Genomic DNA, 57,671 nt, shown 5'->3' with positions numbered 1-57,671 from the left:
CAATGTCCTGGCCCATGATTACCAGTTCTGGGTAACGTTCCAAACTCTGGCGCAACCCGTCAGACACGGCATCTACAAAGCGGCGCTCGGTGCGGGCGCTGTCCTTGGGCCGAATCTCGGTTTGCATGAAAGGCAGGAACATATCGGCCAGTTCTTCTTTGGCATCGGCCACGGGCATGGGCGTGTTGAAGGCCGTGTCCAGGCCGCGCTCAATCTCTTCTTTTATCTCTTCGCGTATGGCCGCCAAAGATTTAGGGGTGAGCACTTTTTCGTCCAGCAGGTATTTCTCGAAGTTTTCTACCGGGTCTTTCTTCGCCCAGCGCTCAAACAATTCCTGCGGCACATATTTGGTACCCGAGGCTTCTTCATGTCCGCGCATCCTGAACGTCATCGCCTCAATCAGCATAGGCCGCGGGTTCTTCCTAATGCTGTAGGCGGCCTGCCGAACGGTGTCATAGACTTCCAGCACGTTGTTGCCGTCAATCTGCAGCGCGTCAATGCCGTAGGCGGGGCCTTTGTCTATGAAATACTGGCATTTGAACTGCTCATTGCTGGGTGTAGAGAGGCCGTAGCCGTTGTTCTCAATCACGAAAATCACCGGCAAGCCCCAGACCGCGGCCACGTTGAGCGCCTCATGGAAATCACCTTCGCTGGCACCGCCGTCACCGCTGTACACCAACGTCACTTTCTCGCGCTTGTCCAGGAGTTCTGCCAAAGCAATGCCATCGGCCACGGCCAACTGCGGACCTAAATGCGAAATCATGCCCACAATATGGTGCTCGTTGGTGCCGAAGTGGAACGAGCGGTCCCGGCCTTTGGTGAAACCGGTTTTCTTGCCCTGAAACTGCGCGAACAAGCGGTCTAACGGAATGTCACGGCACGTGAAAACGCCCAGGTTGCGGTGCAGCGGCAGAATGTATTCGTCTGGGTCCAGGGCCAGGGTAGAACCTACGGAGATGGCCTCCTGCCCAATGCCCGAGAACCACTTGCTCACTTTGCCCTGCCGCAGCAGAATCAGCATTTTCTCCTCAATCATGCGGGGCTTCAAAATGCCGCGGTAGAGCATGAGCAGGTCGTCGTCGGTATAGTCTTTTCTGTTGAAGTTCATGGTGAAATACGCCTTAGGGGCTGCTTATTTTACTAGATACAATGTGCCGGGAAAGATAGCCAAGGTTCTTATGATTTCTTCCGTTTTCTGGCTCTTTTTCTCAAATGAAGGCAAAAGTGGAGAATTGTTGATTGTTGGTTGCTGATTGTTGATTGTTAATTGGTTTTCCAGCTAGAACTTCGTCACGCATATCGTCCCCCTTTGAAGGGGGTAGGGGGATGATAAAGTCAGTTGAAGAAGCATCACCTTTAACAAGAGGAAGTAAAAATGTTATTCTCAGAAATTTCAAATCATCAGCACGAGTAATCATCCCCCTACCCCCTTCAAAGGGGGACGATATGCGTTAACACCCCTCTGCGCTCCGCGTTAAACGACCCAAACCTTCACTCCCAGAAACAGGTTTTACTTTTCAGACGCGGTTTGCGTACCTTCGTACAGTTGTCTTGGCCGTGGGCCGGAGAGAAATCAGACTTTGCCTTTATGATTCAGTTTAAAGAATTCACCTTAGAGAATGGTTTGCAGTGCCTAGTGCACGAAGACCCCACCACCCCGCTGGCCGTTCTCAATATTTTATATAATGTTGGCTCCCGCGATGAAGTGGAGACGCACACGGGCTTCGCGCATTTGTTTGAGCATTTGATGTTCAGCGGCTCGGTCAACATTCCCAGCTATGACGAACCGCTGCAGCAGGCCGGCGGCGAGAACAACGCCTTCACCAGCCCAGACCTCACCAACTATTACCTTACCGTGCCCGCCGACAACATTGAGACCGGATTCTGGCTGGAGTCTGACCGCATGCTGAGCCTGGCCTTCTCTGAGCAAGGCCTGGAAGTGCAGCGCAAAGTGGTGGTAGAGGAATTCAAACAGAATTACTTGAACCAGCCATACGGCGATGTGTGGTTGAAACTACGGCCGCTCGCCTACCAGCAGCACCCGTACAAATGGGCGACCATCGGCAAGGAAATCAGTCATATTGAGAACGCCGTGATGGATGACGTGCGCGCCTTCTTCCAGAAACATTATTCTCCGGCTAACGCTATTCTGGTGGTAGCGGGCAACATCACGTTTGAGCGGGCCAAAGAACTGACTGATAAATGGTTCGGACCGATACCGGCGGGTGAGAAATATGAACGCAACCTGCCCGTGGAGCCGCGCCAGACCGAAGCCCGTTTTCTGCAGGTAGAAGCCGATGTGCCGCTCACCGCCCTCTACAAAACCTACCACATGCCTGGCCGCATGCACCCAGACTACCACGCCGCTGATTTATTGAGCGAAGTGCTGGGCAACGGCAACTCATCCAGGTTGTACAATGAGCTGGTGAAAGAGCAGCAGCTGTTCAACAATATTGGCGCGTTTGTGACGGGCTCCATGGAACCGGGCTTGCTCATCATTCAGGGCAAACTGAACAAAGGCGTAGACCCGCAGCACGCCAACACCGCCATTGAGACTATTATTGAGAAAGTCAGAACCGAGCACATCTCTGACCAGGAACTGCAGAAACTCAAGAATCAGTCTGAGACCTCCATTGTTTTCTCTGAGATTGAGCTCCTGAACCGCGCCATGAACCTAGCCTTCGGAAAGCTGATGGGCAATCCCAACCACGTGAACGAGGAAGGCGCCAAAGTGCAGGCCGTCACCGTGGAAGACATCTACCGCCAGGCTCAGGAAATCCTGCGGCCTGACAACTGCTCCACCCTATTCTACCTGGCCCGCCCCGGCCAAGAAACAGAAACTGAAAATCAGGAAGAACCTTCCATGGAGATGGAATAAGATTTCCTGTTTTCGGCTTCAATTCTGAAAACGAGCCCGAAAACAGGAAATTTTGCATCGCTTTAAATTTATAAAATCAACGCCTTTGTTGGTGTTCTCACCAACAAACCCAAGGAAGCAGCATCAAGCTTAAACCAATCTAAGCTTGATGCTGAGAACACCAACAAGGGCGAGAAATCTGAGGAAGACGCGCTCCACACCGAAGACCTTTTATCAGAATAGAATTTCCGTTTTCGGGCTCATTTCTGGAAACGAAGCCGAAAACAGAAAGTCTAATCACCAACAACTAAACACTGACAACCAACAACCATGTCCTTCCATATAAGAACCGGCTTCGGCTATGATGTGCACCAATTGCAACCTGGGCTAGATTTCTGGCTGGGCGGTATTAAAGTGCCGCACACGCACGGCGCGCTGGGCCACTCAGACGCAGACGTACTCATTCACGTGATTTGTGACGCGCTGCTGGGCGCGGCTAACCTGCGCGACATCGGGTTTCATTTCTCAGACAAAGACCCCCAGTACAAAGGCATTGACAGCAAAATCCTGCTCCGCGAAGTCATGAAACTGATCAAGGAAAAAGGCTTTGAAGTGGGCAACATTGACTCCACCGTTTGTTTGCAGGAACCCAAGGTGAACCCGCATATTCCGGCCATGAAAACCTGCCTGGCCAAGGTGATGGGCCTTTCAGAAGACGATATTTCCATCAAAGCGACTACCACGGAGCAACTGGGGTTTGTGGGCAAGAAAGAAGGCGTGGCCGCGTATGCCACCGTGCTCATTTACAGACCGTAGAACAATTGGCGTTTTTGGCTTCGTTTCCAGAAATGAGCCCAAAAACCGCTTTCACTTGTTCGTTCGCCTGAAAATTAGTAGACTTAAGGTCTGAAACACTGAACAACAAACAAGTATTCATGAAAAAGCATATTTACACGCTGGGCCTGGCCGCCGCGTTTTTGGCAGCCGGCTGTTCCAGTTCCCAAACCGCGTCCACGGGTAGCGCTGCGGCCACCGCGGCGGGCACCATTGCCGCCAATCCTACCACGTACGCCAACACCATCACGGCCGCTGACCTGGAGAAACACCTCCGTATTCTGGCCTCAGATTCTCTGGAAGGCCGCGAAACCGGCAGACGCGGTCAGAAAATGGCCGCTGACTACATCTCCAAGCACTTTAGAGCCAATGGCTTAGCAGGCCCGGTAAAAACAGGTGCCAACCCGTATTACCAAACGTTTGACCTGGAAGAAAGCTCCTGGGGCGAAGGCTACATGACGGTGGGTTCGCAGCGCTATGCCATGGGCAAGGATTTCTTTATGGTGGGCGCATCGCCGTTCCAGGCTGAGGAAGCTGTGCAGGTGGTGTTTGGCGGTTACGGCATTGATGACCCTAAATATTCAGACTACACCAACCTTGACGTAAAAGACAAAGTAGTGGTGGTGATGTCTGGCGAACCCAAAAACGCGGCCGGGCAATACCTGATCAGCGGCACCGAAAAAATGGGCACCTGGACCCAGGACCCTCGTACCAAAGCCACCGCCGCCACTAAAAAAGGCGCTAAAGCAGTCTTGATTGTGACCGGCACCACAGCCGCTGAGTTTCAGCAGTTGACCAGCCGCTACGCCAACGCCCTGGGCCGCACCTCCATTGGGTTCGGCACCACGGCGGCGCAGCCAAGAGCGGCCCTGGCCTTGATTTCGCCAACTATGGCCGCCAGCCTGCTGGGCACTAAATCTGAGAGCCTGGCTACCTACAATGCCAATGTGGCCAAAGCCGGAAAAGCCGTGGCTTCACCGTACAAAGCTGCTAGCAACGTAAAAATCAAGACGGAGCGCAAGCGTGTGCCTTTGCCTACGGAAAACGTGCTGGGCTACCTGGAAGGCTCAGATCTGAAAGACGAACTCATTGTGATCAGTTCGCACTATGACCATGAAGGCATAAAAGACGGCAAAGTGTACAACGGCGCCAATGATGACGGTTCTGGTACCGTGGCGGTGATGGAACTGGCCCAGGCCTTCGCTGAAGCCAAGAAAGCCGGACACGGCCCACGCCGCAGCATCTTGTTCCTGACTGTGACCGCCGAAGAAAAAGGTTTGTTAGGCTCTGAATATTATGTGGAGAACCCAGTGTTCCCGTTAGCCAACACCGTGGCCAACCTCAACATTGACATGATTGGCCGCAATGACAAACAGCATGAAGGCAAGCCAGACTATATCTACGTGATTGGCTCTGACAAGCTTTCTTCTGAGTTGCACGCCATCTCTGAGAACGCCAACAAGACCTACAGCAACCTGGATCTGGACTACACCTTCAATGACCCCAATGACCCTAACCGTTTCTATTACCGGTCAGACCACTACAACTTCGCGAAGAACGGTATTCCTATTGCCTTCTATTTCAACGGCGTGCATGAGGATTACCACCAGCCCACCGATGACGTGGAGAAAATCAACTTCCCGTCTGCTGAGAAAGTAAGCCGCCTGGTGTTCTACACCGCCTGGGATTTAGCTAACCGCACTGCGCGTATCAAAGTAGACAGCAACAAGAAATAACAAGATTTAGAAAAAGGAGAGGCGAAGGCTTCTCCTTTTTTATTGAAACTATATCTTAAATCTATAATCTAAACCTTGAATGAGTATCTAGATGGAAAATCAAACAAGTGAATTTCAAAACCAACAAAACGCAGTTAAAACTAAAGCAACTCTTTGGATAAAAAGAACTTACGTGGTCGCGTTTAACCTCTATACATGGTTTTGGATTTTTAGACAAATATTCATTCGCCAATCCACAGACTTTGAAAGTTATTTGCTTTGGTTCTTTTCTACAGCTGGCATGTATTTCTTTATTCTTCGAAATGATGATCTTGAAATAAAAAAGAAGACAACATATAGCATCCAATTACAATAAAATAGTTGCTTTTACCTTCTGATTAATTTTTTCACTTAAATAAATCACAAGTACATTTACAAACAATTATTCCCTATTTTGGCTGGCAGGGGCTCAATCACAATTTCTTGTTTTCGGCTTCATTTCCAGAAATGAGCCCAAAAACGGTTTCAAAACGAAATACCAAAAAGTCCCTTCTCCCCTTGGGAGAAGGTTAGGATGAGGGTGTTATTCTGAAGTGCAATGCTTAAAAAAAACTCCCTCACCCTAACCCTCTCCTAAAGGGAGAGGGAATTTCGTGGCTCCCGTTTTCGGCTCCATTTCCAGAAATGAGGCCGAAAACAGAACGTATAAAAGACAGAAAAACTTCCCGGCACGGGCAAGACTAGAAGAGAAGAATTTGGGCACTAAACTAAAACAATTTCTGCTGGACTCAGAGACCAAGGCATTTGACCTGGACCATCGGCAGAAAATACGGTTCAACATAGGCAAGTACAACGCGGCGGTGCAGAACGGCATGGCAGCCTATGACCATCATGAGCTGGCGCGTGAGCGGGCCTCGTTTTTAAAGACGCAGACCATTAATAACCTTGACAAGTATTTGGTGGAATTTGAGAACAACTTTACCAAGCGCGGCGGCAAGGTAATCTGGGCGCAGAACGCCGCCGAGGCGCTCAAGGAGATTGGCCTGATCATGAAACGAAAGCGTGCCAAGAGCGTGGTCAAGTCCAAGTCCATGAGTACCGAGGAGATTCATCTGAATGATTTCCTGGAGAAAAACGGCATTGAAACCGTGGAGACCGATCTGGGCGAATACATTGTGCAGCTGAATGAGCAGCGTCCCTACCACATTGTCACGCCGGCCATGCACATGTCTAAGAAAGACATCGCCGAGCTTTTCCACAGGAAACTGGGCATCCCCATGACAGATGACGCGCAGCAGTTGGTACTTACCGCCCGCAACCTGCTCAGAGACAAATACACGTCCGCGGAAGTGGGCATTACCGGCGCTAATTTTCTGATTGCCGATATTGGCGCCATTGCGGTCACGGAGAATGAAGGTAACGCCCGGCTTTCCACCACCTTCCCAAAAACGCACATTGCCGTAGTGGGCATTGAGAAACTGATTCCCAGCATGGTGGACCTGGACCTGTTCTGGCCTTTGCTCAGCACCAGCGGCACCGGGCAGAACATCACTATTTACAACACGTTGCTCACCGGCCCGCGCCAGCCCACCGAGAAAGATGGCCCGGAGGAAATGTACGTGATCTTGCTGGACAACGGCCGCACCAACCTCTTGGCCAAGCCAGAGCAGCGCGAGGCGCTCAACTGCATACGCTGCGGCGCGTGCCTGAACGTGTGCCCGGTGTACAAGAACATAGGCGGCCACACCTATGAAACCACTTACAGCGGCCCCATTGGCTCTGTCATTACGCCGCACTTGGCCGGGTTTGAGGAGAACAAGCACTTGAGTTACGCCAGTTCATTGTGCGGCGCCTGCACCAGCGTGTGCCCGGTCAAGATTCCGTTGCACAATCTGCTTTTGTTAAACCGCAAGCAAAGCGTGGAAGAAGGTTTGGTGGATAAGAATGAGAAGCTGGCGTTCAGGGCGTTTGCCTACGGCATGAAAAACCGAAAGCTGATCAATTTCGCGCCGGCGGCGGTCAAGAACTTTGTGCTTAGAAAACTACAGCAAGACACCTGGGCAATTAGAAGGGAACCCCTCACGGCACCGGCGCAGTCTTTCAATGAACAATGGCGCAAGCAGCGCGGAACCTCCTAAAAAGCAAAATGCCCACCTATAAGAGTGGGCTTTTTGCTTTTTAGTCTATAGATGTATCTGCACGCTGGTTACAGACACACGTTGTTGTTTGTCTTTAAGGCCTGTACAGAAGGCTATCTCTTGCTGGTTCTTTTTTTGTATTTCTTAAGAGCCTTCATCTTTTTAGCATTCTTGTTCTTTGATTTTTTCAGCTTGTCTTTACCAAACAAAGAAGTCTTCAATTCGAACGGAGATGCCTCGTTAGCAGAAGCCACGGGAGCGGAAGAAACAACAAATGCTGCAACAAGAATTCCTAGTAGATATTTTTTCATGGCTGTTATGGATTTTGTTATAGTAAATCTGATTATTGACCTAAACTTAGTAGTTATCTTTTAACAATTCAAATAAAAAATATAATAAATATTTTTAATAACTAAAAAGTGGCTCAGTTTCGTTTAAATGGCGTTTTCATTCTCTTTTACAGGCAATATTTTTTCTTGGAATTATAGCAAGTTTCGCAAATCTCCCAAATGTGGTTCAACTTCACTACTAAACTCCATCTCCTTCTGCTTTCTTTCTACCCCTAAAATTAAACGATTTTTTTAATAAATTTCATATGTCCGTCATAAGACTTATAAAACATATGGAAATCATACTACAATTATACGGGCCAACTCTAATTATGGATATTTTTTCTTAAAAATTTCTAAAATATTTATCAAGTGTATTAATCTCTGACTGAATTGTAATACTGTCAGAAGTTGGCATAATCATCAATAAATGCCGCCTAGGTAGGTTTGAGCGCAGGTAGAGGCTGACCACGGAGGTGAAAACCGGGAGAATACGGTGAAGTCAGATTTTTGCGAACCCTGGTTGCGGCACAAGAGATAGATATAATCAAGCTGCAAAGGCCGTAAAAACAAGACGCCCACTTTTGCAAGTGGGCATCTCTATTACAATAGGTAGCCTTGAGATAGGATAAGCCGTTTTCGGGCTCTATTTTGTAAATGGGGGCAAAACTAGCGTACGCGCTTTCCGCGGTTCAGGTATTGCTTCTTATGCGATTTAGACTTGGACGCCTTGGCCTTCTTGCCTTTTTTCTTTTTCCCGAAGAGCGGAAACTCTTTCTCGGCCGCCGCAGCGGTGCTTTCCATGGCCATAGCCGCTGGCCCGCCTGCCAGTACAAACCCCGACAGTAACAAGCTAAGTACTAATTTCTTCATAGTGGTATAAGCGTAAAAGCCTTGGTGAACTTCTCTCCTTATACGGCCCTGATTTCAACTAGATAGCCAATCGGCTCAATAATTTATTAATTTCCAGAGGCTTGCTATACCTTCTACATATATAGATATTTCTATCTACCGCTTCACTAGCGCCTACAACTGCTTTAACGCGGCAATCAGTTGGGCTACCTCGGCCGGAGACACCGCCGGGAAATTCGCGATCCTGATCTGCTTGTCTTTGAACGCCCCGTAGCCAGAGCCCACCACCAGACCCTGTTTTTTTAACGCCGAAATCACCTCAGCGGCAGGTTTCTCCAGAACATCGGCCACAATGACCGTGGGCGAGCGGTGCGCCGCGTGCTGCACAAAGGGAGCAAACAGACTGCTCTCCTCCAGAAAACCATACAGCGCCTGCGCTTTCTCCTGCGTTTCTTGCCTGATGGTGTCTATGCCCTTGGCTAGCATGTCTTCCACCACTTGCGCCAGCAGGTAAATGCCCAGCACATTAGGTGTGCACGGTGTCTGAAACTGCTGGTATTGCTCATGCAAAGACTTGATGCTGTAATGGCCACCGGTGTATTGCGTTCCCTCCAGCGCGGCCGCTTTGTTCCGGCAACGCTCGTTGACCAGCCACACGCCTAGCCCCGCCGGTAACCCAAAACCTTTCTGCACGGAGAAGAACGCCATGTCCACCTGATTGAAATCTAGGGCCGCAAACGGCGCGCCCGAAACCATATCCACGGACAGCAGCGGCTCTGGGTACTTCGCCCGCAGGGCATGAATATCTTGCACCGGCATGCACACGCCAGAACTGGTCTCGTTCTGCGTAAGGGCCAGCAACTCCGTTTCCTGGGGAATATCAATAGCGTTTACATCAAACCCCTGCCCAAACGGTACTTTCAGTTGCTGCGCGTTTCTTCCCAGCCAGTTGGCGTGGTCTAGGTATTTCTGGGAGAAGGAGCCGTTCACCAGATGGTAAGAATGCGTGGCGGTGAGGTTCTGCAGGCTTCGTTCCCAAATCTCAGTGGCCGAGCCGGTGAAGTAAATGGCAAAATCCTGGGGCAACTGAAACAGCTCGCGCAAGCCTGTATCTGCTTCCTTGTACAGATCCTTGAACGCCTGGCTCCGGTGGCTCTGAGAGAACACCTGCTGGGTTAACGCGGTCTGCAAATGCTTTTCTACGGTGGGGTACAATTGGGCCGGGCCGGGCGTGAAGTAAATCATTTTTTAATGTGCTGATGTGTTAATGTGCTGATGAAAGAATTTGGAAATGGATTCCTGTTTTGGGGCTCGTTTCTGGAAATGAGCCCCAAAACAGGAATTTGCATTTGCTTTCTTTGTCATCCTGAAAGGATCTCGGTGGCAAGCTGAAATGGCATTTTTTATAATGCCTGTCTAGTTCGCCCACAAGATCCTTCCAGGATGACAAAAAGGAGTAAAAATCTTGAGGCTTATTACTTGCAACAAGATTCTTGGCACTCGTTACTTGCTACCTGCTACGTGATACTAATATAGTGTGCGTGACTTAATAGTGTCTGGAATGTGCTTGAGTTCCTTGATAACAGACCGGTTGTATTGCGTGTCCACGTCGGTGATCACGTAGCCGATGGTTTCGTTGGTTTTCAGGTACTGGCCCAGGATGTTGATGTTGTTGTCTGCCAGCGCATTGTTGATCTTGGCCAGAATACCCGGCACGTTGCGGTGAATGTGAATCAGGCGGTGCGCGTTGCGCAGGGCCGGCAACTGCAGGTTCGGGAAGTTCACGCTGTTGTAAGAGCCACCGGAATTGATGTAGTCAATCATTTTAGACGGCACGTATTGGGCAATGTTTTCCTGGGCTTCCTCGGTGCTGCCGCCTATGTGCGGGCTGAGCAACGTGTTGGGCAAACCGCGCAACAAAGACTCAAATTGCTCCTGGTTGTTCTTGGGTTCATACGGGAACACATCTACCGCGCAGCCGCGTATCTTGCCGCTTTTGATGTTGGCGGCCAGCGCTTCAATGTCCACCACGTGGCCGCGGGCCAGGTTCAGGAAAATCACGCCTTCTTTCATCAGTTCAAATTCGGCGGCGCCGATGATATCTTTGTTTGACGCCCTGCCATCTACGTGCAGCGTGACAATATCTGCCAAGGCCAGAAGTTCTTCTAAAGTGTTGCAGACAGTGGCATTGCCCAGCGCCAGTTTGTCTACCACGTCATAGAAATAGACATCCATGCCCAGGCCCTCAGCCAAGACAGACAGTTGCGACCCGATATTGCCGTAGCCTACAATGCCCAGTTTCTTGCCGCGTATCTCGTTGGAGCCTTTGGCAGATTTGTCCCACTCGCCGTGGTGCAGGCGGTTGCTTTTCTCTACAATGCCGCGGCTGAGCATGATTATTTCGCCAATGGCCATCTCTACCACGCTGCGGGTGTTGCTGTAAGGCGCATTGAACACAATAATGCCGCGCTCCGTGCAGGCCTGCAGGTCAATCTGGTTAGTACCAATGCAGAACGCGCCCACGGCCATTAACCTGGGTGCGGCGGCAATAGCTTTGGCGGTCAGTTGGGTTTTAGACCTGATACAAAGGATGGACACGTCATGCAGTTGGGCGCAGAGTTCGTCTTCTTCCAGGGCACCCGGAATAATCTCCACCTGGTAACCTTCCTGCCGGAACATTTTGATGGCCTGTTCATGAATGCCTTCCAGCACCAGAACCTTAATGCGGTTTTTGGGGTAAGAAAGCGAGCTGGGCAGTTTGTTCAGGTACAGGAATTCGTCTAAAGTTGGAGTTACGTGGTCTGCATTTTTGACCACGCTGTCGCGGCTCACGTTCTCGGTGAAGGCGTAGAATTTATCAGCTATGCCAGCCTCTTTTATTTCCCAGTCGGTGTAGCCGTCGCCAATCACGTAGATTTCGCCTTCCAGGCCCAGAGACTGAATCTGCTTGGCCTTGCCCTGGTTCTGGGTGAGCACGTTGTCGCGGTCAAACCCGGTAATGTTGCCATCTTGGTCCATCACAAAACTGTTGGCGAAGACATTCTCTGGTTTCACGCCCAGCTCCTGCACTATGGGCACAATAAATTCTTTGAACCCGTTGGAAATGATGTAGATATCGTCTTTGAAGGCTTCAAAAAAGGCCCGATTGTGCTTGAACGACTCAGAAATCTGCCCTTTAAGGTGATCAATGAGCGTACCAATGTGGCGTTGGTTGGCGTTGAGCAGGGCCAGACGTTTCTCCAGCGACTCGGTGAGCGGAATTTCGCCTTCCATGCCCAGGTCTGTGAGGCGCTGAATCTCCAGAAGCACTTTCTGCCGCTGCTCTGGGTCCGGAACGCAGATTTCGCAGAGGGCGTCCAGGGCTTCTACCTTGGTGAAGGTGCTGTCAAAATCAATGATGAAATGCTTTTTTGGCGTATTCATAAAAATGGCGTGAAACTGGCAGACCACCCAAAAACGAGGAACTACCAATGAAGGCCCCAATATCGGGCGGTATCTTGTTAAATAAAAAGCGTTTTTGACCTCAATTCTGTAAATGGAGCCGAAAACGGTTATTAATTCTGAAAAGCGGACAAGTACTTGCAGCAATCCCTTTGAAGGCAACTTCCGGAACTGGTCTTGCCACTGCTACTGACTGCTGCCTTGGGTTTACTGCTTCCAAAAAAAATGGGCTTTCCCAAAAATATCTGTTTCCTCAAGTTTCCACTGAAATTGTGGGACTTTTTACCTGAAACTGATGCAAATTTCTCAACACAGAACAGAAAATTAGTGAGGTTAGCAATTTTTTTTACAAATATGTCAATAATTAACGTTTTTACTTACAACAACCATAAAATATTATTTATTTACTTGTAATTTTCATAAAGTATTTTTTTGTACCTTAGCAGTTACATAATAAGTTCTTATTTTTGTTGTTGAATTGACAAAAAACCACGCTAAAAATGCCGCAAGTTTCAGAAATTGATAATTTAGACAGACGAATCCTCTCCATGCTCATGCAAGACGCCACCCGGGCGTACACAGACATTGCCAAAGAATTGCAGGTGTCTGGGGGAACGGTACACGTACGCATGAAGAAGCTGGAAGACCTGGGCGTTATCAAAGGCTCGCACCTGTTTATCAACCCCAACGCGGTAGGCTATGACATTTGCGCCTTCATTGGCATTTACCTGGAGAAAGGCTCTGTGTACCAACAGGCGGTGGCCCAGATGCGCCAGGTGGCCGAAATTGTGGAAATGCACTACACCACCGGCCAATACAGCATGTTCGCCAAGATTATCTGCCGTGACACTCTGCACCTGCGCGAGGTCTTGAACGAGAAAATACAGATCATTGAAGGCGTGGAGCGCACAGAGACGTTTATCTCTTTGGAAGAAAGCATTACCCGCCAGGTAAATATTCTGTAATCCCTATTTTTACCTTGGTTCGCGCTTGGGCACTGTGAAAACTATGGTATCTTTCATGGCTGTAGCCCACAACGGGTCGGCAGGACTATGACAGACAATTCTTTTTTGGTGAAAAAAACGCTTTGGTGGGCTTTTCTGCCTTTTTTTGCCTTCTGGCTGGTGGCCTGCGACGGATCTGATGGTATGGAGAAAGGACTGGTACTCAAAAACCAGAAGCGCAAGGTAGCCGTGGTGGCCCATCGCGGGGCCTCTGGCCTGGCGCCGGAGAACACGTTGGCCGCCGTGCGCAAAGCCCTGGAAACCTCGGCAGATTTTATTGAGATTGACCTGCACCAGACCAAAGACGGCGAAGTGGTGGTCATTCATGACGCCACCGTAGACCGCACCACCAACGGCACCGGTGCCATTGCAGACCTCACCTTAGCTGAAATCAAGAAACTGGACGCGGGCATTTCCTTTGACTCTTCCTTTGCGGGCGAGCGCATTCCTACCCTGGCGCAGGTTCTTAACCTGGTCAAGGGCAAGAAAAAACTCCTCATTGAGCTCAAAAAAGGCAAAGACGATTACTACCTGGGCCTGGAAGCCAGCACGCTGCAACTTATAAGCCAGTACAAGGCCAACGACTGGTGCGTGCTGCAGTCGTTCCATGATCCCATTCTGGAGCGCATTTGGGCGGCAGATTTTGTCATTCCCACGCACAAACTGATTGTAGGTAAAATTCCGTTCCTGCCCATCTTCATTGACCACGAACTCAAATTTGGAGGCTTTGACCGCTACTCCAAGGCAGCCGCCATCAACGTGCACAGGTCCTTCGCGTCTAAGGCATTCATCAAAGCGCTGCACAGTCAAGGCTTCAAAACTTTTATCTGGACCGAAGACAAACCCGCCAACATCAAACGCCTCTTTGAACTAGGCGCCGACGGCGTCATCACCAACCACCCAGAACGCATCACCCGCCAGTAATCCCGTTTTCGGGCTCATTTCTGGAAATGAGCCCAAAAACGGAATGGATTCTCTCTACACCTTTCAACTTCTATCTACCGCAAGTTTAGCGCAGCGTAACTTGTGGTTTTGCACGCAGCAAGTTTATCAACTTGCGTACACGTTATTCATTCCATACACCATTTTTGCAGTTAGGTGCGCTATAAACTGAGAGTTTTCCTAAAGTTGATTTTCAAATACGCAAGTTGATAAACTTGCTGCGTGAGCCGCCACAAGTTACGCTGTGCTAAACTTGCGGCAGTTACGGTAGGGACAAGTCTTGACCTGTCCCTACGAATCAGGAATACTGCATAAAAAATCCCTGTTTTCGGGCTCATTTCTGAAAATGAAGCCGAAAACAGGGATTTTTCATTTTTAGCTCAAGCTTTTCCAGCTCACCCACAAGATCCTTTCAGGATGACAAATAGGAAGGATTAAAACGAATCCATATAGCTTTCTGTCTCGCGGCGGATTTTCTCTTTGCCGGTTTTGAGGCGGGCGTAGGAATTGGTGCGGGCCAGTTCCAGGTCAGTGTCAGCATCTGCTTTCACGGTTTCGCGGCGGTTTTGGCTGTAATGCTCAATGCGGGCTTCCTGGCCGGCGGTGTCAATGGCTTTGCGGGTGTCATATTCACGGCGGCGGACTTCCAGTTTCTCCAGGCTCTCCAGTTCAGTGGTGGTTTCTACATCGCGCAGCAAATCATCATAAGGCCCACGCTTGGAAATAAGTTTGGTGAAGATGGGTGCGGTTTCTAAGCAGATGAACAAAAGCATGATGAAGAAGCTGGGCAGCCACGGCAGTTTATCCAAGGCCTCCATGCGGGCCATGAGTCCGCCGTAGTCATCAAAGCGGGCTTTGCCTTGGGCCAAGGTTTTGTCGCGCTGCGTGGTGAGGGTGTCAATGCGTTTCTGGCGTTCGGCTATCAAGAGCGTGTTCTGCTCGTTCAAGGTCTTCAGCTCGGCGTCAACTTTATCATACTGCCTCTTTTTCTCCTCAAAAATGGGACCGCGTCCGATTTTCTTAGTGCCGCCGGTACCATCAGATTCGGCGCTCATTTGGGCGTACAGGGTGTCACGCTGGGCAGATTTGGAGGCAATCTCGGCTTTTATGCGGTCAATGTCTTTCCGCACCGAGTCTGACTCTGTGAATTGTTTGTTCACCAATTTTTGGTGCTCCAGGGCCAGTTGGGCTTTTTTCTCCACCAGGACGCTGTCAATCTCTTTCTGGAAAATACGCAGCTCCAGCGGTTTGGAGATCACAATGGCCAGCACCAAGGCCAGCAACAGGCGCGGCAAAATCTGGAGGAACTCACGACCGAACTTGCCTTCTTTTCTGATGGTGGAGACAATGAAGCGGTCCAGGTTGAAAATCACGGCGCCCCACAGCAACCCGAAGGCCACGGCCGCCGCCACGGAGTCAAACACCGTGTACAGCGCGTAGCCACCAGAAAGCGCGGCCAGCACGCCGGTGAACAGCACGGTTGCCCCAATGCCGCCGAACTTGACGTGCTCAGACTTGGGGCATTGGGCCAGAATATGGTCATCGGCGCCGGCGCACCACCAAAAGAAATTCTTCATATAACAAGGGTGGGCTAATGGAAACCCGCTAAAAAACACTTCAAAAACAGTCTGTGGTCAACTTTTGGGCAAGGGCGCGGAGCAGGCAGTAAACAAGCAACTTCCTTTTCTTATCCCCTAACGACAAAGGTGGGAATTCTGCTATAAAGAGAACAAAAATGAATCCAGAATTTACAAAAAAACCACAGCCCCTACGCAAAGCAGACGCTGTGGCCATAACTACCACAAAATGAGATTGGTTCCGGCGCGGGAGGCTACTGAGTTTCGCCCAGTTTCTGGTACAAAAGCAGGGCGGCGCAGCTGCTGGCCAGCGCCATCTGCAGGTCTGGGGCCAGGGCTTTGTTTAGCCAGACTTTGCCGTTGTTCACCGTTTGTACGCTGGCCAGCACGGCACCTTCTTTGGAGAATTCATAGCCCAGCGGCTCACTGGACGGGATGGATTTTCCATCGAATTTATACACAGGCGCCACATCAATTTCCTGCTTACCGTTGCTGAACTTGCCCACAAAGTCTTTGCGCTGCAGGTAATGCCCGGGATCTGCCAGGGCCAAGGTCCAGGTTCCGCTCTCCGGGGAGGTGAACGCCACTTTCAGGAATTCCTGCTGCTTGCTTAATTCTACCGACCAGCCAGCCGCCTGGGCTTTGGTGGCGTCTTGTATGGCAGCGGCCTGCACCAACCAGGTTTTCTGGCTGGCGGTGTCTAGCAAAGAGAACCGGTATTTCTGGTAGGCCTCATTTACCTGAATGATCTGGTCAGGGGGAGAATCTGCCCGGCTGGTCCAGCCCCGGTGAATTTCCTGCAGCTGGTACTGGCCAAACCCGAAGCCTTTTTCTGCTCCCAATGACAACCGGAACGCGGAGCGCCCCACCACTGGCAAGGCCTCGCCCCCGCTGGTCATGGACTGGCTCACCTGCATGTCTGGCACTGAGCACCCAACGCCTAAAAGCAAGGCCGCGGCAAAGAATACTTGAACTGAAAAGCGTTTCATAGAATGGGTATAGCTAGGTTCTGGTTCCTTCAGGAAAGACAGCGGTGGCACCAAGTCCGCCCAGGGAAACAGGTCTTCAACTTAAAATAAGGTGTGATAAATGCAGGTTTTGTACCTTAGTATTGGAGAAAGACCAACTTTTCTTCGTACACCCCTATGGCACCGGGCATTTTTCTTTCCTGGCACCTGCCCCGCTGGCCTTTAACCCAGGCACTTAGCGGTAGTTATCACCTTAACCGTTACCCATGACGCTAGACGCATACAGTTTCCTGATTATCCTGAGTAGCCTGATTGTTCTTTCTTATCTGTTTGACCTGGTGGCCAAGAAATCAAAGATTCCGTCTGTGATTCTGCTGTTGACCACGGGTATTCTGCTGCAGGTCACGGCCACCGCGTTCAATGTCACGCTGCCGCCGCTGCGCAACCTGCTGGAGCTGTTCGGTATCATTGGCCTGATCCTCATTGTACTGGAAGGCTCCCTGGACCTTGAGCTGAAACGCGAGAAATTACCCCTCATTAGAAAAACCTTGCTCACGGCCACGGCTACGCTGCTCATCACGGCGGCGCTCATTGCCTGGTTTATTTATTTCTGGCTGGAGGTGCCGTTCCAGATGGCTATTATCAACGCCATTCCGTTGGCTGTGATCAGCAGCGCCATTGCCATCCCCAGTGTGACTAACCTGAGCCCTGAGAAACGGGAGTTCATTGTCTACGAAGCTACGTTTTCAGACATTATTGGCATTGTGGCGTTCAACTTCGCGGTGCAGAATGAGTCTGTGGGCGTGGGTTCTTTTGTGACGCTGGCCGTGGATCTGGTGAGCATTTTTGCCATTTCAGTGGTGTGTTGCCTGCTGCTGCTTTTCTTTGTGGACAAGATCAAGAGCCACATCAAGTTCTTTCTCATTATTGCGCTGCTCATTTTGCTTTACGCCATCGGCAAGAAACTGCATTTGTCTTCCCTGCTCATGGTGCTTTGCTTTGGGCTCATGCTCAACAACGCGGCGCTGTTCATCAAAGACCGGTTGGGCAAATACATCAGTCTGCACTCTTTAAAGGCCGAAATTGTGCAGCTCAAGCAAATCAACGGCGAAAGCGCGTTTGTGATCAGGACCTTTTTCTTTCTGCTGTTCGGGTTTTCCATTAACCTGCAGGATCTGCTGGTGCTGGATGTCTGGGTCTTGGGCTTTACCATTTTCAGCATTATTCTGGTGGTGCGCTACGTGTATCTGCAGCACGTGGCCCGGGTACCGCTTATTCCGGAGCTGTTCATTGCGCCACGCGGCCTTATTACCATTCTGCTTTTCTACAGCATTCCGGCCCAGTACCAGATTGTGGCCATGAATGAAAGTGTGCTCTTTTTTGTGGTACTGCTCTCTGCGCTGCTCATGATGATTGGCCTGCTGCTCACTAAAAACGATGTGGAAACCATTCCCAACTACTAGTTTTCCTGGGCCTGTTCTTCTACCTTAGAATCTATGAAAACTGTTTTGTCTTTTCTGTTCTTGCTGGTGTGGGGCAGTTTCACGTGTTCGGCGCAGATGAGTTTTCCGCGGCAACCGGCCATGGCAGGCATTACCCAAGTGGGTAGCAGCTTTTCTAAACAAGAACCGCTGCTGTTTGTGGGCGACCAGGAAACCTCTTTCAAGGCGTTCATTGCGCACCAGAAAGACATGGTCATTCTCAAAATGTACACCGACTCCACCATTCTCGCGCCGCTGGGCCAACGCGCCAGGGGCGGTATTGTCACCGCCGAACTCAAGAGCAAGCGCCCGCTCTTCCGGCTGGAGCACGTACTGGACTACTTCAACGTGCCCACCGAGAAGCGTTCCCTGAATGTGTTAGTGAACAAGCAGCCCGTCACCGCTCACCTGGTCTTGGCAGATATCACGCAAATCAAAAAAGTAGAAGTAATCAAACTGGATGCCACCAGCCCGGTTCGCTCCAATTGGGACGCCAACGCTGAGTACCTCAACATTGTCACCAAAGACTAAAAGGCATTTACAAGGTTTCTGTTTTCGGGCTCTATTCTGGAAATGGAAGGAAAACTGGGATTACCTTTGCAAATGTAGAGACAAGGTAGTGCCTTGTTTCTGGTGGAAGTTCCTACTGCTGCTGCTCAAATGACCTCGTAGCGTGCGCAGTTCCTACGAGTGTCTATGCCAACTCCCGTTTTCGGGCTCATTTTTGAAAATGAGCCCGAAAACGGGAGTTCCTTATAATAGTCTCTACAAGCACTTACACGGCATCTTCATCCGGGAGAATCTCCACGTCTTGCACCAGCACCAGGTTCTCTATCTCGCGGCCTCTGGGGGTGTTGGCCAGGCCACCAAGGGCGGTTTCTTTGTACCTAGTTTCCATGCTCTGGCCAACTTCGCCCAGAGCCATCACGCATTGGTCCACGGGGATTACGGGGTTCACGCCGGCAATGGCAATCTGCGCGCTGGAAAAGGCAATGGCGGCGGCGCTGGCGTTGCGCACAATGCAGGGCACTTCCACCAGACCGGCTACGGGGTCACAAATCAAGCCCAACATGCATTGAATGGTAATGGCTACCGCCGAAAACACCTGGTCCACAGGTCCGCCCAGGCAGTAGACGATGGCCCCGGCGCCCATGGCGGCGGCGCTGCCGGTTTCGGCCTGACAACCGCCTACGGCACCAGCCAATGATGCGTTCTGCTCAATAATCAAGGCAATACCGGCGGCTACCAGCAGGCCTTCGTGAATTTTACGGTCGTCTAGTTTGTGCAAATCTTGGATGGTGGTGAGAATGCCGGGCAGAATACCCGAGGCCCCGGCGGTGGGCGCGGCCACCACGCGGCCCATGCAGGAATTCACCTCCTTCGCGCCCAGCGCGCGGCTGATTAACATCTGGAAATCTGGGGACAGAACGGTGACCGGTGCGGCGGCTACTTTTTTGGCGCCGTTGTTCACCATGCCGGAACGCGAGGTCATGTCCTCAGTCAGGCCGGTTTTAACGGCGTCGCGCATGACGTCATAGGCGCGGGCCAGGCCGTCCCAGATCTGCTCTTCGGTACGGCCTTTCTGTTCTACTTCATAGTCCAGCACAGGTTGGTAAAGCAGCTTGCCGGTTTCCTGGCAGTGTTGGCTCCAACTCAAGAAATCATTGAAAAGTAAGGCCATGTATAGCGGAAAGATAAATCGTTGAAAATAAGCGGGAGTCTTTCAAAAAACCCTGTTTACTATACGTGCAACTGCTTGCAGAAGTGCGTTTAGCCTTTAAATTTACAGAAAGAAAACCGAATCTGCCGCAAAACGAACGGCTATTAGTTAGCTGTCCGTTTTTGGCCTCTATTTCCCAAACAAGCCCTAAACCACGCGCGCCATGCTGGCCGAACTCCTGCAAAAAGTCCCGTATTTCTCCCCAGACGACATTGCTGCGTTTGTGCCGCTCTGGCATAAGCAGATTTCTCTGAACCGCGGCGATTTTCTGGTGCAGCAGGGGCAGGTGGAGCAGCATCTCTATTTTGTGCTGAGCGGCGCGCTGTGGCTGTATTACCCCACTGAGCAGGAAGACATTTGCGTGGGCTTTTCGTACCCAAACACCTTGGTTACGGCCTTCCCGTCATTGGTGACCCAGACGCCGTCTACGTACTGCATTCAGGCGCTGCGCAAGGCGGAGTTGCTGGCCATTTCTAAGGCAGATTTCGAGATGATTCAGGAACAACGTCCGGTCTTTGGGCGGTTCTGGCGGCAGGAACTGGAGAAGGCTTTGATGGGCAAGATGGAGCGCGAGATTGATTTGCAGTTGCTGAGCCCCGAACAGCGGTTGCAGCGGTTGTTGCAACGCAGCCCGCATATTTTTCAGCTGGTGCCCCGCAAGTACATCGCCTCTTACCTGCGCATGACCCCCGAGACGCTGAGCCGCATTCTGTAAATCTTGATTCTGGTCAAGGTCTGGCGTTTGGCGCGCGTCTACCTTTGTCAAAAAAAGCAAAGACATGAACACTAACACCTTACTCACCCAACTAACCGCGCAGGTACAACAGGGTATTGCTACCGTCACCACAGAATTCCTTCCGCTGGACAGTGCCGCCCTCAACTTCAAACCGCACGCCACTAGCTGGAGCATTTTGGAATGCCTGGAACACCTCAACCGCTACAGCCGTTTTTACCTACCGTATTTGGAGAAAGCCGTGGCCGCTGCGCCCACGTTGGCAAACCCAGCGCCGGTGCGTTATTCCTGGCTGGGCAAGAAATCACTGGATTTGGTGAATCCTGCTAACGGCAAGAAGCACAAGACGCTCAAACACATGAACCCGCACAACAGCCTCTTGAACCGCGCGGTCATCACAGAATTCCTGCAGCACCAGAACACGCTCTTGCCATTGTTAGGGAAAGCGGCTACCGCCGATGTAAACCAGAAAACCATTCCGGTGGAATTCTTCAAATTGCTAAAAATGCGCACCGCCGAGGCGTTTGAGTTTGTGGTAACGCACCAAAACCGCCACTTGGCGCAGGCCCAACGCGTGCAAGCCCAAGTGCAGCAGCCCATCAGTCTAGTTGTTTGATTGTTACTTGCTGATTGTTTTAAACTAAAATTCCCGTTTTCGGCTTCATTTCTGGAAATGAGCCCTAAAACGGGAATTTGAGTTAAGCCTAAAAACTAAGGCAGATTAATCGCAGGAATACGAGTATTTAGTCTTCCTGATTTGGCCGGCCTCATTGGTCAGTACTTCTACGGGGTACCCTTGGGCATTGTAGATGTACGTCATTGTTGTCGTGTACCGTTCCTGGTTTTTTGGGCCCACTACCCTATAACTTGTAATGTTGCCAGCCGCCCAATCTATAAACGGAAAATACCGCATGTTCACACCGTATTGATTTAAGGGCGATTCTGGGAGAACGTTCTTTTTGCCGTCATAGGTGAGGTAGATGTCCTCCAAGGGAATAGGTTGAGCCGTGGTAGGATCTTGCGTGGTTGATTCAAATGCCTCTTTCTTGATGTGGTTGTTTACGCCGTTAGCGTAATTATAAGTATAGCGGTAATGATAGATGTTGTTAAGGCCTCCCTGTACGCGCAGCCCTGTTTGAGCCAACTGGCCGGCTGTGTTATAGGTGTGGGTGTAGACGTCTGTTTCAGTCAAGCCCGAGCCAAAGGCTCTGGTAACAGTCTGTTTTATGATCTGCCCTTGGGCATTGTATTCATTAACAGTGGCGTAACCATCGTTTTTACCCGTGATTCTTCCACCTGAATAGGAGAATTGGGCATAGTTCATGGAGGAATCACCGCTAGTGTAACGGATTTTGACCAATTGATTCTGGCCATTGTATTCATATTGGCCGGCAATGGTGCCATTAGTATTCTCAATGATGGACGATTTCACCAGACAATCCGCCAAAGGCTGCGGGTCTTCCTCTTCCTCACCGTCTTTCTCAAAACAGCTCACCAGCGCAAGTGACAATACCAGGGGATACAATAGCTTTCTAAACATGATAAATTAGTAAAGGTGAAAATTGAATAGATATGGGAAAGATTAAAGATCAAAAATCTACTTCGAACTAAACTCCTGTTTCATTGCCTTTGTTGGTGTTCTCACCAACAAGCAGGATAGTCCCTGTCCTTGGTTTTGTTGGTGAGAACACCAACAAAGGCAGGCTGATGGCTGCTACTTATTCTATACTAAATATGTTCATTGTAATATAAAGTATTTACCGTGGATTATGACCTGCGTTTTGGGGCTCGTTCCTGGAAATGAGCCCCAAAACGGCTTTTCCATTATACCGTTTCTAAGTGTTGTTCCTGCGCGGCTTTTTCCAGAGTGTGGAGTAAGTCTTTCTCTAACGGTACAAAGCTTTTCATCATGCTCAAGTCGGCTACTTTTTTTCCTTCAGAGATGAAGTGGCGCGCTTTCTCCGGTTCTTGGATGATGTAGAGGGCATAGGCGGCTTGCACGCGGTAGTCGTCGGCGCTTTTGCCCAAGGCCAGCCGGGTTTCAATCTGCTGGTAAATTTCTTTGGCCTTGGCGGGGGCTGGCTGCAAAAAACTGTAGGCAAACAGCTGCTCTTTCTGGATTTCCTTGCGCTGGGTAGGCGGGTACTGCTCCAGGAATGGCTCCATCTCCTGCATGGTCTGGAACGCCGCCTCCGGTTGCCCGGTGCTGAGGTAATACAGGTAATTGTACGCCAGGAAGTTCACCTTGAAAGTTGGGTCTTCGGTTTGTTGGTGGCGCTGCAGGAAACGGGGCATGAATACAGCCGGGTCTTCGCCGCTCAGTGACAGCGCGTTCAGAGACAGAATATCGGCCAGAGAATAATAGTCCGGTGATTGTTTAAAGCCGTCTAAAAGGTATTTGCCGTCGGTGGCAATGTTGCTGCTGTTCTTGATGGGCATGGCGTTGGCAAGGAACAGCACGAAGGCCAGAAAGACGGTGGAACACGCAAACCACAACCCGAACCCGCTGGTCACCTGCCGGTCCAGAATCAAATACAGGCACAGCGCCAAAGATACCAGGTTGAGCACCAAGCCGCCCACCATGTAGAGCATGAGCGTTTTTCGGTTATGGCCTTCCTGCGTGGGGAGCATGACGCAGAGCCCCAGGTAGCCCAGGTTCTTGTACAGCCTGAACCGAAGCCGTCCGTTTTCAATCTCCAGGGCCAGAAACCCCACCCTGAACGAGTAGAACCGCATGCCCGCCAGCTTCCCGAACAGGAAATGCCCGAACTCGTGCACCACCACCTGCCCCACAAATGCCAGCAGAAAAGCCGCCGCTGCACCCAATACTTCGGTTTTGGTCCAGGCGCCGGGGTTGTTCTTCAGGAAAAAGGCCGCGCCCGCGCCACCTATAATGCCGCCGCCCAACATTGACAGCAAAAAGAGCAGTTTCTTTTTCATATACCTTCAGATTGAAAACAGCCGATTGGTCTTGCAGAAACGAAACTACCAAAGAATGAGCTTTCTACCTACTCAATCTTGGTGTACATGGTGACTTGCGCGGAGTAGGTGATGAGCTGCCCGGTGGAACTCACGCCTTGGCCGCCCATGCCTTTGCCCCAGGTGCGCATTTGAAACGAGTCTACGGTTTGGTTAATGGACTCCGCCGCGCTGGAATTGATTTCCAGGTAAAGCACTTTGCCCAGCTTGAGGTTACCGGCCTTGGCCAGGCGCTCAGTGGTTTCGCGGGCATCTATCACGGCGGTTTCCTGGGCTTGCTTGGTGTAGAGGGCGGCATCTGTGTGAAAATAAGAGACCCGGTCCAGCGCGTAAATTCTTGTTTTGAGAATCTCCTCCGTGAAGTTCTGCATCTGCGCCAGGTCTTTTAAGGTGAAGATGATTTTCTGGTTGGCTTCATAGCCCGCCAGCACCTCCTTTTTCAGGGAGTTTTCATACTTCATGACTTTGTCTGTGGAGATAAGGCTAACCTTGATGTCATTGGGGTCTGCCACGTATTTTTTGAGAATGTCCACCACTTCCTGGCTTACTTTCTGGTTTTCGTTCATGGCCTCGCGCAGGGCTGGTTTCAAGAACTTGAGCGAAATGGTAATCTGCGCCGCATTGGGAAACACCGCAATGGCCCCATAGCCTACCACTGACACTTTCGGCTCTTCTGCCACGCCAATGTTACTGTTAGTCTGCGCGAAGATGGTGAGGGAGAAGAGGCAGAGGGAAAGAAGGAGAAACGTGGTTTTAAAATTCATGCTGAGTTAGTGATTTTATAGGGTGCATTTAAGCAACGGCGCACATAGCAATCAAAGTATTGGGAACAATATGTCAACAGGCAAGCCATATTCTTACTTATGGTAATAGTATTTAATTAAACCTTTCAACTTCCCATCAACAAAGCTCCGGGCTTCTGTTTTTAAGTCATCTCTATTGAAAATGTATGTCTCAACATACTGTCTTCCATCTGAATACTTAATGGAAAATTCAATTAAATTGTCTCTCTCAAACTTGTAGGAATAATTAGTACACCTTTCTACCGAATCAAAATAGTCACAACTACTCAGTACACGCTTTTCTAAATCATATGTGGTAATAGTTTTAGAGACAGAACTACCAAACTGTGAGCTGTCTGTATTATTGACTTGTGTTTCAAAAATAGTGGAATCTGTGTATTCAAAAGTTTTGGTCGATTCCCAATAAGGGCCAATAGTTGTAAGATACCAACCTGTTGAATCTATTTGCTTTACTAGCCTATTCTTTCCATCATAATAATAGTTTCTCTTAGTATGTTTGAGGTTTTCGTCTGAATAGGAAATCTCCTCTTTCAAGTTCTTATGTTCATCATAAAACCACTCTTGAAACAGAAATCTAGGATGACAAATCAAGCAATTCTCAGCACCAGATTTATTTTCTACAGTATTATCGTCTAATTTTAAACTTCCATTATAATCTACTCTATAATACCTTTTTATTCTTTGATTGTCTGCATTGTAGATGTATTCATAAATTTTTGGGCTATCACTGTCCTTTAAATGGGTAGTGTCTTTTGTGTACTTTGAAACTGAATAATGATGTTCAATGCCTGAATTTACTTCCCTTTTTAGGCTGCCTTTATCATTGTATTCAAAAATTGTGGTGTTTATACCTATACCATAAGTAGATGAGCCTTGCTCTTTAACCCATTTACCATTTGAAGACATTGTTCTTTTAACCAGCTGTCCTTGGGTATTGTAGTAATCAGCAAAATCATATTGACTTAAAGAAGAAGGGCCGTGAATAACCATCATTAAAAGATGATTAACTCCATATACCTTACTGCTATCTAAGTCAATCTGGTTTCTCACTAGATTGGTGCTGTCTCTCTTTTTGATTTTCCCGTTTCTCTTTATTTGATAGGCATACCCTTCTACCTTTCTTATTCCTTTATTTTTAAATTCTGAATAAGTGCTTAGGACATCTTTGTTCCAATCTGGCAAAAGGACAGGATTAATTTTTTGCCCTATGGAAATAAATGGAATCAAAACCACCAAAAAGGTTAAAAACGCCTTGGCCATAATGTCTACTTGAAAATACTTTCATTCTTCCTCCCCCTTAAGGTACCATTTCCTTACAAATTCCCAATTCCGTTTTCAGCCCCGTTTCCAGAAATGAGCCCGAAAACGGAAAACCCCAAACCACATATTAAAACCGAACAGCCACCACTTCCAGCGCCTTGGTTTCTAAATGCAGTTTACAGAGTTGGTGGGCGTTGGTGTTGGTGAACCAGAGGTAGCCTTGGTGTACCAGCAGCCCGGCGGGTTCCTGCAAACCGGCAAGCAGTGTGGTGATGCGTTTCTGGGCCAGGTCCAGCACTTTGATTTTGCCGTTGTAGGTATCTGCTAGGTAGAGTAGGTTGCCGTGAGCGGCCAGCCCCAACGGGTGTTGCAAAAACGCTTCGTCAAAGGTGCCGTCCACGTCCCCGAAGTCAAAGAGGCCCCAACCCATGAGCGTGGCCACGGTACCGTTGGCTAAATCAAGGGCACGCACGGCGCTGGCTTCGGGGTCTGCCACGTAGAGCGTGTTGTTGGCCAGGGCCAGGCCGCTGGGTTGGCTGAACGCGGCTTGGGCGAATGGACCATCGGCGAGGGCTTCCCGGCCGGTGCCGGCAAACCGGTACAGTTGCTGAGTGGCCAGGTCGAAGCGCAGAATCTGGTGGTTGCCGGCGCTGGCCACGTACAGTTGGTCTTGGTGCACGGCCAGATCCCAGGGGCTGTTGGGCAGCACGGGCTCGCCCCATTTATCTTCAAAAAAGTAATAGCTCAACTCCCCGGTTCCGGCGACGGTGGTCACCTGTTGAGTCTGGAGGTTCACGCCGCGAAGGGCATTGTTTTGGGTATCGGCTATGTATAAAAAACCGTTGTGCAGCGCCAGGCCGTGTGGTTCATTAAAGGTAGCCTGGGCAAAATCACCATCAGAAAAGCTTTGGCGCCCGGTGCCAATGACGGTACGCACTTGGCCAGAGGTGTCTAGTTCCAGAATGCGGTGATTTCCGGAGTCAGCTACATACAAATGATTGGTATTGGAATCAGCTATCAGTTTGGAAGGGAACCGAAGCACCTCTGTAGAGGCAGTTTCTAGCTGCACCGGGAAGGGCGTGCGGTCAAGTTGGTGCTGGAATGTATGAATGAGCTGGTCCAGGTGCGGTTTTATTTCGTCATAGATGCCTTCGCCGGAGCGCTGACCTACCACCTTGCCGTTGGGGTCAATAAGCACCACCGTGGGCCAGGCGCGCACGGCGTACTGTTTCCAGACGGCAGAATCAGCGTCATTCACCACGGGGTGCGTAATCCCGAACTTCAAAATGGCCTGCCTGATGGCCTCACTGTGTTTCTCCGCGGCGAACTTAGCCGAGTGTACGCCAATAACCACCAGTTCCTGCGCGTATTCCTGCTCCAGCCGTTTGATGTCTGGCAGCAAATGTTGGCAGTTGATGCAGCCGTAGGTCCAGAAATCAAGCAAGACTAGTTTCCCCCTAAAATCTTTGAGCGTGTAGGGCCGACCGGTGTTGAGCCAGCCGTGCGGGGTATTGATTTCTGGGGCGTTTACGCGGCCGGTGAGCATGGGCAGTTGGCGGTTGGGGTTATTTCCTGTTTGCATAAACGTACGAAAACCACCAAACGCTACGCAAGGGTAGTCACGCTTTCCAAGAAAAGACTATTTTTGTTTATCAGGGCGCTCCAGCCGTTGGCGGGCATTCTTTTTCAAATTTCAATCGGTCCATCTAAATTTCTTCAGCTTTAGTTTCTGTTCATGCGCCCCTTTTTTTGTTTGGCAGGCCTGCTTGTCCTGCTTTTGTCTGTGCCCAGCTTCGGGCAGATCAATGTGCTCACCAGTGAGAAACCCGTCAAGATTGAATCTATAGAAGAGACGTACCGCGTGGTGGGCCCCGACAGTGTGGTGTTCTGCTACAATTATAATTGGCGCTTGGTCAAGCCAGAGTGCGCCACGTATTTTCGGCATACCAAGCTTTCAGAGGAGGGTTATTTTACGGGGCCGTTCAAAGAATACAACCGGCAGGCCGAGCTGCTGTATACCGGCGCCTACGCCCAGAAGAAAAAAGAAGGCCTGTTCCAGGAGTTCTACCGCAACGGCAAGACCAAAGTGGCCGGCCACTACAAAAATGACAAGCTAACCGGCAATTGGGAGCTGTTCTATGAAACCGGCGAACCCAAGTGCGTGCTGCTGTACACAGAAAACTCAGTGTACATTCTGTCTGCCTGGGACCAGGCTGGCAACCAGACCGTGAAAAACGGTAACGGCACCATGAACATTCTGTTTGGTGCCAATGAATACCTGCAAGGTTTGGTGCAAGACAGCGTGATGGAAGGCACCTGGACCAGTTCAACCCAAGGCATGCCCATTTTCACAGAGGAGTTTAAGAAGGGCGAGTTTGTTTCGGGCCAATTTCCTGGCAGACAAAAGAAGCCTAATTCCTACAAAAATTCTCAGATACGGCTGTTCTTCCAGCATGATTTTTCAGACCCGGAGAAATTTGAGTTCATGGCCACGTGCACGCCCAACAAACCCATGCGCATGGCAGTGCCCACCAATCCGCCCACCTACCACCAAGATAACAGTTGGGTGGCGCAGGCCCTGTTTTTAAAATTAAAAAGGAGCCGGTTGGCCACCTCTTTCTGGCAAAAGCGCGGCCAAATCAATTTCACCTTTGTGGTCAATGAAAAAGGAGTAGTCAAAGACGTGCAACTCACAGAGGAAAGCGCCAAACGTTTTTACCTGTACCTAGATCTGGTGCCGGTGATGCAAGATGCCCTGGCCAGCTTGGGAGACTGGGCACCCGCCACCCAGAAAGGCCAACCCGTGGCGTACAAAATGTCTTTGTCTGTGGAATTGAACGAGGCCACCATTGGCATACAGTATAGGAACGAAGGCCCGATGGACTAACCTCCATTTTGGGGCTCATTTCTGGAAATGAGCCCCAAAACGGAGGTTAGTCCCTTCCATTAAAACCACTTTTGTGACTGCCCTTCTTTTGCGTTTAAGCAGTAATCAGGATTTTATTTTTTGCGGGCCAAGGTCAAAACCTTTAAGTACGTTGGGCAGTTAGAAACTCCAGCGGAATTTGCTGAAAACGGGCACTTGTAAACTAGTCAGGTAAAAGCGCGTACAATCGTAAGTTCTTCTCACCAGACCACGCTTGCTATGAAAAAAAATCTTACCTCCCGCCTCTCCAGGTCCCTGCGGAGCATCACCCTTATTCCCTGTCTGTGGCTGGCCTTGCTGCCCGCCCCGTCGGCCCTAGCCCAGGTGACCACAGATACCCTCACTACCACGCAATTGGCAGACACCACCAAGGCTGGTGTGCCAGTAGTTACGCTTGACCCGGCCCTGCAGAAAGGCGCCCTCCGGAAACGCCTCATTGCCCCGGCTATCTTCATTGGAGCTGGTTTGCTTATGATTGACAACGGCCTCTATGACCGGCATGACGTGCGCTATGACTTAAGGACGAAGGCGTTCCCCAACTTCAAATCAGACATAGATGACTTCCTCATTTTCGCGCCCACGGTGGGCTTGGTAGCCTTGGACATTTTCTCGTCACAGAACCAGCACAACGTGACCCGGCAAGTGGGGCTTTTGGTGGCTTCTTCGGCAGTGGCTTCTGCCATGCTGTGGCCGCTCAAGCAAGCCACCAACGTTCCCAGGCCAAACGGTGAAAACGATTATTCCTTTCCGTCTGGCCACACCACTTACGCCTTTGTGATTGCCACCATGGTGAGCCGCGAGTTCAAGGGCAAAAGCAAATGGATTGGCATTGCCAGCTACACCGCCGCCGGTACCACCGGCATGATGCGCGTGCTCAATGACGCCCACTGGTTCTCAGATGTATTGGCTGGCGCCGGCGTGGGTATTCTCTCCACCAATTTGGTGTACCTGGCGCATGACCGCTGGTTCAAGAACAAAGGCCTCAACAAAGACTGGCGCGCCGATGTGGTGCCTACTGTCATGTTCAACGGGTCGCCGGGCGTGGGCCTGGTTTTCCATCTCAACTAGCTACGCTCTTATTTCCGTTTTGGGGCTCATTTCCAGAAATGAGCCCCAAAACGGAAGTAATTCTGCTAAACTCAAAGATTAACCTGATATTAGGCTCTGCTTTTATAGTTGCACCTACCTACTCATGGCTTTGAACTTAAGGAAATTATTTGCCCTGCCGCTCATGTGGCTTTTGCTGTCCCCCGCGGGGGCGGCCGCCCAGGCAGTAGTACCGTCAGATTCAACTGGAACGGTGCTGTTGCTGGCATCCCTAGACAGGCCCGTGGCGTTTGCCCAGGCCCCGGCAGAAGCCGCCCCCAAAACCGGCCGCTTCCTGAAACGGGCCGTGCTGCCGTCTGTGGTCTTGATTGCCGCCGGTATCTCCACCATCAAAGACAACGGCTTCTACAGCAGTTATGATGCCCGTGATGATGCCCGCCGCAACTTCCCCAATTTCAGCACCACCCTAGACGACTACCTGTTTTTTGTGCCCATTGTGGGCCTGTACAGCTTTAACCTGTTCTCCTCCCAGAACAAACATGACATCAGGCGGCAAACGGGTCTGGTGCTGGCCTCGGGCTTGCTGACCACCGCCATGGTGTACCCCACCAAAGTCTTGACCAAGCAGGAGCGCCCCAACGGCTTGCCCCGCGCATTCCCATCGGGCCACACGGCCTACGCGTTCACTATTGCCACGGTGGTAGACAAAGAATTCAGAGCGAAAAGCCCTTGGATTAGCGTGGGCAGTTACACCATTGCCTCTGCCACGGGCGCCATGCGCATTTTGAACAATGAGCACTGGCTCTCAGATGTGCTGGCGGGGGCCGGCATGGGCATTCTGTCGGTGAACACGGTGTACTTTCTGCATGACAAATTCGTCAAAGACAAAGGCCTGAACGCCACCATTGCGCCCACCGTGCTGCCTAACGGCGACCTAGGCATGGGCTTCGCGCTGCAGTTCTAGCTTTTAGTTTGTTGCTGTTTTGAGACCAACCACGGCTTAACACCGCAGCCCATGAAAATCCTGACCACCCAACAGACCCGTTCGGCAGACGCTTTCACTATTGCCCAGGAACCCGTTTCGTCTCTGGACCTGATGGAACGGGCCTCTGGGGCGGTAAAAGGCTGGATCACCGCACGTTTCTCCCCGGCCCAACCCGTAGTAGTTTTCTGCGGCCCCGGCAACAACGGCGGCGATGGATTGGCGGTGGCCAGGTTACTGCACCATGAAGGCTATGACGTGCAAGTGTTCTTGCCAGACCCCGCGCAAAACAGATCCGCAGATTTTACCCAAAACCTCACTCGCCTTCCCCAGGAAATTCCCACGCACACCTTAATTACATCTGAAGATTTACCAGCTCTCCCGCCAAATGCCCTGGTATTGGATGCGTTGTTTGGTTCGGGTTTGTCCAGACCGCTCCAGGGGCTTTATGCAGAACTGGTTCATTGGCTGAATGAGAACGCCGCTAACATACTTTCTATTGATGTGCCTTCTGGGTTACTGGCAGACGCGCCTACGCCCGAGGAATTCTCAGTTGTTCAGGCAACCGTCACGCTCACGTTTGAAACTCCAAAACTGGCTTTTCTGCTTCCGAAATCGGGCCCGTATGTAGGTGAATGGCATGTCTTGCCCATTGGGCTGCACCCCGATTTTCTGGCAACCGTTGAAACGCCGCACCAATTTCTCACCAAGGAAGTCATACAGCACCTGTACCGGCACCGGCAAAAATATGCGCACAAAGGCACCTTTGGCCACGCGCTTCTGGTAGGCGGAAGTTACGGCAAGATGGGCGCCATTCTGCTGGCGGCTCAGGCGGCGCTGCGGGCGGGCGTAGGCTTGCTCACCGCGCAGGTGCCGGCGGCCGGTTACACCATTCTGCAGACCGCAGTACCCGAAGCCATGACCCTCACCGACCTCCATGAGCACCACATCTCCACGTTTCCGGCAACTGTTTCCCAATACCAATGTATTGGCATTGGCCCGGGCCTGGGGCAGGCCGAAGACACGCGGCTGGCCCTGGAGGCATTGTTCAGAAGCGCCTTGCCGCCCCTGGTTTTAGACGCCGATGCCCTCAACCTGCTGGCCCATGACCGCGCCCTTCTTAGAACACTGCCCCACCACAGCATTCTCACGCCCCATCTAAAAGAATTTGAACGCCTGGCAGGCCCGGCAAAAGATGATTTCCATAGGTTGGAGTTGCTGAAAAACTTCTGCGCCGAACATGCCTGCTACGTGGTCTTGAAAGGCGCGCATTCCTGCATTGGCACCCCAGAAGGCACCTTGTATTTCAACAGCATCGGCAACCCCGGCATGGCTACCGGCGGCTCCGGCGATGTACTCACCGGCATCTTGACCGCCCTGAGAGCGCAGGGTTATAGCCCGCTGGAAACCTGCCAGTTAGGGGTGTACCTGCATGGCCTGGCCGGAGATTTGGCAGTAGCCGCCCAAGAAAGACAGGAATCTTTGATTGCCTCTGACCTCCCCAAATTTCTGGGGCCAGCCTTCAAAACCTTGTCTGCCTAACGCTCTACTTTTCCGTTTTTGCCCTCATTTCTGGAAATGAGCCCGAAAACGGAAAAATTCTAAGCCAGCCACCAAACCAGCAGAAACTGCAAGAGCATCATGCCATCGGCGAGAATCAAAAAGTAGTAGCGCGACCGATATTCATGGGCAAACCAGATAACCAGCCCCGCCGACAAGGCGGCCAGCCCCAAAGCAAGGCGTACGTTGGTGTCCACGCTTCCGGGTAGTAAGATGGCATACAGCAACAAGGCCAGCAGGGCCAGGTACTTGGTGGTGGGCACGCCCCATTTGCCGGGAAAGGTGAGCGTGCCGGTGAGTTTGTCTTTGTAGAGGTCCCGTATGTCAAAGGTGAGCGTGAGCGCGAAGATGAACAGAAACCTCCGCGCAAACAGCACCATGCTGTCTGCCGAAAAGATGTTGCTGCCGGCTTCCATCTGGGGTAATTGCACGGTCACCGCGGTCCAGACGTAGGCAATGAGAAACACCTTGAGCAGCGGAATATCGCGGAGCGGGATAAACCGTTCGCGCTCCGGCACTACAGGTATGGAGTAAAGCCCGGCCACCACCACCAAATGCAGCAGAAACCAGAAATTGAGTTCAAAAAGGGCTGTATAGTACAGATACAGCGTGCATAGCACGCTTATGAGGCAGAGCGTAATGAGCACCAAACGGTTGCGCTGCACCCAGGCAATACGCGGCGTGGCGGGCACATCTTGGTTGAACTTGTAAGGCAGCAGGCTGTCTACGTTGTAAATGAAAAGCGTCGCGAAGAAAATGATGCCGCCCAGCCGCAGCGAAATGGGCATGTCTTTGAGCAGGTAGGTTTCCCAGGCCAGCGCCACGGCACAGACAGAGATAAAGAAGTTGCTGAACAGAATTGCGTCCAGAAAGTTAAGGGCGACCCTCATGGTTCCTGCGGTTGGGGTGGGTGGCTGGTGGCAAGGCAATGTACGCGTTCTAACCTGAAAGGTGCCACGCGCACGCGGTTTTATTTGCCTGTTTGGAGCAGAGGCTTTTGCTTCTTTTTCAAAGCGCCTCCGGGTTCTTGGGTACATTTCTCGTCTGGGACCGAATCCAGTTTCCCGTTTTCGGGCTCATTTCTGGAAACGAAGCCAAAAACGGAAACATGATTCCCGCCTTTCGTCTCCCTTTACAGGCCCAGGATGATACCGCTTGGTTGATTTTGCAGGGGCGAATTGCCTTCGCCAAATGCCGTGGACTTGTTATTTCTCTATCTTCCTTGGAAGGAACAAATACACAATGCCTTATTTGGTATGCGTCAGGGCGTATGCCATAAGCCCCTACAAAATCAGAAACGCGCACACTATGGCGTGGATTTACTTCCGTGACTTTCTGCAAAAAGAAACTTCAGCAGGTGTAGATCATCCCGGGCCTTCAAAGCGGGACGAAAGGCGTAGAGGAAATAGAATTCAAAAGTGAATGGAGCGGATAAAACTTGAATCCGTTTTCGGTCTCATTTCCAGAATTGAGCCCAAAAACGGATTTGCATTTCGTCTGAAATAAAAAAGCGCTGCTCTCCTTTTTTGGAAAGCAGCGCTTTACTTAAAAGCTTTTTTGCTTAGTTGTTCTCTCTGAACGTGGTGTTGTAGAGCTCAATGCTCTGCTGGATGATCTTGTAGGCATCTTCGCGGCCCAGGAAATTCTCTACAATCACTTCCTTGTTCTCCAGTTTCTTGTAGTCCTCAAAGAAACGCTGAATCTCCAGCAAGGTGTGCGGGGGTAACTCAGAGATGTCATTGAAGTGTTTCACAGACATATCATTGGCCGCCACGGCGATGATCTTGTCATCTTCTTCGTTGTTGTCAATCATCTGCATCACGCCAATCACTTTGGCATCAATCAGGCACATGGGCGCCACGTCAATAGAGCAAAGCACCAGAATATCCAGGGGATCTTTGTCATCACAATAGGTCTGCGGAATGAACCCGTAGTTGGCCGGGTAATGCACCGCCGAAAACAACACGCGGTCCAGTTTCAGCATGCCGCTGTCTTTGTCTAACTCATATTTGGCTTTGGAGCCTTTGGGAATCTCAATGATACCGGTTACCACGGCGGGGGCGTTGTCGCCGTACTCTACATCGTGCCAGGGGTTGAAGGCACTCTTTTTTGTTGTTTCTAACATATCTACTTTTCTCTATTCTACTTTTAAGCGGTTTATATTTTACCGCATGTGTTCTAACAAGGCGCGCCCGATGGTTCCGTTGGGCTCCTGAATGCGCAGCCACGCCGCCAAACTGGGCGCTATGTCTATAATCTCTGTTCTTACCGTTGACTCGCCCGCCGGAATCTGCCAGCCGTACCACAGCAGCGGTATGTGCGTGTCATAGGTCCACGAACTGCCGTGCGTAGTGCCTTTGGCCTCGGTTCGGCCCCAGTTCTCATACCAGCCCGGCTGAAACGCCACTAACACGTCTCCTGACCGGTACGGCATATAACCATTCTCCATCAGCATGCCCAAGCCGCGCGTCCAGTGCGACTTCATCAAGGCATCTGCGGTGAAAGACCGCAACACGCCCGGGAACCGTTGCATGAACCTTGCTACCTCTTCCTGTATTTCGGTGAGGTTGGCCTTCTTACTTTCCACCACCGCGTGGTTCAGGTACACCTGCTGGTTCATGAAACTGCTCACCCAGTCTGCCGTCCCAAACTTGCTGTTCAGGTGCTTTTTGAGCGAATCTGTCATGACCGCATTGTTGGAATTGCCGGCCGGAATGCGCAGGCTTTTCATGTACTGCGGATTTTGCGCGGCGCCGTGGTCAGCGGTCAGGAATATCAATACGTTCTGTTTGCCTAAATGACCATCCAAAAATTTCAGAAAATCAGCCAATTCCAAATCAAGGCGCAAATATAGGTCTTCCACCTCAATGGCGTTCGGCCCGAACTGGTGCCCCACATAATCTGGCGTTGAGAAACTGACGGCCAGAAAATCGGTGACTTCGCCTTTGCCCAGGCTCTCGGCTTTAATGGCCTCAATGGCGAAATCCTTGGTATAGGTGTTTCCGGCGGGAATGGATCTGAGAATGTCAAACGTCTTGCCGCGGTAGGCGGGAATGTTGTGCGGAAAAATAGGCTTGGCTTCGCCCGAAAAAACACCTTCGTGGCGTTGGTCATCTGCGGTGCTCTGCGTGTATTGGTCTATGGGCAACAGCGTGTTCCAGGGTTGGCTGGTATACTGTTCAGGCAGCCTGCGGGCGTTGAACGCCTGTACCCACGCCGGAAGTTCCTGCATGTAATAGGTGCTGGTGATCATGGCGCCGTTGGCGCCGTCATACCAATATGCCGCATTCGCCGAATGCCCCGCCGGAAGAATAGAACCTCTGTCTTTCAAGCTCAGGCCAATGACTTTGCTTTTCTGGTTGGTGGCTAGTTTGAGTTCATCTGTGATGGTAGTACTCAACATGTTCACCGGCGACATTTCCCCGGCTTTGGAGGTACTGCCCACGGTTTTCACGGACTTATCCTCAGAACAATAGATGTTGCGGCCGGTGGCACGGTTGTACCAGTCATTGCCCACAATACCGTGTATGGCGGGCGTGGTGCCAGTGTAGATAGACGCATGGCCCGGACCTGTATAAGTAGGAACGTAATTGTAATGGTTGTTCCGAAAGTTGAAGCCTTCGTTGATTAACCGCTTGAACCCGTTGTTAGAGTACTTGCCCCAGTAGCGGTAGAGGTAATCATAGCGCATCTGGTCCACCACAATCCCAATCACTAGCTTCGGTTTATCTGGGGCCGCGTTCTTCTTCTTTTTCTTCTGCGCGAACACCGAGGTGCTCGTGCAAAGCGCCAGCAAAAGCAAGAACCAAAAGCGTATGGACTGTTTTCCCATGTTTATGAATTTCTGATAACCGTTTTCGGGGTCATTTCTGGAAATGAAGCCGAAAACGTAAAGATATCAGCATATGGTAGTTGCCCCGCACATTTAGAGCAAGCGCGGCAAATTTAATGTTGGCGTAATACCAACGCCTGTAAACAGCAAACGCCCATTTTCCAATGGGCGTTTGCATGAAAGGATAATGTTTGAAACTTATCTGCTGGCTGCAAGCGCCTCGGCACCACCCACAATCTCAAGGATCTCAGTGGTAATGGCGGCCTGCCGCGTTCGGTTATAGGTCAGTTTCAGTTGTTTCAACAGTTCACCGGCGTTTTCGGTGGCCTTGTCCATGGCGGTCATCCGGGCACCGTGCTCAGAGGCATTGGATTCCAACACGGCCTTGTACACCTGAATCTTCAACGATTTAGGAATCAATTGCTCCAGAATCTCCTGCTTAGACGGCTCAAAGATATAGTCAGACTCTACTTGCGTGGCGTTAGCATCTAGTTCGCTTTCCTGAATAGGCAGGAATTGCTCAGTGCGCACAAACTGGGTGGCCACGTTCTTGAACTCGTTGTACACCAAGTCTACCTGATCATACAAACCGGTTCTGAAGCCGTCCATGGCTTGCTCGGCGGCTACGCGCACGCGGTCAAAAGACAGATTCCCGAAGACAGTGGTATAGTCACCGGCCATTGGGAAACTGCGCTTGTTGAAGAACTCGTGGCCTTTTTTGCCAATAGCCATGATCTCCACGTTGCCGGCGGCGGCCTGGGCGCTGTAACGCTCAGCTATCAAAATGTTGACTGCCTTCATCACGTTGCTGTTGAACGCGCCGCACAGACCGCGGTCTGAGGTTACGGCAATGATCAACACCCGCTGCACGTCGCGCTTCTGAGAATACACATTCTGGCCAGCTTCGCCTTCCACGTTGGAAAGGTTGGTGAGAATGTTATTCAGGCGCTGGGCATACGGACGCATGCGCAGAATATTATCCTGGGCCCGGCGCAACTTGGCCGCCGCCACCATTTTCATGGCTTTGGTGATCTGCTGCGTTGAACCTACAGAAACAATACGGTTACGTACTTCTTTTAAACTTGCCATTCAGTTTCAGTCACGTATAAACAGAGAAAGAAGCGCACCAGAAATCTCCGGCGCGCTTCTCCTGTTAAGTTAAATTAGTTACGGTATCTCGCAGTCAAATCGCGCGCTACTTCTTTCAACGTACCTGTTACGGTATCATCAATCTTACCGGCTCTCAAAGAATCCAATACCGGACGGTGCTGCGCGTTCAAGGTCATCAAGAAGTCTTTCTCAAACGTACGCACTTCGTTTACCGGCACATCATCAATCAGACCGTTGGTACAGCAGTAGATCATGGCTACCTGGTCCTCTACCGCTACCGGCGAGAACTGGGCTTGCTTCAACACTTCCAGGTTTCTGCGGCCACGCTCAATGGTCAATTTGGTAGAGGCATCTAGGTCAGAACCAAACTTAGCGAAAGCTTCCAATTCACGGAACTGCGCCTGGTCCAGCTTGAGCGTACCAGCCACTTTCTTCATTGACTTGATCTGGGCGTTACCACCTACCCTAGATACCGAGATACCTACGTTGATAGCCGGACGGATACCAGAGTTGAACAAGTTGGTTTCCAAGAAGATCTGACCGTCTGTGATAGAAATCACGTTGGTTGGGATATAGGCAGAAACGTCACCGGCCTGCGTCTCAATGATAGGAAGCGCGGTCAAAGAACCACCACCTTTCACCAAATGCTTGATAGACTCCGGCAAATCGTTCATGTCACGCGCAATCTCGTCAGAAGCGTTGATTTTAGCCGCACGCTCCAACAAACGGGAGTGAAGATAGAATACGTCACCTGGGTAAGCCTCACGTCCTGGAGGACGACGAAGCAACAAAGACACTTCACGGTACGCTACTGCTTGCTTAGACAAGTCATCATAAACTACCAGTGCAGGACGACCGGTGTCACGGAAGAACTCACCAATAGCAGCACCGGTAAAGGGTGCGTAGAATTGAAGAGGAGCAGGGTCAGCAGCTGGAGCAGCTACCACCACAGTGTAACGCATGGCACCGGCAGACTCCAAGGCATTCACAATCTGCGCCACGGTAGAAGCCTTCTGGCCAACCGCAACATAGATACAGAATACAGGCTCACCACGGTCAAAGAATTCACCTTGGTTGATGATGGTGTCAATAGCCACAGCAGATTTACCTGTCTGGCGGTCACCAATGATCAATTCCCGCTGGCCACGGCCAATTGGAATCATAGAGTCAATGGCTTTGATACCGGTTTGCATTGGTTCGTTTACCGGCTGGCGGTAAATAACACCGGGTGCTTTTCTTTCAATGGGCATTTCATAGAGTTCGCCGGTCAAAGGACCTTTGCCATCTATAGGGTGGCCCAGGGTGTTTACCACACGGCCTACCATGCCATCACCTACTTTTACAGAGGCAATTTTATTTGTTTTCTTTACGGTGTCGCCTTCTTTAACGTCGGACCAGTCACCCAACAATACCGCACCCACATTGTCTTCCTCTAAGTTAAGAACAAGGGCTTGCAGACCATTTTCGAACTCTAACAACTCACCAGACTGCGCCTTAGATAAGCCGTAGATACGAGCAACACCGTCACCCACTTGCAGCACCGTACCAACTTCTTCCAGTTCAGCTTCGGTTCTGAAGTTTGACAGCTGTTCTCTTAAAATCGCTGATACTTCATCAGGTCTAACTTCTGCCATGATTATAGTTTAGTAATGTATGGATTTTCTTTAAACTTGTTTCTCAATTTCTGCACGCTGGTTTTGATAGTATTGTCTATTTGTTGGTCACCAATGCGCAGCACATAACCCCCAACTACTTCTGGGTTCACCACTTCTGTCAGCTCTACTTTGCTACCGGTACGGTCCACTACCATTTGCTGGAACGTGGCACGCAAGTCATCTGTCAGCGGGGCAGCCGTGGTCACGGTTGCTTTCTGTATGCCACTGATTAAGTTGTATTGTTTTACAAACTCAGTTGCTACAGACTCCAGAACAGCCTCACGGTTTTTCTGGGTGATGATTTTGAAAAAAGCCATGGTGAGCGGAGTCATGCTTGCGCCAAAAACGGCGGTCAGGATGGCCAGCTTCTTGTCATGCTTTATAATAGGGTTGCGCAGGGCCAGTTGGAAGTCACGGCTTTCATTCAGGACTTTGGTGAAGGAACGCATGTCTGCGTACACTTTCTCCAGAGAACCTTGCTCCTGGGCCAATTCTAGCAGAGACTTTGCGTACCTGGAGGCAACTCTTTCGTCTGACATTTCTTTCTCTTGCGTGGGTTGAACGAGGATACTTCCTTTTCTCTAGTGGCGGGAAGCAACACGCCGGTTCTTAGGGTTTAGCCTAAATTGGCTTCCTGCAGGTAGCTCTGTACCAACGCACGTTGCGCGGTTTGATCCTGCAACTCACGTCTGATCAATTTCTCAGCTATCTCAATAGACAAGTTGGCGGCTACGTTTCTTACTTCTGTAAGAGCAGCTTTCTTCTCGTTCTCAATAGAAACGCGGGCGTTTTCAACCAGGCGCTGACCTTCTTCAGTAGCTTTAGTGCGGGCTGCTTCCAATAAATGGTTGGCAGACTCAGTGGCTTCTTTCAAGATGCGCTCACGCTCAGCACGGGCTTCATTTAAAAGACGCTCGTTGTCGGCTTTCAGAGACTGCATCTCCAGTTTGGCTTTTTCGGCCATGCTCAGAGCGGCGTCAATGTTGCTTTCGCGCTCACGCAGGGCAGCCATAATGGGTTTCCAGGCGAACTTTGATAACAGGAAAAGCACCACCAAAAAGGTGATGGTCTGCCAGATAAGTAGTCCAATATTTGGCGTTACTAATGGATTCATTTCTTTCAGTTAAAGTCTTGGGAAGAAACTTCTTATTAACTCAATATACTACTTGGCTTTCATTACAACTCCCGTCCAGACCAATCGTCAGGACGGGAGCCATAAAAATCATCTTACTTGATGAAAGAGATCAGAAGGCAAACAACCACCCCGAACAGGGCAACACCTTCAATAAGAGCAGAAGCAATGATCATTGCAGTCTGGATCTTACCACCGGCCTCTGGCTGTCTTGCAATAGATTCCATGGCAGAGCCACCAATTCTACCGATACCAAGACCAGCGCCAAGCGCAACTAAACCAGCACCGATACCGGCACCCATAATCGCGAAACCTGCGCCTTCTGACAAAGCTTGAAGCAATAATGCTAACATAATTGTAGGTATATATAGTTAAAAAAGAAATTCAAATTAATTAATGGGCAGCTACCGTGTGCGGCGCATCACCGTGGCCATGGTCGCCGTGACCGTCATGCTCCTCTACCGCGCCACCAAAATACATGGCAGACAGCAGGGTGAAGATGTACGCTTGCAGTAAAGCCACAAACAGCTCCAAAAAGTTCATGAAGATAGCAAATGCCACACTCACCGGGCTAATGGCCACGCTTTCAAAGATAAAGATCAAGCTGAACAAACTCAGGATGATGATGTGACCCGCCGTGATGTTGGCGAAAAGACGAACCATCAAAGAGAAAGGCTTGGTAAAAATACCGATCACCTCCACCAACGGCATGATGGGAATACCCCACTTCAACCACCACGGAACACCCGGCGTGTTGAAGATGTGTCCCCAGTAGGATTTGTTCCCAGAGAACACGGTAATCAACAACGTAAATACCGCCAAGATCAAAGTCACCGTGATGTTACCGGTTAAGTTAGCGCCACCGGGCATCAAGCCCAACAGGTTGTTAAACCAGATAAAGAAGAACACGGTCAACAAATACGGCATGTAGCGCTCGTACTTAGGGCCAATGTTGGTTTTAGCAATGTCATCACGCACAAAGACAATGATGGGCTCAAAGAACGACTGCATGCCGCGCGGCGCCTTGCCTCTGTTTTTCTTGTATGCACCGGCAATAGACATAAACACTAAGAACATCAGCAACACGCTCAACAGCATAGACGCCACGTTCTTGGTGATGGACAAATCCAGAGGACCTACCGCTTTGCCTTCCACGGTTCTGGCCTGGCCGTTAGCATCTGCATAATAGATGTGGCCATGGTTCATCACGTAGCCGTTGTAGGGCTGCAGTTCATGGTTGGCGTTGTAGAAGTTGCTGGACGAAAAAACATCCACCCCATTCTCCCCATATAATATAACTGGCAACGGTGCCACCAAGCCATCAGCGAAATGCCAGGTATAATCATCACCAATGTGGTGCATGATCATGTCACCGGGGTTGAACGCAGCACCATCTTTAGATTCTGCCGCCTGGGCTGAAAAAGTAAGAATAGCAAACAGGAATACGAGTATCTTCTTCATTAAGAGCTGGTTAAAAGAAACGAACAAATGCATCATTCGTCCCCTCTCATTTGCTTTTTTGAATTTTGGCGCAAGTTACTTAACAATGCGTAGATTTCAAATGCAGTGTAGATAAAATAAAGCGTGAAAAAGTTGAACACAAATTGCACTATGTGCTCTTCATGGAAATACCTATATACAAAAATTACTATTATACAGAAGACCATGCGCAGCCCCATGGAGCTGAAATAGTAGGCCTGCAAATTCTCAGAATCATGCTTTAACCCCAGATGGGCCACATAATGGGCAAACCCGGTCAAGAAAATAAAGAAGCCCAGCAGGTACCAGATATAGGTATGCACCAGTTCATAACCAGTAAAGCCCACCAATAAACTGATCACCACCACCAACCCACCGGTCAGCAAAATCATTCCGCGCAGAAAGCCCAAATTCCTTTTTATTTTTTGGTCAGAGAGACAATCACCTTGTACATAGACGCCACCACGGCCACCAGCAGCAAGACCAGGGTCCACCACGGAATCTCGTTCTCAAAGTATGCGTCCAGTTTGCGCCCGCCCAGCGCCGCCACCGCCATGATACCAATCATCTGGAACGCCAACCCCGAGTACTTGAGGTACGGCTTCACCTGAGATTCTTGCGGGGCAGATGGTTTATCTTGGTTGGGCTCCTGGTTCATAAAGTACAAGCTGGGTGCAAAGGTACGAAAGCCGCGGCAGGAACGGCAGAAAGTTTGCGGTGCGTTTTTGGCTTCGTTTCTGAAAATGAGCCCGAAAACGGAAATACATCTTTCCACCTGGCTTCAACTTTAAAAATTCCTTGCAGAAATGAAGGCCGATTATTACTATACGAGCTTGAGCCTGATGCGTTTGCAGAGCCGTTAACAGAAAGCCATGCGTACCCTTTACTATTGGCCAATGTCATTTTGGGACTTTCCGTTTTCGGCCTCATTTCCCAAAATGAGCCCAAAAACGGACTCCTCTGCCACCTGAATCAGGATTTCGCGTTAAGGAGAAACAAGCCGGTGCGCCAGCATAGCGAACGGGTGCATAAAAAAGTGTAAATTTGCTTTACTGCGCTTTTACCAAAGGATATTAATCTTTCCTATGGAAGCACGCAAATGAAATAAAATGGGCGCCCTATAGTTGTAGTAGTGGTCCCTTATTTTTTGGATACGCCTTGAGACGAGCACGTTTTCTTATCTATTTTCTGTTACTGGCCGTGGTGGCTGGCTGCGCGCCAGACAAGCCCTTCGGCAAGTTTTACCACAATGTGAACGCCCGGTTCAACGGCTACTTTCTGGCCCGTGAAAAAATGCGCGAGGCTGAAGCCAAGATGGACGCCGCCCTGGTCAATGACTACAACCGCGTGCTGGACATTCTTCCGCCCTTAGACACTACTTTTCTCAAAACGCTCAAGCCAGACCTGGAAGAGGCTATCAAGCGGGCCTCGTTCGCCATTGCGCGGCATCCCAAGTCACGGTGGGTAGATGATAGCTACGTGGTGGTGGGCAAGGCCCGCTATTACCTGGGCGAAGATTCTGAGGCTATCAAGACCTTCCGGTTTGTGCAGACCACCAGCCCAGACCGCCACGCCCGCCATGAAGCCTTGGTCTGGTTGATGCGCGTGTACATCCGGCAGAAAGACTATGACGCGGCCATCTCAGTATCTGAGCTGTTCAGAAAAGAGCGCATGAACGAAGAAAACGGCCGTGAGCTGTTGTTGACCCGTGCGCACCTGGCTAGCCTGCAGAACGACCTGCCCACCACTATCCAAAACATGGAGCAGGCCGTGGCGTACGCCGATAAAAAAGACCAGGAAGCCAGACTTAGGTTTATTCTGGGGCAACTCTACATGGCCACCAACCAAGACCAGAAAGCCTACGAGCAGTTCACGCTGGTTTTGAAAAAGAAGCCGCCCTACGAGCTGGACTTCTACACCAAACTAAACCAGGCCCAGGTCACCAACCTCAAAGACGTCACTGACAGAGCCCGCGTGGAGCAATTCCTGCTGGCCTTAGCCAGCGACGAGAAGAACAAAGAATACCTGGACAAGATTTACTATGACCTGGCCAAGCTGGAGCTTCGGCAGAAAGAATACCGGGAGTCGCTCACGTATCTGGGCCAATCTACCAAAGCCTCCACCACCAACCGCAATCAGAAAGCCTATTCTTATTTACTGGCGGCGCAGATTCATTATGACCACCTGCAGCAGTACAAACTCTCGCAGGCGTATTATGACAGCACCTTGCAAATCCTTCCGCCTACCACGCTGGGCTATGAAGAATTAGCAGACCGCAAAACCGTGCTCACCGCTTTTGTGCAGCAGCTGGAGATTATCAGAACCGAAGACAGCCTCCAGGCCCTGGCCGGTTTAAGCGACACCGAACGAGCCGCCAGAGTAGCCCAACAGATTACGCAAGAGAAAGAAGCCGCCGATGCTGCTGCGCTAGCTGCCTCAACCGCCAGAAACACTACCGGTGCCGCTGGTGCATCTGGTCCGCCCGTGGCTGGCCCGGCCGGCACCTGGTACTTTGACAACCCCGTGGTCATGGCCAATGCCCGCAATGACTTCCTGCGCGTGTGGGGAGACAGACCGTTGCAAGACAACTGGCGCCGCAGTGCTGCCTTGGCCTTGGGCGGTGGGCAGCAAGCCGGTCCGGCCACCAGCGCCGGGGCAGATACCGCAGGCGTGGCCGCGGCTGCCGCCCAAAAACAACAGCAATACTTAGCCGCCATCCCCTTAAACGCTGAGCAGCTGGCCGCCTCTAACCAGCGTTTGGAGGAAGCCTACTTTACCTTGGGCAACATTTACCAGCAGCGTTTGCGTGAACCACAGCAGGCCACCCAGACTTTTCTGAAGTTACTGGAGCGTTTTCCGCAGTCTAAACACGCCCCTGAAGTTTATTACAGTTTGTTTGTCTTGGCGCAGTCCATGCAGCAGAACGAGCAGGCCGCCACGTATGCCCGTATTTTGAAAGAGCGTTTCCCTACCTCCAAGTACAGCCGCCTGATTGAGAACCCAGATTTCCTGCGCACCTTCTCCGTGGAAAATGCCGCGGCCTACGCCCTGTATGATTCTGCCTATGTGCGGTATGAAAAAGCGAACTATCCGCAGGCCTTGGGCTTTCTAACGTCGCTGTCTGAGAAATATCCTCAGAATGACATCCAGGACCAGATTGCTTTTCTCAGAGTGTTGGTGGTGGGCAGAACCCAACCGGGACCGCCGTTCAGAGCCGCTGTGGAACAGTTCATGCAGACGTACAAAGAAAGTCCGCTGCTGCCCAAGGCCAAAGAACTGTTGACCGTGAACCAGAAGTTTGAAAGCGGGGAATTCGCCAAAAAAGCCGTGGAGGAACCGCCGCTCAGGCCAGAGGAAATGGTGCTGGAGGCGCCTAGCTATCAGGCTAACCTCACGGCCCCGCATGCTTTTGTGATTGTGCAGACCGCAGACACCGCCGCCACCAGGTTATTATTGAATTCATATACGCAGTACAACAGCAAGTTCCACCCGCGCAAGAACCTGACCTTAGAGACCCAACCGTTGGCCGACAGCACCCGTCTGCTGGTGGTGCAGGCGTTTCCAGATTACAAAGGCGCTCAGCAATACGCTAAATTACAGACGGCGCGTTCTTCTCCGTTGGCCGCCGGGAACGGCCCGAAATTTGTTACCTTTGTCATCTCTGCCACTAACCTGAGGCTGCTGCTGCAACTGAAGAACCTGGAGGAGTACATCGCCTTTTTTGAAAAAAATTACCAATAACATGTCGTCTTCACCTGAAACTAAGTTCCGGAAAATCATCTCGGGGCTTTGGCTCTTTTTTGCCGGTGGGTTTGTGTTCTTTTTGCTGTACGTGTTTGCGGTCAGCATCAACTTCCTGAACCTGTTCGGCGATTTGCCAGACCTCAAGACCCTGGAAAACCCCAAAAGTGAGCTAGCCTCTGAAGTGTATTCAGAAGACGGCCAACTGCTGGGCAAGTATTTCAGGGAGAACCGCAGCCCCGTGACCTATGAACAACTGCCGCAGCACTTAGTAGACGCGCTGGTAGCCACCGAGGATATTCGGTTTGAGGACCACTCCGGCATTGATTTCAAAGGCACGCTGGCCGTTCCGTATTACAAATTGACCGGCAAGCAGGACCGGGGTTCCAGTACGTTGACTCAACAGCTGGCGCGCAACCTTTTTAGAACCCGTGATGATTTGAACAATGGCCTGCTGAGCGGTGTGCCCGGTTTGCGCATGCTTATCATCAAGACCAAAGAATGGATTATGTCCATTAAGCTGGAGCGCTCTTACACCAAGAAAGAGATTTTATTAATGTACCTAAACACCGTGGACTTCGGGAGCAATGCCTTCGGGATTAAGGTGGCTTCTAAAACCTTTTTCAACAAAGAACCAGAGCAATTAAGTCTGCCTGAAGCCGCCACGCTGGTGGGGGTTTTAAAAGGCCCTTCGTTCTACAGCCCGGTCACCAGACCAGAACGCTCTATGAACCGCCGCAACACGGTGCTGGACCAGATGCGTAAGTACCAGTACATTGATGATGCCACCTACACCGCCGCTTCTGCCAAACCCATCGTATTGGATTTCAACGTTGAGAATCAGAACAAAGGCCTGGCGCCTTATTTCAGAACCGAAATTGGAAAGTCACTCTCTAAATGGGCGAAGGAAAACGGGTATGACCTGTACGCCGATGGCCTGAAAATCTACACCACCATTGACTCCCGCATGCAGAAACACGCCGAACAGGCCGTGGAGCAGCACATGAAAGTGATGCAGAAGGAATTCTTCAAGCAGTGGAAAGGCAGAAACCCCTGGACCTATGATGATGGCCGGGAGATGAAGAACTTCATCACAGACAAAATTAAGCAGACCGCCCGCTATAAGAGTTTGGTAGAGCAATACGGCAGCAATGAAGACTCCATCCAGTACCACCTCAAAACCAAGATTCCTATGCGGGTCTTCTCGTGGGGCGGCGAGCGGGATACCTTGATGAGTCCCCTGGATTCCCTGAAATACTACAAACACTACCTGCACGCAGGCTTTATGGCCATGGACCCTCTCACCGGCAAAGTAAAGGCTTGGGTTGGCGGTACCAATTACAAGTATTTCAAATATGACCACGTGAAACAAGGCGCGCGTCAGCCAGGCTCGGTCTTTAAACCGTTTGTGTACACGGCTGCCATTGAAGCAGGGTATTCGCCTTGCTATGAAGTGGTGGACGCGCCCGTGACCATCATTAACTCAGACGGCGTTCCCTACACGCCCAAAAACAGCGACGGTAAATATTCAGGCCGCCGACATACGTTGCGCGAGGCCTTGGCTTTGTCGGTGAATACCATCACCACGTTCCTGATGAAAAAGCTGGGCCCTGAAGCCGTGGTACAGACGGCACAAAGATTGGGCATCACCACAAAACTAGACCCTGTCGCGGCCTTGGCTTTGGGTTCCAGTGACGTGACCTTGTATGACATGGTGGGCGCGTACGGCACGTTCGTAAACAAAGGCACCTGGACGGAGCCGCAATATTTGATGCGTATTGAAGACAAGAACGGCACCGTGTTACAGGATTTCGCGCCGAAGACGGTGGAAGTGTTGAGCGAAGAAACGGCGTATACCATGGTGCACATGCTGCAGGCCTCTGCTGATATTAGAGGCGGCACGGCCTACTACGGTCTTCGTCACAGATACGGGCTCAAAAACGAAATTGGGGCCAAAACTGGAACTACCTCCAACTACTCAGACGCGTGGTTCATGGGCATTACCCCAGACCTGGCGGCCGGTGTGTGGGTGGGCGGCGAAGATCGTAGCGTTCACTTTAGGAGCGCCGCATATGGCCAGGGAAATAAACTCGCTATGCCTATCTACGCCATCTTCATGAAGAAAGTGTACGCAGACAAAGCCCTAAATGTGTCCAAGGCCCCGTTTCCCAAGCCCACCACGCCCATGTCTGTCAACTTAAACTGTAACGGTAGCAATACCCCGACGGTGGCAGATTCCGTAAAACAAGACCAAACCCTCACGTTGCCAGATAACGTGGGCGAAGGTTTCTAAGGAATTTGATCTATGGCGGTGGCGGAACACTTGAAGGAACAATTGCGGCATTTGCCGCACAGGCCGGGCATTTACAAGTTTTATGATGACAAAGGCATTATCTATGTAGGCAAGGCCATTGACATCAGAAAACGGGTCAGCAGCTACTTCAACAAATCCACGCAGCACAATAAGAAGACCAAAAAGCTCATCACGCAGATTCAGCGCATTGAGTTTACCATTGTTGACAGTGAGGCCGATGCTTTTTTGCTGGAGAACAACCTCATCAAGCAGCATCAGCCCAAATACAACATCCTGCTCAAAGACGGCAAGTCATACCCGTACCTGGTCATCACCAATGAGCGCTTCCCACGGGTCCTGAGCACGCGCAACAAAATCAATGACGGCTCCCGCTACTTCGGGCCATACCCCAGCGTGACCAGCATGTACGTCATTCTGGAAATGATTAGGTCTTTGTACCCGTTGCGCACCTGCAGCTACAACCTGAGCCCTGCCAACATTGAAGCCGGCAAATTCAAGGTCTGTCTGGAATTCCACATAGGTAACTGCAAAGGGCCCTGTGAGAATCTGTATGATGAAACTGAATACAATCACCACATTCAACAAATCAGAAGCATCCTTTCCGGGAACCTGAGCATCGCCAAAAATTATTTCAAAGAGAAGATGTCAGCGGCGGCGGTGGAGATGCAGTATGAATTGGCGCATCAGTTCAAGTTGAAGCTGGACATGCTGGATGACTTCCAGTCTAAGTCTACCGTGGTGAGCCACACGCTTACCAACATTGATGTGTTTACCATTACTTCCAATGAAAAATGCGCCTTCCTGAACTACCTCAAGGTCATGAACGGCTCCATCATCTCCACGCAGTCACTGGAGGTGCAGAAAAAACTGGAGGAAACCGACCAGGAGATTCTGGCCAGCATTATCATGCAGCTCAGGGCAGAATACGAAAGCTCCGCAAAGGAAATTCTGGTGAACATTGACGGCCTGGAACTTCCCTTGGAAGGCATTACTATCACCGTCCCCCAGATTGGCGACAAGCGGAAGTTGCTGAACCTTTCCATGAAGAATGCCATGTACCTGCGCAAGGAGAAGGAAAGCATGCAGGACAAGTCCAAAGACAGCAGCGAAGTCCGCATCATGGAAACCATGAAGAAAGACCTGCGTTTGACCGAACTGCCCAAGCACATTGAATGCTTTGACAACTCCAACTTTCAGGGCGATAACCCGGTGGCGTCTATGGTTTGTTTCCGGAACGCACGGCCGTCCAAGAAAGATTACCGGCATTTCCATATCAAAACCGTGGTGGGCCCAGATGACTTCGCCTCTATGTATGAAGTGGTGACGCGCCGGTATAAAAGGCTGCTGAACGAAGGCGCGTCTTTGCCCCAACTGGTGATTATAGACGGCGGAAAAGGACAATTGGGCATGGCGGTGAAGGCGCTCAAAGACCTGGGTATTTACGGGCAGGTGGCCATTGTGGGTATTGCCAAACGCCTGGAGGAAATCTTCTATCCCGGTGATACGCTGCCACTTTACATTGACAAGAAATCAGAATCCCTGAAACTGATTCAAAGGCTCCGCAATGAGGCGCACCGTTTCGCCATCACCTTCCACCGGTCGCTCAGAGACGCGGGCACCCTTAAAACCGAACTCACTGAGATTAAAGGCCTGGGGCCCGCTACCGCTGAGAAACTCCTGAGCAAATTCAAATCAGTTAAGAAAATTGCCGAACTCTCTCAGCAGGAATTGGAGCAGGAGGTAGGCAAGAGCAAAACCCAGCTGCTGTTAAACTACTTCGCGCAAAGCAAATAACGGTTGTTTTCCGTTTTCGGGCTCATTTCTGAAAATGAGCCCGAAAACGGGAAATTGGGCAATCTGTACAATCTGTTTTTGCCTCTATTTCTAAAACAGAGCCTGTAAATGGGAAAGCGCGGTTTTGCCCTCATTTGGAAAACAGAGCCCGGAAACGGGAAAGCCTACCCAAATCAGAAGCCATCCCACCTGTTCCCAAAAGGGCATAAAAAAAGGGAGACCGTTGGGCCTCCCTTTTTTTATGGTTTCTATTATTAGTAGCTCCACAGGCTATACTCAAACTCAATGAGTTCTTCCATGGCTTGCTGGGCAGCTAACAATCCTTTTTTACCGGCGCCGTACTGCTCGTCTAAGCGGGCATCATTCACGTTAGACACCTTGGTGATGTAAGAGCTGAACAACCAAAGATCAAAGGCGTCTGCCAGGTTTTTGTGCTGGGCATCATTCTGGGCGTTGAACCAGATGGCTTCCTCTGGATGCGCCTTGAATACTTTTACCAAATCAGCGAACTTGAAAGAAGCAATTGGCTTCTCAAAACCCAGGTTGTTGTATTTGGCCGGCATAATCAAGGTCAGGGCCTGAATGTCATGGTACAGGCGTGAGCGCTTTTTGTCAAAGACCACGTCTTCTTTCAACTCCAGCTTGTACATTTCATTGGCCATCAGCTCGTTGGAAATAGGGGCAGCTGCCGGGGCGGGCTTGCCATCTTTTCCTTTAGGAGCAGGCGTTCCCCAACCATCATCTGCAGCAGCAGGCTGATCAAAACCGGCTTGTTTCTCAGCTTCGGTTAAACCACCTACGGCGTTGGAAGGGCTCATGTTGGTGATGAACTCCTGTACCGTGATAGGGGTGTTAAGCGTATCTGATCTATAAGCCTGCAACTCACCGCGCTTCACCGCATCTACAATCACCTTGGAGATTTGCTTTCCGTTGGAAAACATAGGGCGGTTTTGTTTTTCGCGCAGGTCAATAGCACGCCAAACGGTTTTCTTGTACATCACATCAGACGCTGGAATAGGTCGCGCTGATGGGTTAGCGGCAGCAGAAGTAGTCATTAATTGCTGTGCCTGCTCAGACATTCTCTGCGCTTCCTGCTGACGAGCCAACTCCTCCTGGGCAGCCTTCTCCTGCGCAGCTTTGGCAGCTGCGTTCTGCTGCGTTTTGGCAGAGGTGGTTGTGGCTTTCTTGGTGGTACGCTTTTGGGCAGTACCTACCATTGGGATGCTCAGCATGCCCACCAAACCCAACACAATTAACTTCTTCATGGTACTAGGGTAAATTAGGTATTAATTAAGCTGAATGTTGATACTTGAATTATCAGAAGGAACAACCTCCTGCTGATCACGGAAGTTCATACGGCGAATCTCTTTCACATCAATGGCTATCCGGTCTCCGGCTCTGGCTTGCGCCGCTAGAGAAGAGATGTTGACGTTAGGTGAATTGCCCTGCACTTGACCTACTGGTCTGTTACCGCGCACTAAGTACACGGTGTACTGTGTTACTCTGTAACGCGCTTCCTTAGGTAATAAGTTCTTGAAACTTTCATCTGGCACCGCCTGAATTGTTAACGTACGTGGGCCAGGAGCCGCCATACCTTTCACTACATCTACTGGTCGGCCATTTGCCAAAGCAACCACTTGTGGTCTAGGCACCAGTCTCACGGTGAAATCTTGTGAACCAATTAGGTTTCCGCCGCTGCTTACGTTCAGTTTCACGTTTCTTCCGTTAGGAATCAACGTCACGAATCCTTTTTTAGCGCCTTTGATAACGGTTGCCCCAGAAGCAGAGAAAGAAGGCTCATAGTTGGCGCCCAATGCTGGCACCTGAATGTTCAATTCATTCCCACAGTTAAAGTACAATGAGTTAATAGCGGCAGACTGAATTTGCATGACCGGCTTAGCCACTATGTACTCTTGCGTTACCTGAAATGTGGTATCACGGCCAGATGGCTGACGGAAACGCACCGTTCCTTTCCAGGATTTCTTGGCATTGCCTTCAGCGTCATAGTTTCCAGCACTTGCCGTGAACTCAATCTGTCCACGTCCGGCTTTCACCTGAATTGGCCTCCCGTCTATTGACATCTGCGGAGTAATGGCATCTGAAGAAGCAGCCAAATACATTTCGGCCTTATACTTGGTACCAGCAGCAACGGTCTTTGACTCAGCACTGGCGGCTACAAATATTTTTTCGAACTTCAGGATTTCAGCACCTACCTGTTGGGCCAGTTTAGACAAAGTTTCTGCTTCATATTTCAGAACTTCAGACTCTTTCTGGGCCAAGGTTGCCAAAGCGGCTACCATTGGGGTTTCCTCAAAATTAAGGCGGGCGAAGTCTTTCTTGCGTTGCTCTTTGTTGTTGGCTACCCGTGGGTCTTCTTTACCACCCATGGCTATTTTAACAGGAACGGTTGGGTTGAATTGACGAATATACGTGGCATATTCATTCAGCTTTTTCTCCAGCTCATATCCTTTGCCATTACCGGTGCCAATCATGAGTACATTCACAACCTCATTGGCCTCTGGCTTTTTGTAGTTGCCTGTCTCAGGGTCTTTTCCGCCTGTCTCATCTTCCAGTTGTTTTCTAAGGCCGCGTAAGTACTGCACCATTTCGGCGGTTTTAGCACTTACCTGCTGCGCTTGCTCTACAACTTGTTTATCTTTTGCCGTACTCGCTCCTTCTGCTACTGCCGCTTGAATACCTTTCACGGCTCCTTTATTGTCAGCAACAGTTTTTTCATTCACTTCCATAAGGGAAGCATCAATGAATTGGAACTTCAAGAGTATTGCAGAACTTACGTTCAAGGCCAGCAGCGCCGTCAATACGAGATACATCATCCCGATCATCTTCTGCCGTGGGGTCTCTTTTCCTCCAGCCATAGTATCCTTTTGTGTTTACCGTTTAGTTAAACTTAATTTCTTTAGGATTGGCAAAGGTTATCCTCTCATGGCATTTAGCATGTTGCCATAAACATTGTTCAACGAGTGCAGATTCTTAGTAAGGTTGGTTACTTCGTTTTTGAACTGCTCTGTCTCTTGGCTTGCCTGCGTCAAGTTCTCCATAGCCACGGTTAAGTTGCCATAGAATTTGTTCATTGACTTAAGGTGTGTGTTGGCGTCTTGCAATTCCATTTCATACACCGCGTTCAGAGCACCCAGGTTTTTAGTGATGTTCACCACTTGGGCATGATACGCTTGGGCATCTTTGGTAGAGTTAGCCATGTGGGTAACCGCTTCTACTGTGGCACCATATGCTTCGTTTACTTTGTCCAGAGAACCAGCAGCCGTACGAAGACGGGTAGCATACTCTTTAGAAGCCACGGTGGCATCTGTTACATCAGACAGTTGGTTAGCAGTATCGCTTAAACGGTTCAAGCCTTGGCCTAGTGAGCTGATAGTAGCTGGTGTTACATTGGCATCACGCAGCATTTTATCTAAATCACCGGTTACATTGGCACCAGACGTGCTAGGCACACTTGGCAATGGACCATCATAATCATCACGCAATTGTGGGTACACGCGCTCCCACTCCGGCTCATGCGGCGGGTTAGGCTGGAAAGCACTTAAGAAGAAGATAGCGGCCTCTGTTCCCAGACCAACAATCAGCATTTCATCTGCACCAGGTAAGTGGAGAATTTTAAACAAAGCCCCAATAATTACTACTGCTGCACCAATGCCATAGATTTTTGGCATCACCTTATCATAGAAGAAGTTACCTCTTGATTTGCTCATCGTTTTGACAGATTTAGATTGTTAGTGTTACGTTCAGAATTAAACTAAATGATAATGAAAGGTGATTAAGTTGCTTAGAATTCGCGGTCCTCAGAACGGCCAATGTAAATCATGGCACTCCGGAAACCTATGTAAGAACGGGCAGAATCCTGGAATTCAAAGTTACGCACGCCTGTCTCCAGGAAGTAGGCAATGTCTTTCCAAGAACCACCGCGTACAATCTTACGGGGCTCTGCGTCATTATAATAAGTAGGGTTCAAATCCCATACAATAGGAACAGTAGCTTCAGAATAAGCGTCTTCACACCACTCAGCCACGTTGCCAGACATGTCATAAAGACCAAAGTCATTTGGATAATACTGGCCTACTGGCGCAGTATACGTGAAACCGTCACTGTAATAGTCACCACGACCTGGTTTGAAGTTGGCTAGCATACAGCCTTTGGCGTTACGCAGGTAAGGACCACCCCATGGGTACGTAGCCAAATCACGACCACCGCGAGCAGCATACTCCCACTCTGCCTCAGACGGCAATCTGAAGTTTGGCATAGGCGCCTGTCCATTCTCAGTGTTGTAGTTGTTCTTGTGCTTGGTGCGCCAGTTGTTGAAATACTTGGCCGCGTTCCAGTCCACGCCTACTACCGGGTAGTCATCAAAGGCGGGATGCGTATAGTAGTACTCCATCAATGGGTCACCCATGTGGTAGGTAAAGTCTTTCACCCATACGGTAGTGTCTGGATACAACTGGGTCATCACAAATTCTTCGCCCAATACATCTAATGAGTCCTGACGGATGGCATCCATGAACTGACGGTACTCATTGTTGGTGATTTCAGTCTCATCCATGTAAAAACCGCCAATGGTTACCTGTTTGTTCAGGTTAGACATGCTGGCAGCAATATCCTGATCTGTCTGCCCCATGTGGAACGTTCCGCCCGGGCAGGCAACCATACCAAAAGGCACTTCCTGGGGGTTAAACTCAGGCCGGTCTCCTGCACCTATCAGATCCCCCTCAGAGGTTCTTCCCATCCCACAACCCGCCATCAAAACGACGCTCAACGCAATGGCAGAAAACTGTAAAAACTTATTCATAATCTTGGACTTGTAAAGAAATGGCGCTACCACTTGGCGTAATTAGTTATAAGATAGCAAATATATAGAACTGTTTTCAAAAACAAAATTATTGTTTTTTCCTGAAGAATAAACAATTAACGTTGTTAAGAAAATAATATTTTAAAAGGGTCTTAATATCAACTCCATCAAACGTATGCGAAGCATACCTTCTCCTCAACTTAGAAATTATACCGCGGAGTCTTGATAGGGGGTTTTGCAGTATTCTGAGATTTAGGCAGTCTATAACCTAGCATAACCTCATGCGAAGTAGGGCTTTTAGCTGCTGCGTCTACTACCGTGAAATCAAACGCATACCCAAAGCTCAAAGCATTGTTTTTCAATAGGTAGACTCCGAGCAAACCTGTAGCCGCCTCCCCGAAGCGGTAACCCGCCCCAGCCCAGAACTTACTGTTAAACGTTACCCGGCCACCGGCTTCAACAGAAGAAAGCCCTGCGCTTAAATCCTGCTTTAAAATGGCCGTTGGTGTTACGGCAATAGAAGAAGAAAGTTCCAGGGTATAGCCACCTGTGACCATTAAATGCTTCTCTCCAGTGACAGTACTCATATTTTGGTCACCCTGGGCGTTCTCAAATTCATAGACAGATCCTAACAGGTTGGTCAGGCCCGCTCCCACATACCAGTTGGTATGCTGGTACCACAAACCTGCCCCCACATCATACTTTCTGTCTGAGCTGTTAAAGGGAACTTTTGTATCACCTAGATCATTGGGCCGATAACCACCTTTGCTCATGTTGGTGATGCCTGCTTGCGCCCCTATCCCCAGCGTTCCCCCTGCTAGCTTAAGATGAAAAGCATAGGACAGCTGCGCATTGAAAATATCTACCGCGCCAATCTCGTCTTTCATTACTACCAGCCCCACTCCGCTTCTCAACGCAGAAATGGGTGCAGACAAGGTAAAAAGTGCCGTTTTAGGAGAGCCGCCCGCATCAAAGGAACCGCCATAGCCCAGCCACTGGTACCGGTACAGCACATTGACCTCTGTTTGGCCAGAAATTCCGGAATAGCCAGGGCTGATGAACTGGCCGTTAAAACCGTAGTGGCTGAACTGAGGCAGTTGTTGTGCCTTAGCAAAGCCAGCGGTCATCAAAAAGAAAAGAAGGAAGAGTACATGTTTGCGCATTCTGGAGGGCGTTTAGACGCTTTGCTTGCTTATAAGCCTGGGCATAAGCTACCAATAATTCAGTTTACCACCAAATTGGTTTTATGCTCATAGGTACAGCCTTGCTACGCACAAACGATAGAAAAGTAGCGCTTATTTTACTTTTTACCAGTATGTTGTTGAATATACACCTCAATGGCACCTGTCATGGACGGCGCATTGGGCATAGGCGCCTGAATATCCAACTCCAGGCCTGCATCACGCACCGCCTGGGCCGTGGTAGGACCAAAGGCGGCAATACGGGTATTGTTCTGCTTGAAATCTGGGAAATTCACAAACAGGGAGTGAATACCAGATGGGCTGAAAAACGCGATGCAGTCATACTTCACCTCGGCGAGGTCAGACAAATCTGAGGCGACGGTGCGGTACATGGTGGCTTCTGTGAAGTCAAAGCCGTTGGCACGCATAAATTCCGGTATATCCTCTTTGCGGATATTGGAGCATGGGTACAGGAACTTCTCGCCTTTGTGTTTCTTGAGCACGTCAAACAAATCAGAGGCGGTCTTGCCACCAATGAAGAGCTTGCGCTTGCGAAGCACAATGTATTTCTGGAGATAATAGGCCGTCTGGTCAGAAATACAGAAGTATTTCATCTCAGCGGGCACTTCCATCTTGCCTTCCGCGCAAATCCTGAAGAAATGGTCAACCGCGTTCCGGCTGGTAAAGATAATGGCCGTATGGTCCAGAATAGATACTTTGTCCTTTCTAAAGTCTTTGTAAGACACCGGCTCAATCTCAATGAACGCCCTGAAATCTACCTTTATCCCGTATTTCTCAGCTATTCCTAAGTAAGGCGAGTTATCGTTTGCCGGCTTAGGCTGCGTTACCAGAATACTGGAGATTTTCTTTGAATGTCTGTCCGCACCCAACGTTTCTTTACCGTCAGCCATGTTTAGAAAAAATTAAACAAATGTAATCTTTTGAGCCTCTTTTTGGTGACAACGTTTCTTACACAAAAACAATTAATTTGAGCAAAATCATCAACGGAATCACTTCTGTGGCGCAAAGGTAGGAAAATAAATGTAGATTTTGGAGGGAATATTTTTTACTGACGGTGTTGAAAGTCCTTAATACTGTGAAAACTAGCAGAACGGTAATACTCACGTTGGCAATCCAATACACTACCTGCGGCGTTGACTTGGCCAGGCCTAAGTAGAGCAACATGATAAGCGGCAGGAACACCCCCAACGCCAGCAGAGTGCGTAAAAACTCCCGGTACTGGGTCAGCACAATGTCCATTACGCCAAAAATAAACCCCATCAGGCGCAGGAACAGGTATTTGAACACCACAAAAAGAAAAATCAGGACCGTGTACAACAGCACCTTTGACACCAGGTCAGCCTGCGTGGCGGTGAACAGTTGGTTCAGGAGCGCCAGATTCTCCACTTCCTCATGCACCGTCACAATCAACAAGGCAAAGGATAACGAGAATGCCAGCACGAATAGTAAACTTGACCAGGTGCCAATGGGCTTGGCCAGCAATCCTTCTTCCAGGGTAGAAATCTTGGTGAAGTTGGAAACCGTGAATATACTGGCAAAATCAGAGTAGAAGGTCAACCGCAGACCGCCATAAATGAGACCCACCATCAGCATGAACAGCACCAAGGCGCTTCTAGGCGTATCTGACTGCCGGGGTTGCACTTTCAAAACGGCAGCCCGGGCAGGGCTCAGACGGGCGCTTTCTGCCTGGGGAATTCTAAAGGACGTATAATTGGGCTGTTGCCTGGGGTGCCACACCGTCAGCAGGTGCTGCTTGCCTGGTGTCAGAAATTGAGAGAAATCAAGGGTGTACCTGGCCGCAGAATCAGCTAAAAAGACCAGCTTGTTGTCTACATAAAGGCATAACTGCGCCCGCGCCGCGAATTCTACCTGCGGGTTGGTATAGGCATCCAGGGTGACCCATTGGTAAAGGGCGTGGTGCTCTTCATGGAACCCGGGTAGATAAGGCACCAATTGGTTTTTTGGGCCTTGGTACACCAACCAGTCAGAGGTCAGCAGAGGCTTTAAAAGCGGCGCCTGAGCATACCCAGTACTCACACACAACAAAAGGCACAGAACTATGCCTTGCAACTGCTTCATTCTGCTGTACTAACCGTTTTGGGGGGGTTCTGCCCCAGCACAATGCTTAAGATAATAGAGAAACCCAACAGGCAGAGCAGCAACACCAGATTCCCCCAATGAGAGAACGCGAACACAAACCCAATCACCAACAGGTTCAGCGTAGCTAAAATCAACACAGTAGCCACCTGACTGAAGCCCATAGCCAGAATACGGTGGTGAATGTGGTTTTTATCTGGTGCAAACGGTGACACGCCACGTAACACCCTGATCAGGGACACCCGTACTGTATCAAACAGCGGCACAAACAACACCCCTAAAGCCACCGCCGGGGCCGGATAGGCATTGTACATCTCCGGGTGACGGTTCAACTCTATAAACTGAATG

General features: G+C 50.3%; 49 protein-coding genes (2 of these 49 running past the window's edge). 17 read left to right on the top strand and 32 right to left on the bottom strand.

Features of this window, described 5'->3' with window-relative positions:
- Positions 1 to 1,108, bottom strand: partial view of a thiamine pyrophosphate-dependent enzyme gene (locus tag IMY23_RS15345; protein ID WP_192822939.1) — the 5' portion only. The gene continues 872 nt to the left of window position 1, outside the view; only the first 1,108 of its 1,980 coding nucleotides appear in the window; the start codon lies at positions 1,106 to 1,108; the stop codon falls past the left edge of the window.
- 480 nt (positions 1,109 to 1,588) lie between these two features.
- Between IMY23_RS15345 and IMY23_RS15340 the strand changes: the two genes are divergently transcribed.
- From IMY23_RS15340 to IMY23_RS15325, 4 genes are all read left to right on the top strand, one after another.
- On the top strand, positions 1,589 to 2,878 hold the full coding sequence (locus IMY23_RS15340; protein ID WP_192822938.1) for a pitrilysin family protein: 1,290 nt from the start codon (positions 1,589 to 1,591) through the stop codon (positions 2,876 to 2,878).
- A 309-nt stretch (positions 2,879 to 3,187) separates the two neighbouring features.
- Positions 3,188 to 3,673, top strand: coding sequence for a 2-C-methyl-D-erythritol 2,4-cyclodiphosphate synthase (ispF, locus tag IMY23_RS15335; protein WP_192822937.1), 486 nt, complete (start codon positions 3,188 to 3,190; stop codon positions 3,671 to 3,673).
- Between the two features lie 119 nt (positions 3,674 to 3,792).
- Entirely contained in the window at positions 3,793 to 5,427 is a 1,635-nt protein-coding gene (locus IMY23_RS15330) for a M28 family peptidase (protein ID WP_192822936.1), read from the top strand.
- Positions 5,428 to 6,161: 734 nt separating this feature from the next.
- Positions 6,162 to 7,544 (top strand): LutB/LldF family L-lactate oxidation iron-sulfur protein, encoded by a 1,383-nt coding sequence (locus IMY23_RS15325; protein WP_192822935.1) that lies wholly within the window; start codon positions 6,162 to 6,164, stop codon positions 7,542 to 7,544.
- Between the two features lie 113 nt (positions 7,545 to 7,657).
- Here IMY23_RS15325 and IMY23_RS15320 read toward each other — a convergent pair whose 3' ends face one another.
- The 4 genes from IMY23_RS15320 to serA form a co-directional block, all read right to left on the bottom strand.
- Entirely contained in the window at positions 7,658 to 7,855 is a 198-nt protein-coding gene (locus IMY23_RS15320; protein WP_192822934.1) for a hypothetical protein, read from the bottom strand.
- Positions 7,856 to 8,542: 687 nt separating this feature from the next.
- Positions 8,543 to 8,746 carry a hypothetical protein gene (locus IMY23_RS15315; RefSeq protein ID WP_192822933.1) on the bottom strand — a complete coding sequence of 68 codons (204 nt, stop codon included), beginning with the start codon at positions 8,744 to 8,746 and terminating at the stop codon, positions 8,543 to 8,545.
- A gap of 153 nt (positions 8,747 to 8,899) precedes the next feature.
- Positions 8,900 to 9,970 carry an aminotransferase class V-fold PLP-dependent enzyme gene (locus tag IMY23_RS15310; RefSeq protein WP_192822932.1) on the bottom strand — a complete coding sequence of 357 codons (1,071 nt, stop codon included), beginning with the start codon at positions 9,968 to 9,970 and terminating at the stop codon, positions 8,900 to 8,902.
- A 282-nt stretch (positions 9,971 to 10,252) separates the two neighbouring features.
- Positions 10,253 to 12,148, bottom strand: a complete 1,896-nt coding sequence (serA, locus tag IMY23_RS15305) for a phosphoglycerate dehydrogenase (RefSeq protein ID WP_192822931.1) — start codon at positions 12,146 to 12,148, stop codon at positions 10,253 to 10,255.
- Positions 12,149 to 12,666: 518 nt separating this feature from the next.
- On the opposite strand from serA, the gene IMY23_RS15300 reads away from it, so the two are divergent.
- Both IMY23_RS15300 and IMY23_RS15295 read left to right on the top strand, forming a co-directional pair.
- Positions 12,667 to 13,131: an Lrp/AsnC ligand binding domain-containing protein gene (locus IMY23_RS15300; protein ID WP_192822930.1), complete on the top strand. Its 465-nt coding sequence runs from the start codon at positions 12,667 to 12,669 to the stop codon at positions 13,129 to 13,131.
- A gap of 87 nt (positions 13,132 to 13,218) precedes the next feature.
- Positions 13,219 to 14,094: a glycerophosphodiester phosphodiesterase family protein gene (locus tag IMY23_RS15295; protein WP_192822929.1), complete on the top strand. Its 876-nt coding sequence runs from the start codon at positions 13,219 to 13,221 to the stop codon at positions 14,092 to 14,094.
- 452 nt (positions 14,095 to 14,546) lie between these two features.
- Here the strand turns inward: IMY23_RS15295 and IMY23_RS15290 are convergent, their stop codons facing one another.
- Together IMY23_RS15290 and IMY23_RS15285 are read right to left on the bottom strand one after the other, a co-directional pair.
- A complete protein-coding gene (locus IMY23_RS15290; protein ID WP_192822928.1) occupies positions 14,547 to 15,689 on the bottom strand; it encodes a DUF4407 domain-containing protein in 1,143 nt (380 codons plus the stop codon).
- Between the two features lie 254 nt (positions 15,690 to 15,943).
- The gene (locus IMY23_RS15285) at positions 15,944 to 16,678 is read right to left on the bottom strand and encodes a hypothetical protein (RefSeq protein WP_192822927.1); all 735 of its coding nucleotides are present in this window, start codon (positions 16,676 to 16,678) and stop codon (positions 15,944 to 15,946) included.
- A 245-nt stretch (positions 16,679 to 16,923) separates the two neighbouring features.
- On the opposite strand from IMY23_RS15285, the gene IMY23_RS15280 reads away from it, so the two are divergent.
- Together IMY23_RS15280 and IMY23_RS15275 are read left to right on the top strand one after the other, a co-directional pair.
- Positions 16,924 to 18,120, top strand: a complete 1,197-nt coding sequence (locus IMY23_RS15280; protein ID WP_192822926.1) for a cation:proton antiporter — start codon at positions 16,924 to 16,926, stop codon at positions 18,118 to 18,120.
- Between the two features lie 33 nt (positions 18,121 to 18,153).
- Complete coding sequence (locus IMY23_RS15275; protein WP_192822925.1) at positions 18,154 to 18,669, top strand: hypothetical protein; 516 nt, start codon at positions 18,154 to 18,156, stop codon at positions 18,667 to 18,669.
- A gap of 244 nt (positions 18,670 to 18,913) precedes the next feature.
- Here the strand turns inward: IMY23_RS15275 and sdaAA are convergent, their stop codons facing one another.
- Complete coding sequence (gene sdaAA, locus IMY23_RS15270) at positions 18,914 to 19,819, bottom strand: L-serine ammonia-lyase, iron-sulfur-dependent, subunit alpha (protein WP_192822924.1); 906 nt, start codon at positions 19,817 to 19,819, stop codon at positions 18,914 to 18,916.
- Positions 19,820 to 20,021: 202 nt separating this feature from the next.
- On the opposite strand from sdaAA, the gene IMY23_RS15265 reads away from it, so the two are divergent.
- Together IMY23_RS15265 and IMY23_RS15260 are read left to right on the top strand one after the other, a co-directional pair.
- Positions 20,022 to 20,573 carry a Crp/Fnr family transcriptional regulator gene (locus IMY23_RS15265; RefSeq protein WP_192822923.1) on the top strand — a complete coding sequence of 184 codons (552 nt, stop codon included), beginning with the start codon at positions 20,022 to 20,024 and terminating at the stop codon, positions 20,571 to 20,573.
- A 64-nt stretch (positions 20,574 to 20,637) separates the two neighbouring features.
- On the top strand, positions 20,638 to 21,207 hold the full coding sequence (locus IMY23_RS15260; protein WP_192822922.1) for a DinB family protein: 570 nt from the start codon (positions 20,638 to 20,640) through the stop codon (positions 21,205 to 21,207).
- Between the two features lie 105 nt (positions 21,208 to 21,312).
- Here the strand turns inward: IMY23_RS15260 and IMY23_RS15255 are convergent, their stop codons facing one another.
- From IMY23_RS15255 to IMY23_RS15235, 5 genes are all read right to left on the bottom strand, one after another.
- Positions 21,313 to 22,131 carry a hypothetical protein gene (locus tag IMY23_RS15255; protein WP_192822921.1) on the bottom strand — a complete coding sequence of 273 codons (819 nt, stop codon included), beginning with the start codon at positions 22,129 to 22,131 and terminating at the stop codon, positions 21,313 to 21,315.
- Between the two features lie 284 nt (positions 22,132 to 22,415).
- Entirely contained in the window at positions 22,416 to 23,531 is a 1,116-nt protein-coding gene (locus tag IMY23_RS15250; protein ID WP_192822920.1) for a M50 family metallopeptidase, read from the bottom strand.
- A gap of 68 nt (positions 23,532 to 23,599) precedes the next feature.
- Entirely contained in the window at positions 23,600 to 24,334 is a 735-nt protein-coding gene (locus IMY23_RS15245) for an SIMPL domain-containing protein (RefSeq protein WP_192822919.1), read from the bottom strand.
- A 93-nt stretch (positions 24,335 to 24,427) separates the two neighbouring features.
- Entirely contained in the window at positions 24,428 to 25,633 is a 1,206-nt protein-coding gene (locus IMY23_RS15240) for a hypothetical protein (RefSeq protein ID WP_192822918.1), read from the bottom strand.
- A gap of 127 nt (positions 25,634 to 25,760) precedes the next feature.
- Complete coding sequence (locus IMY23_RS15235; RefSeq protein WP_225986520.1) at positions 25,761 to 27,215, bottom strand: thioredoxin-like domain-containing protein; 1,455 nt, start codon at positions 27,213 to 27,215, stop codon at positions 25,761 to 25,763.
- A 171-nt stretch (positions 27,216 to 27,386) separates the two neighbouring features.
- Between IMY23_RS15235 and IMY23_RS15230 the strand changes: the two genes are divergently transcribed.
- The 4 genes from IMY23_RS15230 (at position 27,387) to IMY23_RS15215 (ending at position 32,130) form a co-directional block, all read left to right on the top strand.
- On the top strand, positions 27,387 to 28,520 hold the full coding sequence (locus IMY23_RS15230) for a toxin-antitoxin system YwqK family antitoxin (protein WP_192822917.1): 1,134 nt from the start codon (positions 27,387 to 27,389) through the stop codon (positions 28,518 to 28,520).
- Positions 28,521 to 28,778: 258 nt separating this feature from the next.
- A complete protein-coding gene (locus IMY23_RS15225; protein WP_192822916.1) occupies positions 28,779 to 29,627 on the top strand; it encodes a phosphatase PAP2 family protein in 849 nt (282 codons plus the stop codon).
- 124 nt (positions 29,628 to 29,751) lie between these two features.
- Positions 29,752 to 30,570 (top strand): phosphatase PAP2 family protein, encoded by an 819-nt coding sequence (locus tag IMY23_RS15220; RefSeq protein WP_192822915.1) that lies wholly within the window; start codon positions 29,752 to 29,754, stop codon positions 30,568 to 30,570.
- A gap of 51 nt (positions 30,571 to 30,621) precedes the next feature.
- The gene (locus tag IMY23_RS15215) at positions 30,622 to 32,130 is read left to right on the top strand and encodes an NAD(P)H-hydrate dehydratase (protein WP_192822914.1); all 1,509 of its coding nucleotides are present in this window, start codon (positions 30,622 to 30,624) and stop codon (positions 32,128 to 32,130) included.
- 59 nt (positions 32,131 to 32,189) lie between these two features.
- Here IMY23_RS15215 and IMY23_RS15210 read toward each other — a convergent pair whose 3' ends face one another.
- The 11 genes from IMY23_RS15210 to IMY23_RS15160 all read right to left on the bottom strand — a co-directional run bounded on the left by IMY23_RS15210 (position 32,190) and on the right by IMY23_RS15160 (position 42,014).
- Positions 32,190 to 33,038, bottom strand: a complete 849-nt coding sequence (locus tag IMY23_RS15210; protein WP_192822913.1) for a hypothetical protein — start codon at positions 33,036 to 33,038, stop codon at positions 32,190 to 32,192.
- A gap of 671 nt (positions 33,039 to 33,709) precedes the next feature.
- Complete coding sequence (locus tag IMY23_RS15205; RefSeq protein ID WP_192822912.1) at positions 33,710 to 34,273, bottom strand: inorganic diphosphatase; 564 nt, start codon at positions 34,271 to 34,273, stop codon at positions 33,710 to 33,712.
- 39 nt (positions 34,274 to 34,312) lie between these two features.
- On the bottom strand, positions 34,313 to 35,980 hold the full coding sequence (gene pafA, locus IMY23_RS15200) for an alkaline phosphatase PafA (RefSeq protein ID WP_192822911.1): 1,668 nt from the start codon (positions 35,978 to 35,980) through the stop codon (positions 34,313 to 34,315).
- A 198-nt stretch (positions 35,981 to 36,178) separates the two neighbouring features.
- Positions 36,179 to 37,069: an ATP synthase F1 subunit gamma gene (gene atpG / locus IMY23_RS15195; RefSeq protein WP_192822910.1), complete on the bottom strand. Its 891-nt coding sequence runs from the start codon at positions 37,067 to 37,069 to the stop codon at positions 36,179 to 36,181.
- 74 nt (positions 37,070 to 37,143) lie between these two features.
- Entirely contained in the window at positions 37,144 to 38,724 is a 1,581-nt protein-coding gene (gene atpA / locus IMY23_RS15190) for a F0F1 ATP synthase subunit alpha (protein ID WP_192822909.1), read from the bottom strand.
- A gap of 2 nt (positions 38,725 to 38,726) precedes the next feature.
- Positions 38,727 to 39,284 carry an ATP synthase F1 subunit delta gene (gene atpH / locus IMY23_RS15185; RefSeq protein WP_192822908.1) on the bottom strand — a complete coding sequence of 186 codons (558 nt, stop codon included), beginning with the start codon at positions 39,282 to 39,284 and terminating at the stop codon, positions 38,727 to 38,729.
- A 77-nt stretch (positions 39,285 to 39,361) separates the two neighbouring features.
- The gene (locus tag IMY23_RS15180) at positions 39,362 to 39,859 is read right to left on the bottom strand and encodes a F0F1 ATP synthase subunit B (protein ID WP_192822907.1); all 498 of its coding nucleotides are present in this window, start codon (positions 39,857 to 39,859) and stop codon (positions 39,362 to 39,364) included.
- 113 nt (positions 39,860 to 39,972) lie between these two features.
- Positions 39,973 to 40,230, bottom strand: coding sequence for an ATP synthase F0 subunit C (gene atpE / locus IMY23_RS15175; protein ID WP_066506565.1), 258 nt, complete (start codon positions 40,228 to 40,230; stop codon positions 39,973 to 39,975).
- Between the two features lie 40 nt (positions 40,231 to 40,270).
- On the bottom strand, positions 40,271 to 41,338 hold the full coding sequence (atpB, locus tag IMY23_RS15170) for a F0F1 ATP synthase subunit A (RefSeq protein WP_192822906.1): 1,068 nt from the start codon (positions 41,336 to 41,338) through the stop codon (positions 40,271 to 40,273).
- 32 nt (positions 41,339 to 41,370) lie between these two features.
- Entirely contained in the window at positions 41,371 to 41,748 is a 378-nt protein-coding gene (locus IMY23_RS15165) for a hypothetical protein (protein ID WP_225986519.1), read from the bottom strand.
- 26 nt (positions 41,749 to 41,774) lie between these two features.
- Positions 41,775 to 42,014, bottom strand: coding sequence for an AtpZ/AtpI family protein (locus IMY23_RS15160; RefSeq protein WP_192822904.1), 240 nt, complete (start codon positions 42,012 to 42,014; stop codon positions 41,775 to 41,777).
- Positions 42,015 to 42,514: 500 nt separating this feature from the next.
- Here IMY23_RS15160 and IMY23_RS15155 point away from each other — a divergent pair, with 500 nt between their 5' ends.
- Genes IMY23_RS15155 through uvrC form a run of 3 tightly spaced genes read left to right on the top strand, consistent with a single transcriptional unit; the run spans position 42,515 to position 49,205 of the window.
- A complete protein-coding gene (locus IMY23_RS15155) occupies positions 42,515 to 45,097 on the top strand; it encodes a tetratricopeptide repeat protein (RefSeq protein ID WP_192822903.1) in 2,583 nt (860 codons plus the stop codon).
- A 1-nt stretch (position 45,098) separates the two neighbouring features.
- On the top strand, positions 45,099 to 47,390 hold the full coding sequence (locus IMY23_RS15150) for a penicillin-binding protein 1A (RefSeq protein ID WP_192822902.1): 2,292 nt from the start codon (positions 45,099 to 45,101) through the stop codon (positions 47,388 to 47,390).
- A 12-nt stretch (positions 47,391 to 47,402) separates the two neighbouring features.
- Positions 47,403 to 49,205 (top strand): excinuclease ABC subunit UvrC, encoded by a 1,803-nt coding sequence (gene uvrC / locus IMY23_RS15145; protein ID WP_192822901.1) that lies wholly within the window; start codon positions 47,403 to 47,405, stop codon positions 49,203 to 49,205.
- A gap of 254 nt (positions 49,206 to 49,459) precedes the next feature.
- Here the strand turns inward: uvrC and gldN are convergent, their stop codons facing one another.
- The 8 genes from gldN to IMY23_RS15105 form a co-directional block, all read right to left on the bottom strand.
- Positions 49,460 to 50,470, bottom strand: coding sequence for a gliding motility protein GldN (gene gldN, locus IMY23_RS15140; protein WP_225986518.1), 1,011 nt, complete (start codon positions 50,468 to 50,470; stop codon positions 49,460 to 49,462).
- 21 nt (positions 50,471 to 50,491) lie between these two features.
- The gene (gene gldM / locus IMY23_RS15135) at positions 50,492 to 52,081 is read right to left on the bottom strand and encodes a gliding motility protein GldM (RefSeq protein WP_192822900.1); all 1,590 of its coding nucleotides are present in this window, start codon (positions 52,079 to 52,081) and stop codon (positions 50,492 to 50,494) included.
- Positions 52,082 to 52,138: 57 nt separating this feature from the next.
- Entirely contained in the window at positions 52,139 to 52,933 is a 795-nt protein-coding gene (gene gldL / locus IMY23_RS15130) for a gliding motility protein GldL (protein WP_192822899.1), read from the bottom strand.
- Positions 52,934 to 53,007: 74 nt separating this feature from the next.
- A complete protein-coding gene (locus IMY23_RS15125) occupies positions 53,008 to 54,024 on the bottom strand; it encodes an SUMF1/EgtB/PvdO family nonheme iron enzyme (RefSeq protein ID WP_192822898.1) in 1,017 nt (338 codons plus the stop codon).
- Positions 54,025 to 54,224: 200 nt separating this feature from the next.
- Entirely contained in the window at positions 54,225 to 55,187 is a 963-nt protein-coding gene (locus IMY23_RS15120; RefSeq protein WP_192822897.1) for a type IX secretion system membrane protein PorP/SprF, read from the bottom strand.
- Positions 55,188 to 55,324: 137 nt separating this feature from the next.
- Positions 55,325 to 56,116 carry a uroporphyrinogen-III synthase gene (locus IMY23_RS15115; protein WP_192822896.1) on the bottom strand — a complete coding sequence of 264 codons (792 nt, stop codon included), beginning with the start codon at positions 56,114 to 56,116 and terminating at the stop codon, positions 55,325 to 55,327.
- A gap of 58 nt (positions 56,117 to 56,174) precedes the next feature.
- A complete protein-coding gene (locus IMY23_RS15110) occupies positions 56,175 to 57,305 on the bottom strand; it encodes a DUF4271 domain-containing protein (protein WP_192822895.1) in 1,131 nt (376 codons plus the stop codon).
- Positions 57,302 to 57,671 carry the 3' portion of a glycosyltransferase family 4 protein gene (locus tag IMY23_RS15105; RefSeq protein ID WP_225986517.1) on the bottom strand. Its footprint extends 686 nt past the window's final position, so the window shows 370 of its 1,056 coding nt (coding positions 687-1,056); its start codon lies beyond the right edge, outside the window; it ends in the stop codon at positions 57,302 to 57,304. The genes IMY23_RS15110 and IMY23_RS15105 overlap by 4 nt, the downstream gene beginning before the upstream one ends.

It is taken from the genome of Rufibacter sp. LB8 (assembly GCF_014876185.1).
Taxonomy (GTDB): domain Bacteria; phylum Bacteroidota; class Bacteroidia; order Cytophagales; family Hymenobacteraceae; genus Nibribacter.
Note: the sequence above shows the minus strand (reverse complement) of the source record. Positions and strands in the feature narration are given on the sequence as shown.

Coding starts and splice junctions, on each gene's coding strand:
- IMY23_RS15260 (WP_192822922.1), top strand. CDS start 20,638: ATGAACACTAACACCTTACTCACCCAACTAACCGCGCAGGTACAACAG.
- IMY23_RS15150 (WP_192822902.1), top strand. CDS start 45,099: ATGTCGTCTTCACCTGAAACTAAGTTCCGGAAAATCATCTCGGGGCTT.
- IMY23_RS15320 (WP_192822934.1), bottom strand. CDS start 7,855: ATGAAAAAATATCTACTAGGAATTCTTGTTGCAGCATTTGTTGTTTCT.
- IMY23_RS15120 (WP_192822897.1), bottom strand. CDS start 55,187: ATGCGCAAACATGTACTCTTCCTTCTTTTCTTTTTGATGACCGCTGGC.
- IMY23_RS15115 (WP_192822896.1), bottom strand. CDS start 56,116: ATGGCTGACGGTAAAGAAACGTTGGGTGCGGACAGACATTCAAAGAAA.
- sdaAA (WP_192822924.1), bottom strand. CDS start 19,819: ATGGCCTTACTTTTCAATGATTTCTTGAGTTGGAGCCAACACTGCCAG.
- IMY23_RS15240 (WP_192822918.1), bottom strand. CDS start 25,633: ATGGCCAAGGCGTTTTTAACCTTTTTGGTGGTTTTGATTCCATTTATT.
- atpA (WP_192822909.1), bottom strand. CDS start 38,724: ATGGCAGAAGTTAGACCTGATGAAGTATCAGCGATTTTAAGAGAACAG.
- IMY23_RS15110 (WP_192822895.1), bottom strand. CDS start 57,305: ATGAAGCAGTTGCAAGGCATAGTTCTGTGCCTTTTGTTGTGTGTGAGT.
- atpH (WP_192822908.1), bottom strand. CDS start 39,284: ATGTCAGACGAAAGAGTTGCCTCCAGGTACGCAAAGTCTCTGCTAGAA.
- uvrC (WP_192822901.1), top strand. CDS start 47,403: ATGGCGGTGGCGGAACACTTGAAGGAACAATTGCGGCATTTGCCGCAC.
- pafA (WP_192822911.1), bottom strand. CDS start 35,980: ATGGGAAAACAGTCCATACGCTTTTGGTTCTTGCTTTTGCTGGCGCTT.
- IMY23_RS15295 (WP_192822929.1), top strand. CDS start 13,219: ATGACAGACAATTCTTTTTTGGTGAAAAAAACGCTTTGGTGGGCTTTT.
- IMY23_RS15180 (WP_192822907.1), bottom strand. CDS start 39,859: ATGAATCCATTAGTAACGCCAAATATTGGACTACTTATCTGGCAGACC.
- IMY23_RS15165 (WP_225986519.1), bottom strand. CDS start 41,748: ATGATTTTGCTGACCGGTGGGTTGGTGGTGGTGATCAGTTTATTGGTG.
- atpG (WP_192822910.1), bottom strand. CDS start 37,069: ATGGCAAGTTTAAAAGAAGTACGTAACCGTATTGTTTCTGTAGGTTCA.
- IMY23_RS15125 (WP_192822898.1), bottom strand. CDS start 54,024: ATGAATAAGTTTTTACAGTTTTCTGCCATTGCGTTGAGCGTCGTTTTG.
- IMY23_RS15310 (WP_192822932.1), bottom strand. CDS start 9,970: ATGATTTACTTCACGCCCGGCCCGGCCCAATTGTACCCCACCGTAGAA.
- IMY23_RS15205 (WP_192822912.1), bottom strand. CDS start 34,273: ATGTTAGAAACAACAAAAAAGAGTGCCTTCAACCCCTGGCACGATGTA.
- atpB (WP_192822906.1), bottom strand. CDS start 41,338: ATGAAGAAGATACTCGTATTCCTGTTTGCTATTCTTACTTTTTCAGCC.
- IMY23_RS15315 (WP_192822933.1), bottom strand. CDS start 8,746: ATGAAGAAATTAGTACTTAGCTTGTTACTGTCGGGGTTTGTACTGGCA.
- IMY23_RS15285 (WP_192822927.1), bottom strand. CDS start 16,678: ATGAAACGCTTTTCAGTTCAAGTATTCTTTGCCGCGGCCTTGCTTTTA.
- IMY23_RS15160 (WP_192822904.1), bottom strand. CDS start 42,014: ATGAACCAGGAGCCCAACCAAGATAAACCATCTGCCCCGCAAGAATCT.
- IMY23_RS15290 (WP_192822928.1), bottom strand. CDS start 15,689: ATGAAGAATTTCTTTTGGTGGTGCGCCGGCGCCGATGACCATATTCTG.
- IMY23_RS15275 (WP_192822925.1), top strand. CDS start 18,154: ATGAAAACTGTTTTGTCTTTTCTGTTCTTGCTGGTGTGGGGCAGTTTC.
- gldM (WP_192822900.1), bottom strand. CDS start 52,081: ATGGCTGGAGGAAAAGAGACCCCACGGCAGAAGATGATCGGGATGATG.
- IMY23_RS15235 (WP_225986520.1), bottom strand. CDS start 27,215: ATGCAAACAGGAAATAACCCCAACCGCCAACTGCCCATGCTCACCGGC.
- IMY23_RS15215 (WP_192822914.1), top strand. CDS start 30,622: ATGAAAATCCTGACCACCCAACAGACCCGTTCGGCAGACGCTTTCACT.
- IMY23_RS15280 (WP_192822926.1), top strand. CDS start 16,924: ATGACGCTAGACGCATACAGTTTCCTGATTATCCTGAGTAGCCTGATT.
- IMY23_RS15225 (WP_192822916.1), top strand. CDS start 28,779: ATGAAAAAAAATCTTACCTCCCGCCTCTCCAGGTCCCTGCGGAGCATC.
- IMY23_RS15250 (WP_192822920.1), bottom strand. CDS start 23,531: ATGAAAAAGAAACTGCTCTTTTTGCTGTCAATGTTGGGCGGCGGCATT.
- gldN (WP_225986518.1), bottom strand. CDS start 50,470: ATGAAGAAGTTAATTGTGTTGGGTTTGGTGGGCATGCTGAGCATCCCA.
- IMY23_RS15340 (WP_192822938.1), top strand. CDS start 1,589: ATGATTCAGTTTAAAGAATTCACCTTAGAGAATGGTTTGCAGTGCCTA.
- ispF (WP_192822937.1), top strand. CDS start 3,188: ATGTCCTTCCATATAAGAACCGGCTTCGGCTATGATGTGCACCAATTG.
- IMY23_RS15210 (WP_192822913.1), bottom strand. CDS start 33,038: ATGAGGGTCGCCCTTAACTTTCTGGACGCAATTCTGTTCAGCAACTTC.
- IMY23_RS15245 (WP_192822919.1), bottom strand. CDS start 24,334: ATGAATTTTAAAACCACGTTTCTCCTTCTTTCCCTCTGCCTCTTCTCC.
- IMY23_RS15255 (WP_192822921.1), bottom strand. CDS start 22,131: ATGTTTAGAAAGCTATTGTATCCCCTGGTATTGTCACTTGCGCTGGTG.
- gldL (WP_192822899.1), bottom strand. CDS start 52,933: ATGAGCAAATCAAGAGGTAACTTCTTCTATGATAAGGTGATGCCAAAA.
- IMY23_RS15265 (WP_192822923.1), top strand. CDS start 20,022: ATGCTGGCCGAACTCCTGCAAAAAGTCCCGTATTTCTCCCCAGACGAC.
- IMY23_RS15220 (WP_192822915.1), top strand. CDS start 29,752: ATGGCTTTGAACTTAAGGAAATTATTTGCCCTGCCGCTCATGTGGCTT.
- serA (WP_192822931.1), bottom strand. CDS start 12,148: ATGAATACGCCAAAAAAGCATTTCATCATTGATTTTGACAGCACCTTC.
- IMY23_RS15300 (WP_192822930.1), top strand. CDS start 12,667: ATGCCGCAAGTTTCAGAAATTGATAATTTAGACAGACGAATCCTCTCC.
- IMY23_RS15330 (WP_192822936.1), top strand. CDS start 3,793: ATGAAAAAGCATATTTACACGCTGGGCCTGGCCGCCGCGTTTTTGGCA.
- atpE (WP_066506565.1), bottom strand. CDS start 40,230: ATGTTAGCATTATTGCTTCAAGCTTTGTCAGAAGGCGCAGGTTTCGCG.